This is a genomic window from Gallibacterium genomosp. 2 (genome assembly GCF_000771895.1).
Lineage (GTDB): Bacteria > Pseudomonadota > Gammaproteobacteria > Enterobacterales > Pasteurellaceae > Gallibacterium.
Genome location: NZ_JPXY01000006.1, coordinates 1 through 57671, shown reverse-complemented (window position 1 = coordinate 57671; position 57671 = coordinate 1). Strand labels below are relative to the sequence as shown.

Annotated in this window: 44 protein-coding genes and 1 pseudogene (1 of these 45 running past the window's edge); 29 read left to right on the top strand and 16 right to left on the bottom strand. The window is 40.4% G+C overall.

Annotated features, from left to right (window positions below; all coding sequences use genetic code 11):
• A protein-coding gene (locus tag P375_RS00955) for a TRAP transporter permease (protein WP_021460912.1) crosses the window boundary here: on the top strand, positions 1-455 show its end. 1522 nt of this gene lie to the left of the window's left edge; 455 of the gene's 1977 nt are visible here — the last part of the coding sequence; its start codon lies off the left edge, out of view; it ends in the stop codon at positions 453-455.
• A 57-nt stretch (positions 456-512) separates the two neighbouring features.
• Here the strand turns inward: P375_RS00955 and recQ are convergent, their stop codons facing one another.
• From recQ to cyaY, 3 genes are read right to left on the bottom strand one after another with little or no spacing between them, the layout of a single operon-like run.
• Positions 513-2354, bottom strand: a complete 1842-nt coding sequence (gene recQ, locus P375_RS00950) for a DNA helicase RecQ (RefSeq protein ID WP_013746316.1) — start codon at positions 2352-2354, stop codon at positions 513-515.
• On the bottom strand, positions 2344-3186 hold the full coding sequence (locus tag P375_RS00945) for a phospholipase A (protein WP_039133286.1): 843 nt from the start codon (positions 3184-3186) through the stop codon (positions 2344-2346). Before P375_RS00945 ends, recQ begins: the two co-directional genes overlap by 11 nt.
• 15 nt (positions 3187-3201) lie before the next feature.
• The gene (cyaY, locus tag P375_RS00940; RefSeq protein WP_018345937.1) at positions 3202-3516 is read right to left on the bottom strand and encodes an iron donor protein CyaY; all 315 of its coding nucleotides are present in this window, start codon (positions 3514-3516) and stop codon (positions 3202-3204) included.
• A 245-nt stretch (positions 3517-3761) separates the two neighbouring features.
• Here cyaY and lptM point away from each other — a divergent pair, with 245 nt between their 5' ends.
• The 12 genes from lptM (at position 3762) to P375_RS00880 (ending at position 14918) form a co-directional block, all read left to right on the top strand.
• Positions 3762-3881, top strand: a complete 120-nt coding sequence (gene lptM, locus P375_RS12085; RefSeq protein ID WP_039080680.1) for an LPS translocon maturation chaperone LptM — start codon at positions 3762-3764, stop codon at positions 3879-3881.
• Between the two features lie 21 nt (positions 3882-3902).
• The gene (lysA, locus tag P375_RS00930; protein WP_039080679.1) at positions 3903-5156 is read left to right on the top strand and encodes a diaminopimelate decarboxylase; all 1254 of its coding nucleotides are present in this window, start codon (positions 3903-3905) and stop codon (positions 5154-5156) included.
• 190 nt (positions 5157-5346) lie between these two features.
• Positions 5347-5709, top strand: a complete 363-nt coding sequence (locus tag P375_RS00925; RefSeq protein WP_021460908.1) for a PepSY domain-containing protein — start codon at positions 5347-5349, stop codon at positions 5707-5709.
• A gap of 194 nt (positions 5710-5903) precedes the next feature.
• Positions 5904-7205 carry an MFS transporter gene (locus P375_RS00920; protein WP_021460907.1) on the top strand — a complete coding sequence of 434 codons (1302 nt, stop codon included), beginning with the start codon at positions 5904-5906 and terminating at the stop codon, positions 7203-7205.
• A gap of 148 nt (positions 7206-7353) precedes the next feature.
• Complete coding sequence (locus P375_RS00915; RefSeq protein WP_245176405.1) at positions 7354-8028, top strand: AzlC family ABC transporter permease; 675 nt, start codon at positions 7354-7356, stop codon at positions 8026-8028.
• Complete coding sequence (locus P375_RS00910) at positions 8025-8318, top strand: AzlD family protein (protein WP_039133282.1); 294 nt, start codon at positions 8025-8027, stop codon at positions 8316-8318. The genes P375_RS00915 and P375_RS00910 overlap by 4 nt, the downstream gene beginning before the upstream one ends.
• A gap of 77 nt (positions 8319-8395) precedes the next feature.
• Entirely contained in the window at positions 8396-10102 is a 1707-nt protein-coding gene (gene proS, locus P375_RS00905; RefSeq protein ID WP_039133279.1) for a proline--tRNA ligase, read from the top strand.
• 227 nt (positions 10103-10329) lie between these two features.
• Positions 10330-10581, top strand: coding sequence for a YhdT family protein (locus tag P375_RS00900; protein WP_013746326.1), 252 nt, complete (start codon positions 10330-10332; stop codon positions 10579-10581).
• Complete coding sequence (gene panF / locus P375_RS00895; RefSeq protein WP_018345944.1) at positions 10578-12029, top strand: sodium/pantothenate symporter; 1452 nt, start codon at positions 10578-10580, stop codon at positions 12027-12029. The genes P375_RS00900 and panF overlap by 4 nt, the downstream gene beginning before the upstream one ends.
• Positions 12010-12891, top strand: coding sequence for a 50S ribosomal protein L11 methyltransferase (gene prmA / locus P375_RS00890; RefSeq protein ID WP_039080674.1), 882 nt, complete (start codon positions 12010-12012; stop codon positions 12889-12891). The genes panF and prmA overlap by 20 nt, the downstream gene beginning before the upstream one ends.
• Positions 12892-13001: 110 nt before the next feature.
• The gene (locus tag P375_RS00885) at positions 13002-13814 is read left to right on the top strand and encodes a transporter substrate-binding domain-containing protein (protein WP_039080673.1); all 813 of its coding nucleotides are present in this window, start codon (positions 13002-13004) and stop codon (positions 13812-13814) included.
• 186 nt (positions 13815-14000) lie between these two features.
• Positions 14001-14918, top strand: a complete 918-nt coding sequence (locus P375_RS00880; RefSeq protein WP_039133275.1) for a virulence factor BrkB family protein — start codon at positions 14001-14003, stop codon at positions 14916-14918.
• Between the two features lie 25 nt (positions 14919-14943).
• On the opposite strand, the pseudogene P375_RS12685 reads toward P375_RS00880, so the two are convergent.
• A pseudogene (locus P375_RS12685) lies at positions 14944-15081 on the bottom strand (transposase); the annotation flags it as partial.
• 68 nt (positions 15082-15149) lie between these two features.
• Here P375_RS12685 and P375_RS00870 point away from each other — a divergent pair.
• On the top strand, positions 15150-16286 hold the full coding sequence (locus tag P375_RS00870; protein ID WP_039133272.1) for an RNA-guided endonuclease InsQ/TnpB family protein: 1137 nt from the start codon (positions 15150-15152) through the stop codon (positions 16284-16286).
• A gap of 180 nt (positions 16287-16466) precedes the next feature.
• On the top strand, positions 16467-16901 hold the full coding sequence (gene dtd / locus P375_RS00865) for a D-aminoacyl-tRNA deacylase (RefSeq protein WP_039091097.1): 435 nt from the start codon (positions 16467-16469) through the stop codon (positions 16899-16901).
• An 88-nt stretch (positions 16902-16989) separates the two neighbouring features.
• Here the strand turns inward: dtd and rplS are convergent, their stop codons facing one another.
• The 6 genes from rplS to asd all read right to left on the bottom strand — a co-directional run bounded on the left by rplS (position 16990) and on the right by asd (position 21134).
• Positions 16990-17337, bottom strand: a complete 348-nt coding sequence (gene rplS / locus P375_RS00860) for a 50S ribosomal protein L19 (protein ID WP_013746341.1) — start codon at positions 17335-17337, stop codon at positions 16990-16992.
• A gap of 32 nt (positions 17338-17369) precedes the next feature.
• Positions 17370-18119, bottom strand: a complete 750-nt coding sequence (trmD, locus tag P375_RS00855; RefSeq protein ID WP_039133269.1) for a tRNA (guanosine(37)-N1)-methyltransferase TrmD — start codon at positions 18117-18119, stop codon at positions 17370-17372.
• Between the two features lie 43 nt (positions 18120-18162).
• Positions 18163-18687 carry a ribosome maturation factor RimM gene (rimM, locus tag P375_RS00850; RefSeq protein WP_039133266.1) on the bottom strand — a complete coding sequence of 175 codons (525 nt, stop codon included), beginning with the start codon at positions 18685-18687 and terminating at the stop codon, positions 18163-18165.
• A 21-nt stretch (positions 18688-18708) separates the two neighbouring features.
• Positions 18709-18957: a 30S ribosomal protein S16 gene (gene rpsP, locus P375_RS00845; protein ID WP_039087912.1), complete on the bottom strand. Its 249-nt coding sequence runs from the start codon at positions 18955-18957 to the stop codon at positions 18709-18711.
• A 396-nt stretch (positions 18958-19353) separates the two neighbouring features.
• A complete protein-coding gene (locus P375_RS00840) occupies positions 19354-19944 on the bottom strand; it encodes a DNA glycosylase (RefSeq protein ID WP_039133253.1) in 591 nt (196 codons plus the stop codon).
• 77 nt (positions 19945-20021) lie between these two features.
• Entirely contained in the window at positions 20022-21134 is a 1113-nt protein-coding gene (gene asd / locus P375_RS00835; RefSeq protein ID WP_039088828.1) for an aspartate-semialdehyde dehydrogenase, read from the bottom strand.
• Positions 21135-21429: 295 nt separating this feature from the next.
• Between asd and P375_RS12945 the strand changes: the two genes are divergently transcribed.
• Positions 21430-21699 carry an ogr/Delta-like zinc finger family protein gene (locus P375_RS12945; RefSeq protein WP_080733648.1) on the top strand — a complete coding sequence of 90 codons (270 nt, stop codon included), beginning with the start codon at positions 21430-21432 and terminating at the stop codon, positions 21697-21699.
• A 14-nt stretch (positions 21700-21713) separates the two neighbouring features.
• Here the strand turns inward: P375_RS12945 and P375_RS00830 are convergent, their stop codons facing one another.
• Both P375_RS00830 and P375_RS00825 read right to left on the bottom strand, forming a co-directional pair.
• Positions 21714-22121 carry a type II toxin-antitoxin system HicB family antitoxin gene (locus P375_RS00830; protein WP_013746351.1) on the bottom strand — a complete coding sequence of 136 codons (408 nt, stop codon included), beginning with the start codon at positions 22119-22121 and terminating at the stop codon, positions 21714-21716.
• 27 nt (positions 22122-22148) lie between these two features.
• Positions 22149-22331: a type II toxin-antitoxin system HicA family toxin gene (locus P375_RS00825; RefSeq protein WP_039133250.1), complete on the bottom strand. Its 183-nt coding sequence runs from the start codon at positions 22329-22331 to the stop codon at positions 22149-22151.
• Positions 22332-22921: 590 nt separating this feature from the next.
• Between P375_RS00825 and P375_RS00820 the strand changes: the two genes are divergently transcribed.
• The 9 genes from P375_RS00820 to P375_RS00780 all read left to right on the top strand — a co-directional run bounded on the left by P375_RS00820 (position 22922) and on the right by P375_RS00780 (position 48380).
• A complete protein-coding gene (locus P375_RS00820; RefSeq protein WP_039133246.1) occupies positions 22922-38527 on the top strand; it encodes a YadA-like family protein in 15606 nt (5201 codons plus the stop codon).
• Positions 38528-38680: 153 nt separating this feature from the next.
• The gene (locus P375_RS00815; protein ID WP_039133244.1) at positions 38681-39268 is read left to right on the top strand and encodes a UbiX family flavin prenyltransferase; all 588 of its coding nucleotides are present in this window, start codon (positions 38681-38683) and stop codon (positions 39266-39268) included.
• A 276-nt stretch (positions 39269-39544) separates the two neighbouring features.
• A complete protein-coding gene (gene alaS / locus P375_RS00810; protein WP_039133241.1) occupies positions 39545-42169 on the top strand; it encodes an alanine--tRNA ligase in 2625 nt (874 codons plus the stop codon).
• Positions 42170-42273: 104 nt separating this feature from the next.
• Complete coding sequence (csrA, locus tag P375_RS00805; protein WP_021462397.1) at positions 42274-42462, top strand: carbon storage regulator CsrA; 189 nt, start codon at positions 42274-42276, stop codon at positions 42460-42462.
• Positions 42463-42490: 28 nt separating this feature from the next.
• Positions 42491-43855: a phosphomannomutase/phosphoglucomutase gene (locus P375_RS00800; RefSeq protein WP_021462396.1), complete on the top strand. Its 1365-nt coding sequence runs from the start codon at positions 42491-42493 to the stop codon at positions 43853-43855.
• An 85-nt stretch (positions 43856-43940) separates the two neighbouring features.
• Positions 43941-44828, top strand: a complete 888-nt coding sequence (galU, locus tag P375_RS00795; RefSeq protein ID WP_039133237.1) for a UTP--glucose-1-phosphate uridylyltransferase GalU — start codon at positions 43941-43943, stop codon at positions 44826-44828.
• Between the two features lie 358 nt (positions 44829-45186).
• Positions 45187-46644, top strand: a complete 1458-nt coding sequence (gene glpT / locus P375_RS00790; protein WP_039133235.1) for a glycerol-3-phosphate transporter — start codon at positions 45187-45189, stop codon at positions 46642-46644.
• A 138-nt stretch (positions 46645-46782) separates the two neighbouring features.
• The gene (gene glpQ, locus P375_RS00785) at positions 46783-47877 is read left to right on the top strand and encodes a glycerophosphodiester phosphodiesterase (RefSeq protein WP_039133232.1); all 1095 of its coding nucleotides are present in this window, start codon (positions 46783-46785) and stop codon (positions 47875-47877) included.
• Positions 47878-48050: 173 nt separating this feature from the next.
• Positions 48051-48380, top strand: coding sequence for a ComEA family DNA-binding protein (locus P375_RS00780; RefSeq protein WP_039133229.1), 330 nt, complete (start codon positions 48051-48053; stop codon positions 48378-48380).
• Positions 48381-48461: 81 nt separating this feature from the next.
• Here P375_RS00780 and fis read toward each other — a convergent pair whose 3' ends face one another.
• Positions 48462-48758, bottom strand: a complete 297-nt coding sequence (fis, locus tag P375_RS00775; protein ID WP_013746362.1) for a DNA-binding transcriptional regulator Fis — start codon at positions 48756-48758, stop codon at positions 48462-48464.
• Positions 48759-48786: 28 nt separating this feature from the next.
• On the bottom strand, positions 48787-49761 hold the full coding sequence (dusB, locus tag P375_RS00770) for a tRNA dihydrouridine synthase DusB (RefSeq protein ID WP_039133227.1): 975 nt from the start codon (positions 49759-49761) through the stop codon (positions 48787-48789).
• Between the two features lie 327 nt (positions 49762-50088).
• Here dusB and P375_RS00765 point away from each other — a divergent pair, with 327 nt between their 5' ends.
• The 3 genes from P375_RS00765 to P375_RS00755 all read left to right on the top strand — a co-directional run bounded on the left by P375_RS00765 (position 50089) and on the right by P375_RS00755 (position 55166).
• The gene (locus tag P375_RS00765) at positions 50089-53127 is read left to right on the top strand and encodes a glycoside hydrolase family 2 TIM barrel-domain containing protein (protein WP_039133225.1); all 3039 of its coding nucleotides are present in this window, start codon (positions 50089-50091) and stop codon (positions 53125-53127) included.
• A 576-nt stretch (positions 53128-53703) separates the two neighbouring features.
• Positions 53704-54420 (top strand): amino acid ABC transporter permease, encoded by a 717-nt coding sequence (locus tag P375_RS00760; RefSeq protein ID WP_039096894.1) that lies wholly within the window; start codon positions 53704-53706, stop codon positions 54418-54420.
• A 2-nt stretch (positions 54421-54422) separates the two neighbouring features.
• A complete protein-coding gene (locus P375_RS00755) occupies positions 54423-55166 on the top strand; it encodes an amino acid ABC transporter ATP-binding protein (protein ID WP_039133322.1) in 744 nt (247 codons plus the stop codon).
• A gap of 230 nt (positions 55167-55396) precedes the next feature.
• Here P375_RS00755 and cysS read toward each other — a convergent pair whose 3' ends face one another.
• Positions 55397-56776 (bottom strand): cysteine--tRNA ligase, encoded by a 1380-nt coding sequence (cysS, locus tag P375_RS00750; RefSeq protein ID WP_039133222.1) that lies wholly within the window; start codon positions 56774-56776, stop codon positions 55397-55399.
• A gap of 138 nt (positions 56777-56914) precedes the next feature.
• Here cysS and P375_RS00745 point away from each other — a divergent pair, with 138 nt between their 5' ends.
• A complete protein-coding gene (locus P375_RS00745; RefSeq protein WP_013746381.1) occupies positions 56915-57427 on the top strand; it encodes a peptidylprolyl isomerase in 513 nt (170 codons plus the stop codon).
• A gap of 96 nt (positions 57428-57523) precedes the next feature.
• Here P375_RS00745 and P375_RS00740 read toward each other — a convergent pair.
• On the bottom strand, positions 57524-57671 hold a 148-nt coding region (locus P375_RS00740; RefSeq protein ID WP_039133219.1), incomplete at its 5' end, for an IS3 family transposase.

Here is a 57671-nt window from a genome sequence, read left to right as displayed (position 1 = left end):
TCGTCTTTTATTTCGGTATTTTCGCCAACATCACACCGCCGGTGGCATTAGCCTCTTTTGCCGGTGCAGGAATTGCCGGCGGCGATCCGATGCGCACCGGATGGCAATCATTAAAATTAGCGCTAGCCGGCTTTATCATCCCATTTATCTTCGTTTACAACCCGAATATGTTGATGATTGATATCAATAATGCCGTTATTACCGCTAACTCATTCCCACTTCCGGCAGTGACAGAAATCATTTCCGTCTGTGTCACTTCAATCTTAGGTGTAATCGGGCTTTCCGCCGCAATCGAAGGCTATTTCAAACATAGCATCAATAACATTTTCCGCATTATTCTGGCTGTAGGCTCAGTATTGCTTATTTCTCCGGAATTTATCTCCGATATTATCGGCATCACTATTCTGGCAATAATGTTAATCATCAACCTCAAACAGGCGAAAATGGTGGGGTAATTTACACAGACTCCTCCTATCCTAGGATAGGAGGAGTGCTGATAACACTGACGTCTATTATTTTTTGTTTTCTAAATAACGCAAAATCACCGCCAAAAACGGTTGGGCATAGCGTTCTAATTTTTTGAAACCTACACCATTGATTTGCAGCATTTCTGAAAGTGTTGTCGGCATTTCTCGCGCCATCTCTTCTAAAGTGGCATCGTTAAATACCGCATAAGGCGGAATGTTATCCCGATCGGAGAGTTGTTTTCTTAATTTGCGTAATTGGTTAAAGAGTTCCCGATCACCCTGTTGTGCTTGATAGTGATGAGCGTGGTTAATCATTGAAAGATTTTGCCGTGGGGTTGCTAATGATAACGTCATTTCTCCGCGCAAAATCGGTCTGGCTGCCTCAGTAAGCTGAAGCGCCGAATAATTGGCAATATTTTGGCTTAAAAAACCTAAATGAATTAATTGACGGATCACACTGTGCCAATACTCTTGTGATTTATCCTTGCCGATACCAAAAACAGATAATTTATCGTGTTGTAATTCTTGAATTTTCTGATTTTGCACGCCTCGCAATACGGCAATCACATAATAACTACCGAATTTTTGTCCGGTACGATAAACCGTAGAAAGGATTTTTTGCGCATCAATCAAACCATCATATTTTTTCGGTGGGTTAAGGCAAATATCGCAGTTATTGCAAGGTTGATGGCGATGTTCGGCAAAATAATTCAGTAACACCAAACGGCGACAAGTTTGCGCTTCGGCAAATTCCCCCATTGCTTGCAATTTATGCTGTTCAATCATTTTTTGTGATGAATCGGGTTTTTCCTGCAATAATTTATTCAACCACAAATAATCTTGATGATCATAAAACAGCACCGCTTCCGCCGGCAGATCATCACGCCCTGCCCGACCGGTTTCCTGATAATAGGCCTCAATACTTCTCGGCAGATCATAATGCAACACAAAACGGATATTCGGTTTATTAATCCCCATTCCGAATGCAATGGTGGCAACAATAATTTGGATATTGTCACGTTGGAAATCGTGTTGAACCTGCTCCCTGATTTCATTGCTAAAACCGGCGTGATACGCCTTTGCGGAAATCCCTTTACGCTGCAACATTTCCGCCAATCTTTCCACTTTGTTACGGCTGTTGGCGTAAATAATGCCACTCTTACCTTTTTGCGATTTAACAAATTTAAGCAACTGTTCTTGCGGTTTAAATTTTTCCACTACGGTATAACGGATATTGGGTCTATCAAAACTTCCAATATAAACAAAGGGTTGCTGTAAATTAAGTAATTCCAGAATGTCTTCTCGAGTAACGCGATCTGCCGTTGCGGTTAGTGCCATAATCGGAATGTGAGGAAAAACACGCGTTAAACTGCGTAGCTGTGAATATTCCGGACGAAAATCGTGCCCCCATTGCGAGATACAATGAGCTTCATCAATCGCAATAAAACTCACCTGACACTGCTGAATAAAATAGAAAAACGCTGTGGTCATCACTTTTTCCGGCGAAATATAGAGCAATTTCAATTTTCCGGATAACGCCTGTTGTTCAATTTCTCGTTGCTGTTCCAAAGTTTGACTTGAATTCAGATAAGCGGCTGCCACGCCGTTTGCGGTCAGTTGATCGACTTGATCTTGCATTAAAGCGATCAAAGGGGAAACCACAAGCGTCAATCCGGGAAAACAAAGTGCCGGTATTTGATAACAAAGCGATTTGCCGCCACCGGTCGCCATCAGAATAAAGCTGCTTTGACCTTGTAATGTCGCGGCAATAATCTGTTGCTGCCCTTGACGGAATTGCTGATAACCAAAAACGTCCTGAAGAATGGATTTTGCACGGATAAGATCAGGCGATAACACCTCAGCCTGATCTTCTGAATTAGAACACATTGTTTAAACTGATACCTAAACCGATGCGATCAGTGGAACGGTTATAGTCCAATAATGATTCGCCATAACCGTGATAATATTGCGCATAAACACGAACATATTTGGCAATTGGATAACTCCACGAAAGCTCCATTCCGCCTTTATTGGTTCGTGGATTATAACGTGCAGTCGTTTTCAGAATATGTTCATCAAGTCGATAACCCACGCTGACATCACCATAACCATAATAATCAACAATATCCGGATTATCATCATCCTCCGCTTTTTCCGGAATACGCCAATAAGGTTTTAATTCGACCAACCAGTTATCCTTACTGAACCCGGCTCGTAAATAAAGCCGATTCCAGCTGCGTGATTTTAACTGTTGATCACTACGCCCGTTTGATGTGTGAACCACGCCGGTTTCAACATCCACTAATTTCCAACCAAACGGCAAATCATAGTCGGTAGCCCACGCTACAAACAGCTGTGGTTGATAATTACTTTCACGGAATGGCGAAGATTCGCCTCGATTACTGAACTGAAACCACGAACGCTGGGTATATGCACCGGCAAGTACGGAATTTTCACCCAAAATCCCTTTCCATAACGGCAAAGCAACACTGATCTGGAATTTGATCTCATCGTGGCGCATATTTTCCGGGTAGTTGTAATTTTTATTGGAGAATGTTTCCATTAAATAATTCTGTTCGTATGGTCGCAATCCCACAAAATTATCCGGCGCTTGTGTCAATAACAGTGCGGTTCTACTTTGGTAAGGTAATAAACTCGCCGTTGCCGATGATAATGCCAATAATGTAGAAAATGCGACCAAGCAATGTCTGAAACGCATCTCTGCTCCTATTTTTTATTGATTGGAAAATTCAACCTGTTCGCCGTATGCCGCGCAGGCCTCGCTTAAATAATGCCAAAAATTCTTGCCTTCCGCATTTAACCATTGTCCATTCTGATAGCGGAAATGGTAGCCGCCCAATTTACTTGCCAGCCATAATTCCTGTAGCGGCTCCTGTTTATTCACCACAATTTGGCTGCCATCATCGAAAGTAATGGTAAAAACTGAACCTTGCGTATCACAATCCACATCGCAATCCTGCTGTTCCAGTTCTTCCTCTATCTGCTGCCAAGTTTGCTCAACAATTTGATGATATTCTGCATTATTCATAATCAATTTCTCCCAAAATAAGCGGTCATTATAGAGATTTTCAGCGGTTAGAGATAGCATAACGCACAAATTAATGATAAAAAGAGCATCTATTGATTAAGGATCACATTATGTTTCAATTCACGGCATAACAGATAAAACGTGATGCAATGAACTGCTCTGATTTGGCAAGAATAACACTTCGCCCAAAGCAAAAACACGCTATCGCCGTGAACGGTAAGACTTCAACTATTTAGGAATTTTCGATGAAAAAATTATTACTTACTCTTATTCTAGGCAGCTTATTCTTAACCGCTTGTGGTGTGAAAGGGCCATTATATATGCCACCTGCCGATAATTCGGAACAACAGCAACAAGCACAATAATTTTGAGGTTAAAACAGATTTATGGATTATTTCAATTATAAAAATGATCAACTAATGGCAGAAGAGATCTCTGTCAAACAGCTTGCACAACAATTCGGTACGCCTTTGTATGTTTATTCGCGCGCCACATTGGAGCGCCACTGGCACGCTTTTGATTCTGCGTTACAAGGGCATCCGCACCTTATCTGTTTTGCCGTAAAGTCTAACCCGAATATCGCTTTATTAAATTTACTCGCCAAATTAGGTTCCGGCTTTGATATTGTTTCACAAGGCGAACTTGAGCGTGTGTTAGCCGCCGGCGGTGACGCTAATAAGGTGGTGTTTTCCGGTGTAGCCAAATCCCATAGTGAAATTGAGCGCGCATTAGAAGTTGGCATTCGTTGCTTCAATGTAGAATCAGAAGCTGAACTGCTTCGCATTAATCAAGTTGCCGAAAAATTAGGTAAAAAAGCGCCAATTTCCTTGCGTGTCAATCCGGATGTAGATGCTAAAACGCACCCTTATATCTCCACCGGATTAAAGAAAAATAAATTCGGTGTCAGTGTGGAACGTGCCAGAGAGGTGTATCGCTTGGCAAAAACATTACCACATATTCAAATTGTCGGTATGGATTGCCACATTGGTTCACAACTTACTGAATTGCAACCGTTTTTAGATTCAGCGGATCGTTTATTAGTTCTGTTGGAACAGTTACGCCAAGACGGCATTGAATTACAACATCTCGATCTCGGTGGCGGTTTAGGTGTGCGTTACAGCGATGAAACACCGCCACATCCGACTGAATATGCCAGTGCGTTATTAGCGAAATTTAAACAATATCCGGAGTTGGAAATCATCCTTGAACCGGGGCGAGCCATCAGTGCCAATGCCGGTATTTTGGTGACCAAAGTAGAATATTTAAAATCAAACGAAGATTTTAATTTTGCCATCGTTGATGCCGGAATGAATGATATGATCCGTCCGGCGTTGTATCAGGCTTATATGGAGATTATTGAGGCGGATCGCACCTTAGATCGTGAAAGCAAAGTTTATGATGTTGTCGGTCCAATCTGCGAGACATCAGATTTTCTCGGCAAAGGCAGATCATTGGCGATCGCCGCCGGTGATTTTATTGTACAACGTTCAGCCGGTGCCTATGGTGCAAGTATGGCTTCAAACTATAACTCTCACCCGCGTGCAGCGGAAGTTTTGGTGGATGGTGACAAAGCTCATCTCATCAAACGCCGCGAACGTTTTGAAGAGTTATGGGCGTGTGAACAACTTATTACCGAATAAAATCTCTTTTGACAGGGCGATATGGCTAAAATGTCGCCCTGTATTTCACCTCATTGCAAATTTTTCAAAAAATTTACCTTTCTAATTCTTCGCTAATTTTTCATTTTTATACTTGCAACCACTGAAAACACAGAATGTCTGCTTACCCATTTGTGTTTGAAGTAACCATCATAAAAGGAGCACAAATAAAATGTCTAAAATAACAAAAAAAATCGCAATGTTATCAAGCGCCGCCTTGTTGGCAATTGGTACAGCACAGGTGAGTTTGGCGGATGATGATGACTTTCCACGTTTGGAAAGCGCATTAAATGCCAGCAAAATTACTCTTGTACAAGCGATTGATATCGCAACACAAAAACAGGCGGGAACAGTGGTTGAAGCTGATTTCCATCCGCATAGAAAGGGAAATCCTTTTTATGAAGTGGAAATTTTAACCAGTGACAAACAATTAAAAGAACTTCGTATTGATGCGGTTACTTCTGAAGTCATCAGAAACGAAGTGAAAGACACCGGCTGTCGTGATGGTGATAGACACCATAGACGTAGTCACTAGCGATTACTTATTCCAACGATCTTAAATCAACTAAACTAAATTACCCCCAACTTTGCAGTAGTCAGAAACGGCTACTGCTTTTTTTTACTTAAATTCCTATTTCCTTACTAATTCGTTTCCGTTATTATCGACATTCTTTTAACAAAAATAATATTTCAATAACGTAAAACCATTTTAATAAGGAAGGAATTTTTATGTCTTTACGCAACGCTATCGCAACAAGCCCAATGAGCGCATTTCAATGGAGCATTGTTGTTATTGCCGCCATTATGAACCTGCTTGACGGTTTTGATGTGCTCGCGCTCGCCTTCACTGCTACTGCCATTCGTCAAGAATTTGCTTTGAGCGGTGTTGAGCTGGGTACGCTATTAAGTGCCGGATTATTAGGAATGACCGCCGGTTCACTTTTTCTTGCGCCGATAGCAGACAAAATCGGGCGCAGACCATTATTAATTATTGCGGTCTTATTATCCGCCATCGGGATGTTCGGCTCCGCCTTCACGCCAAACCAACAATGGTTAGCGTTCTGGCGTGTGGTTACCGGCTTGGGCGTAGGCGGCATTTTAGTCGGCACCAACGTATTGACCAGTGAATACTCCTCGCAACGTTGGCGTAGTTTAGCTATCAGCATTTATGCCGCCGGATTTGGTGTCGGTGCCGTGTTAGGGGGAATGTTTTCTGTAATGCTGCAAGCGGAATATGGTTGGCGTTCCGTCTTTTTAGCCGGTGCGGTTCTGACTGCAATCTGTTTAGTCATCGTTATTTTTTGGTTACCTGAATCAATCGATTTTCTATTAGTGAAACAACCTAAAAATGCGCTACGAAAACTCAATCGCATTACCGTAAAAATGGGGTTGGGTGATCAATGGCAACTACCTGAAAAAACAGCAGAAAATCGCACTTCCACTTTGCCGTTTTCGCGTCTGTTACAGCAAGATTATCGCCGCTCTACACTCCTTTTATGGACGGCATTCTTTACCATTATGTTCAGCTTCTATTTTATCAGTTCGTGGACACCTGCTTTGTTAAAAGAAGCCGGAATGACTATGGAACAAAGCGTGAGTATCGGGATGATGATCTCTCTCGGCGGTACGGTCGGCGCACTGTTTTTTGGTTTATTGGCAAGTTATTGGTCGCCTAAAAAAGTATCGGTTATTTTTACTATACTTTCAGCACTGGTGGTTGTCTGTTTTATTTTATCCAGCTCGATCCTTTGGCTGGCAATGATTCTCGGTATTTTAGTCGGTGCCTTGATCAACGGTTGCATCAGTGGGCTTTACACTTTAAACCCTAGTGTTTATGCCGCGGAAATTCGTAGCACCGGCGTAGGTACAGCGATCGGTGTCGGACGTATCGGAGCTATTTTAGCGCCAACCATCGCCGGCATTCTGTTAGATCAGGGTTGGGATAAGCAGAGCCTTTATATCGGCGTTGCCGTTGTATTATTACTCTCCACGTTGGCGTTAAGCTATCTAAAAACTTACCAAAAAGATTAATGTTTATGATGGCGTGTTGGCACGCCATCCATAGAAAGCGCAAATATTAGGTTTGATAACTAGCCATTATCAAAATCTTGGTTATACTGATTCCCTTTCTATTTCTGTTGTCACGATATAAGACTGTATGCAACAAACTAAGCAAAAAATGATGTTACAAGGCTTCAAAGATGCCTTCCCCGTGATGCTCGGTTTTATCCCTTTCGGTTTTGTTTTAGGCGCTCAGGCCGCTGCACAACATATGAAAGTGTGGCAAGTGCCGTTGATGACCGGTGTAAATTTTGCCGGCGGTTCGGAATTTGCCGCAGTAGGATTATGGGCTTCACCGCCGCCATTATTACTGATTGCAATGGCGACCTTATTAATCAACTGTCGTCATATTTTAATGAGTGCCGCACTCACGCCTTATTTGAAAGGCATCTCCTTGCCGAAATCACTGCTGGTGCTGTTCTTTATGTGCGATGAATGTTGGGCTTTGGCATTGAATCACATCAAACAAAACGCGTTGCGTCAGCTCAATCTACGTTATTACTTCTGTATGGCGCTGTCACTTTACAGCACTTGGATTATCTCAACGGCAGTTGGTGCTTGGTTGGGGCCGGTATTAGGCGATATTAAGCAATACGGTTTTGATATGGCTTTCGTTGCCGTATTTTTGGTGTTGCTCAAAGGAATGTGGGCGGGTTTTCGTCCAGCGATTGCTTGGTTAGTCAGCCTGTTAGTGGCAGCACTTAGCTATAAATTTATCGATGGTGCTTGGTATGTTTTATTAGGCACCATCAGCGGTTTAATGGTTGCTTGGTGGTTGGAGAAACACAAATGAGTTGGGAAGTATTAACCATTCTATCTATGGCGGCAGTAACCTATTCAACCCGGCTGATCGGTTTCTTTTTGCTACAAAAGAAACAATTAAGTCCGACGGCAAAAAATTTATTGGCACAAGTGCCGGCGTGTGTGCTGATCTCCGTTATCGCTCCGGAATTTACCAGCAGTAATCCGGCGGATTGGATCGGGTTGATCATCACTTTTTTGGCAGCAATCCGTTTTTCATTTTTACCAACCGTGATTATCGGCATTATTGCCACCGGAATCGCCAGACATTTTCTCGGTTAATGCGGTTCAGCTATTCCGCCAACCGGTGGCAAATGCTAGAATACCGCCAATTTTTTTGTTTTTAATGGAATTTTATTATGCGTACTAGTCAATATTTACTTTCAACCTTAAAAGAAACTCCGACTGATGCCGAAGTGGTCAGTCACCAATTAATGCTGCGCGCCGGTATGATCCGCAAACTTGCAGCCGGTTTATACACTTGGTTGCCGACCGGCGTTCGCGTATTGAAAAAAGTGGAAAATATTGTGCGTGAAGAGATGAATAAAAGCGGTGCGATCGAAGTGGTAATGCCGGTGGTTCAACCTGCCGATCTTTGGCAAGAGTCCCAACGCTGGGAGCAATACGGCCCTGAACTGCTCCGTTTTACCGATCGTGGCGACCGCCCATTCGTACTTGGCCCGACCCACGAAGAAGTCATCACCGATTTAGCTCGTCGTGAATTATCTTCTTACAAACAGTTGCCGATCAATCTTTATCAAATTCAAACTAAATTCCGTGATGAAGTGCGCCCACGTTTCGGGGTAATGCGTTCTCGCGAATTTATTATGAAAGATGGTTACTCTTTCCACTTGGATCGAGAAAGTCTACAACAGACTTATGATGTAATGCATCAAACTTATTGTAATATTTTCAATCGTTTAGGTTTGGATTTCCGTCCGGTTCAAGCGGATAACGGTTCTATCGGCGGTAACGGTTCGCACGAATTCCAAGTGTTGGCAGATAGCGGTGAAGATGACATCGTCTTCTCTACCGAATCTGATTACGCGGCAAATATTGAAATGGCGGAAGCGGTTGCATTGGGCGAACGCCAAGCAGCAACAGAAGAACTTCGTATTGTTGATACTCCGAATGCTAAAACCATCGCCACATTGGTGGAACAATTTAACTTACCGATTGAAAAAACCGTAAAAACCTTGATTGTAAAAGGGGCGGAAGAGGGTAAATTGGTTGCTTTATTAGTGCGTGGCGATCACGAATTAAATGAAGTTAAAGCAGAAAAATTACCGCAAGTGGCATCCCCATTAACTTTTGCCACTGAAGAAGAGATTCGTGCGGCTGTCGGTGCCGGTCCGGGTTCATTAGGTCCGGTTAACCTACCGTTGGAAATCGTGATTGACCGTACCGTTGCCAATATGAGCGACTTCGGTGCCGGTGCCAATATTGATGGCAAACACTATTTCGGTATTAACTGGGAACGTGATTTACCGACACCACAAATTGCGGATATCCGTAATGTTGTGGAGGGTGACCCGAGTCCTTGCGGTAAAGGCACATTGTTAATTAAACGTGGTATTGAAGTCGGTCATATTTTCCAACTTGGTAAAAAATATTCTGAAGCAATGAAAGCGACCGTACAGGGCGAAGACGGCAAACCGCAAACAATGATGATGGGCTGTTACGGTATCGGTATTACTCGTGTGGTTGCGGCGGCAATTGAGCAAAGCCACGATGAACGAGGAATTATTTGGAGCGATACGCTTGCCCCATTCCAAGTGGCAATTGTGCCAATGAATATGCACAAATCAACCGCCGTACAACAATATGCAGAAGAGCTTTATCAAACTCTGTTAAAACAAGGCATTGAAGTATTATTTGATGATCGCAAAGAGCGTCCCGGCGTAATGTTCGCCGATATGGAATTAATCGGCATTCCGCATATGATCGTGATCGGTGAGAAGAACCTTGAAAAAGGCGAAATTGAATATAAATCTCGTCGTAGTGGTGAAAAACAGATGGTTGATAAACAACAACTTGTTAAATTTATTACAGAAAAATTGCAATAATGTTATATCGTTTATATGATGGGCTTGGTTATACCAAGCCCTTTGTATTTAAGCGAAATACCATAAAAATGTTCCAAATTATAAAACAACACATAAAAACATTATGCTATGAATTTATAGTTACGTCTTTTCCGAATTAAATACATTTTTACAGCTGCAAACAGACAGGACTTTCAACCACTAAGGAAATTCTGATAAAAGACATTTCATAATTACAGGAGTAAACAATGTCAAAAATACAACGTTATCGTCAAGCCACAAAAGAAGCCAAAATAACACTGCTGTTAGCTGTTCTTTATGTTATCGGTTGGTGTATCTGTGCTTATTTGCCTGAAAACAGTGCCGGCCCCTTAGGTTTTCCATTATGGTTTGAATTGGCTTGCATCTATTTGCCGATTCTCTTTATTGTGGTCTGCCACTGGGTGATCAAAATTTTCTTTCAAGAAATGCCATTGGATGATGATAAGGAGTCAAAATGAATCTTGGTGTTATTTTCCCACTTGTCATTTATTTAGCCTTTATTTTTGGTGCAGCATTGTATGCTTATAGCAAACGGCATCAAGGTGATTTTTTAACGGAATACTATGTCGGAAATCGTTCTATGACAGGTTTCGTATTGGCAATGACCACTGCTGCAACTTATGCCAGTGCCAGTTCTTTTGTCGGCGGTCCGGGTGCAGCTTATAAATTCGGCTTGGGCTGGGTATTGCTGGCAATGATTCAAGTGCCGGTTGTGTGGTTGGCATTAGGCACGCTCGGCAAAAAATTTGCAATGTTATCTCGCGAAACCAATGCACTCACCATTAATGACGTGCTCTTTTATCGCTACAAAAATAAATATTTAGTCTGGATCGCCTGTTTCGCATTGTTGATTGCTTTTTTTGCGGCAATGACGGTGCAATTTATCGGCGGCGCACGTTTATTGGAAACCACTATCGGCTTAACTTACACACAAGCATTATTAATTTTCGCCATTACCGTCGGGTTATATACCTTTATCGGCGGTTTTCGTGCCGTAGTGTTAACCGACACTATTCAAGGCACGGTAATGATTCTCGGCACTGTCATTCTGTTATTCGGTGTCATCTATGCCTCCGGCGGTGTTGAGAATGCCATCAACACACTCAACGCCATCGATCCGGCACTCGTTTCGCCTTACGGCCCGAACGAAATGTTAAGTTTCTCTTTTATGGCATCATTCTGGGTGTTGGTCTGCTTCGGCGTTATCGGATTGCCTCATACTGCCGTGCGTTGTATGTCATATAAAGACAGCAAAGCATTACATCGAGGAATGATTATCGGCACCATTGTATTATCCATTGTGATGTTCGGAATGCACCTCGCCGGCGCATTAGGACGCGCGGTTATTCCTGATTTAACCATTCCCGATCAAGTCATTCCGGCTTTAATGGTCAAAGTGTTGCCACCGATTATCGCCGGCATTTTCCTCGCTGCACCAATGTCCGCAATTATGTCGACCATCGATGCGCAACTTATTCAATCCTCCTCTATTTTTGTGAAGGACCTTTACCTTTCCGCCAAACCGGAAGCTGCCAAAAATCAGAAAAAAATCAGCCGGTTCTCCACTTTATTAACGCTGACCTTAAGTGCATTATTGGTACTCGCCGCATTAAACCCGCCGGATATGATTATTTGGCTTAACTTATTTGCTTTCGGCGGTTTGGAAGCTGCCTTTTTATGGGTTATCATTCTCGGGCTTTATTGGGATAAAGCCAATGCTTACGGCGCAATCGCCTCAATGCTCACCGGAATCGGTGTTTATATTGGCTTTACTACCGCTGCGATCAAACCGTTCGGATTACACGCCATCGTGCCTTCACTTGCATTGGGTTTAATCGCTTTTTTAATTGCAAACAAATTTGGTGAAAAACAGATAAAGGATAATTATGGCTTGGCTACAAATTAGATTAAACAGCACAAATGAACTGGCAGAACAACTTAGCGATTGTTTAGAAGAGTTAGGGGCAGTTTCCGTCACTTTTATGGACAGCAAGGATACACCGATTTTTGAACCTTTGCCCGGCGAAACTCGCCTTTGGGGAAATACCGATGTAATGGCATTGTTCGATGCGGAAACCGATATGCAAGCGATTGTTGCAGCCTTGCGTGAACAGGGGCAAATTCACGAGCAAAGTGCCTACAAAATTGAGCAAATCGAAGACAAAGATTGGGAACGTGAGTGGATGGATAATTTCCATCCGCTTAAATTTGGCAAAAGATTATGGATCTGTCCAAGCTGGCGCGAAATTCCTGATCCGACCGCAGTAAATGTGATGTTAGATCCGGGTCTTGCTTTCGGTACCGGCACCCACCCGACAACTGCGCTCTGTTTAGAATGGCTTGATTCCCTTGATTTACAAGATAAAACCGTGATTGACTTCGGTTGTGGTTCCGGCATTCTCGCGATTGCCGCCCTAAAATTAGGTGCAAAAAATGCGATCGGGATTGATATTGATCCACAAGCGATCCAAGCCAGTCGTGAAAATGCCAAACGTAACGGTGTCGAAGATCGTTTACAGCTCTACCTTTCTGCCGATACACCGAACGATCTTAAAGCGGATGTCGTGGTTGCCAATATTTTAGCCGGACCATTAAAAGAGCTTGCACCGATCATCTCATCTTTAGTGATCCCTCAAGGGAAACTTGGGCTTTCCGGCGTGTTATTCACACAAAGTGAGGCAGTCGCCGCCGCTTATGCCGATCAATTTGAACTCGATCCGGTGGCGGAACGTGAAGAGTGGTGCCGCATCACCGGCAGTAAAAAATAGCCTATTTTTATAACTTTTTGTTATATAAAAATCCAATCAGCTATTTTAACTCTGGCGATACTCACGTTAGACTGCTCAAAAATTTTTGGAACATTTGAAGGAAAATTGTGATGAAAACGATTAAACAATATTTAAAAACCACATTTCTAGTCACCTTAGGTTTTGCTTTAGCGCAATCCGCATTTGCATTAAGCAACGAAGAAGCGGCTGCCGATTTAGCCAAACGAGTCAATGATAAAGGCACCATCGTGGTCGGCACCGAAGGCACTTATCCTCCATTTACTTACCACGATGAATCAGGAAAATTAACCGGTTATGATGTTGAATTAACTCGCTTAGTGGCAAACGAACTTGGAGTTAAAGTCGAGTTTAAAGAAACCCAATGGGATGCAATGCTTTCCGGCTTAAACAACCACCGTTTTGATTTGGTTGCCAATCAGGTTGCATTAACCACACCTGAACGCCGTGCGAAATATGACAAATCACTTGAGTACAGTTACTCAGGTGCGGTTGCTGTGGCTCGCAAAGGTGATCAACGCATTAAAGATTGGGCAAATCTTAAAGGCTTAAAATCAGCACAATCTTTTACCAGCAACTATGGTGAATTAGCCACCAAAAACGGTGCGGAAATTGTCGGAGTTGACGGTTTGGCTCAAGCATTACAATTAGTGTTACAGAATCGTGCCGATGTGACTTTAAATGACCGTTTAGCGGTGTTGGATTTCTTACACAAACATCCGAATGCTAATCTTGAAATTATTCTCCGCGATAAAAACCAACTCGGTTCAGGTTTTATCTTTAACAAGGGCAATACTGCCGTGATTGAGAAAGTAAATGCCGCCATTGAAAAATTGAAAAAAGAGGGCAAATTGAAACAGCTTTCAGAACAATTTTTCGGTGAGGATGTTTCCACTATTCAGTAAAAATCACTTCTCAAAACACGCCTAACAATAAACTGCTCCTATAGATTAAACCCCTATAGGAGCAGTTGTTTTATAGAAAGATTTTTATTGGTCAAAATATTATTAATAAACAATATGAACTAACATCGCCACCACACTATTAATAAGGTACAATTTCAACGACATTACTGAACATCAAGGAAAATTATGCAGAAATTCTTACAACACCTTATTCAGCATCTCATTATTTTAATTAAAGTTTTTTCATATAAATTCAACCAGAACAAATTATCGCAGGCGGCAGGTTATTTAACTTACAGCACAATGTTGGCAATTGTGCCGTTATTAATGGTGATTTTTGCCTTTTTTGCTGCATTTCCGGTATTCAACGATGTGGTGCAAGATTTCCAGCAATTTATCTTTTCCAATTTCGCCCCTTCAGTCAGCCACACGGTCGAACAATACATCACCGTTTTTATTGCTAACACCAAAAAAATGAGCGGTATCAGTATCATCGGCTTAATCGTGGTGGCGTTGATGCTGATTAAATCGATTGATACCACGCTTAATGATATTTGGTCAAACAGCAAAAAACGCTCAACACTTTACTCCTTTTCTATCTACTGGATGATTTTGACGTTAGGGCCGATTTTTATCGCCACCAGTATCGGCGTAAGCTCTTATCTCTTTTCCAGCTCAATTTTCACCTATAAAACCGGACTACCGTTCGGGCTGAAATTACTTAGCTTCGTGCCGTTTCTTCTCTCTTGGTTGGCTTTCACCTGTATTTATGCCATCGTGCCAAACACGAAAGTGAATGTAAAACACGCCGCCTGCGGCGCCTTAATCGCGGCAATTTTCTTCACTCTCGGTAAAGCCTGTTTTACTTGGTATATGAAATCATTTCCTTCTTATCAGCTGATTTATGGCGCATTAGCCACGTTGCCGATTATGATTTTATGGATACACCTCAGTTGGACATTTATTCTGCTAGGAGCTCAATTAACAGCGGTATTGGATGATTTGGATAAAATGGCACAATATTATCCTGATCAAGATTTAACTTATATTTATCAGAACCGTGCCGTAAAACTCCGTCCTTCAGGGCGGAGATATAAGGCATAAACGGCGTAAGCCGTTTCAAACCTAACTAATCAGGTGTTTGTTGTTGCTCAATGTATTGGCGAATAATGGAAATTGGAGCGCCACCACAACTCCCTGCAAAATAAGACGGAGACCACAGCTGATTACCCCAAAGTTTTTTGCGAATATTTGGATAGTTTTTCTTCCTAATCATTTTCTTTTTGCATAGACCAAGTGTAAAATGTTGAAAACTTACATTCTAAACCTTGTCCAATGCAACTACGCAAAGCCTTCAAATTCGAGATAATGCCAAACGGCAGCCAAATCCGCAGAATTAAACAGTTCTGTGGTTGTTCTCGTTTTGTATTTAATCGGGCGTTAGCTTGGCAAAATGAACAATACGAGCAAGATAACAGCTTTAAGTTCAGCTACACCAAAATCGCCAACCTACTTCCACAATGGAAAAAAGAACTTCCGTGGCTGAAAGAATGTCATTCGCAAGTGTTGCAACAGTCGTTAAAAGACTTAGAAAGTGCGTTTAAAAATTTCTTTCAACAGCGAGCAGATTTCCCAAAATTTAAGAAAAAAGGTTTAAAAGAGGGTTTCCGTTTTCCGCAAGGTTGTAAGCTGGAACAACAAAATAGTCGTATTTGTCTACCAAAAATCGGTTGGGTTCGCTATCGCAACAGCCGTGAGGTTGTCGGCGAAATCAAAAATGTGACGGTAAGCCAAAAGTGCGGACGATTTTTTGTCAGTATTCAAACGGAATTTGAATATGAAATTCCAACGCATAAAGGCGGAGAAATCGGCATAGATATGGGCGTTGCACGTTTTGCCACGCTTTCAAACGGTGAATTTTTTGAGCCATTAAACGCCTTTAAAACTTACAAAGGAAAATTGGCTAAACTGCAAAAGAGGCTTAAAAATAAAGTAAAATTTAGCCAAAATTGGCAGAAATTAAAGGCGAAAATCGCCAAATTGCATCATAAAATCGCCAATTGTCGTAAAGACTTTTTGCATAAAATCTCAACACAAATCAGCAAAAACCACGCTATGATCTATATTGAAGATTTGCAGGTATCAAATATGTCAAAGTCAGCGAAAGGCACGGTGGAAGCTCACGGTAAAAACGTGAAACAGAAATCAGGTTTAAACCGTTCGATACTCGACCAATCGTGGTTTGAGTTTCGCCGTCAGTTGGACTACAAAACGCAATGGCGAGGCGGATTTTTAGTGGCTGTTCCGCCGCAAAATAGCAGTCGAACTTGCCCTTGTTGTAGTCATATCGCCAAAGAAAACCGACAAACGCAGGCGCATTTTGAATGCGTAGAATGTGGCTACACCGAAAATGCGGATGTCGTTGGTGCGTTAAATGTATTGGCGCAAGGGCGAGTAATCGCCCTTGCGTAAAAATATCAGGCTGGGACACAGCCGTCGAGCTTGCGAAGTGAACTTCATTGAGAGGTCAGCAGCAAGAACCCACCGAGAGTAGCCGATTGTTTGAAATGGGCACTGGTAGGAATCCCCGACCTTTAGGGTGGGGAGGATGTCAACAACAAATTACATTAGACAATTCACAGGAAAACAGCAATGATTGCACTGATTCAACGCGTTAAAAATGCAAATGTTAAAGTTAATCAAACTATTGTTGGCGAAATCGAGCAAGGTATTTTAGTGCTGCTTGGTGTAGAACAGGGTGATGATCAAAACAAAGCTGATCGCCTTGCTGAAAAAGTATTGAATTATCGCATTTTCAGCGACGAAAACGGCAAAATGAATTTAAATGTACAACAAATTCAGGGCGAATTATTAGTCGTTTCACAATTTACCTTAGCTGCCGACACTAAAAAAGGGTTACGACCAAGTTTCAGCCGATCTGGCGATCCTGAGTCAGCACAAGCACTTTATCACTATTTTGTAGAAAAATGTCGTGAAAATATACCAGTACAAACCGGACAATTTGCCGCTGATATGCAAGTATCGTTAATCAATGATGGACCGGTCACATTTTGGTTACAGGTTTAAAATTGATGTTAATGATAACGGATAGACTATTAATCAAATAATTAAAAAACCCTCGCATAAACGAGGGTTTTGAAAAAGCATTTTAAAATTAGTTTAAACGCTCTTTAATACGTGCAGATTTACCGCTACGTTCACGTAAGTAGTAAAGTTTAGCTTTACGAACCGCACCTTTACGTTTTACAGTGATGCTATCAACGATTGGAGAGTGAGTTTGGAAAACACGTTCAACCCCAACACCGTTTGACACTTTACGTAGAGTAAATGCTGAATGCAAGCCACGGTTACGAATTGCAATAACCACACCTTCGAACGCTTGCAAACGTCTTTTACTACCTTCAACAACCCATACTTTCACTTCCAATGTATCACCAGGACGGAAGCTTGGCACGTTTTGCTTTAATTGTTCTTGTTCAAGTTGTTTAATAATGTTACTCATAATAAATACCTTATTCCTAGATGTAACTGAATCTATTTCTTTTGCTGTTGATGCTCTTGTTGAGCCTGCTTCAACAACAACCTTTGTTCGTCAGTCAGAGCTAGGCCTTCTAATAGCTCAGGCCGGCGTAGCCACGTTCGTTGCAATGACTGTTTTAATCGCCATTTACGAATTTCTTCGTGGTTACCGGATATCAAAACCGGTGGCACAACCAATCCATCAAGCACTTCAGGACGCGTGTAATGTGGGCAATCCAACAAACCGTCAACAAAAGAGTCCTCTTCTGCCGAAGCCTGTTTCCCCAACACGCCCGGAACAAATCGCGCAACGGCATCAATCAATGTCATTGCCGGCAACTCTCCACCGGTCAAAACATAATCACCGATTGACCACTCTTCATCAATCTCCGTTTCAATAACGCGCTCATCAATGCCTTCGTAACGCCCACAAACCAAAATCATTTTCTGATTTTTAGCCAGCTGCTCCACGCCAGCCTGATTAAGCTTTCGCCCTTGCGGTGAAAGATAAATCACCTTTGCTCCATCGCCTGCTTCTGCCTTTGCCGCTTGGATAGCATCTCTTAACGGCTGCACCATCATTAACATTCCCGGCCCACCACCATAAGGGCGATCATCAACCGTCTTATGTTTATCGTGCGTAAAATCTCGAGGATTCCAACAATGCAATTGCAAAAGCTCGTGCTTTATAGCTCTACTTGTTACCCCAAATTCTGTAATAGCTTTAAACATTTCAGGGAATAATGTAATTACACCAATCCACATATGGATACCTCAATGTTCATTAAGCCAACAGAATTACCTGAGGTTAGAAACCAGCGTCCCAGTCCACCTCAATCACTTTGGTGCTGAGATCCACTCTTTTAACTACTGTATCAATATACGGAATTAACCGTTCTTGTTTTGCGAAAGCATCTTTGCTATTCGCCTGAACTACCAAAACATCGTTTGAACCTGTTTCTATTAATTCGCTGACAACACCCATATCGTATCCCTGCAAATTAATCACACGACAACCGATTAAATCGTGCCAGTAAAACTCCCCTTCATCTAATTCTGGAAGTTGGTTCAAATCCACGCCAATTTCAATATTGGCTAATGCCTGTGCCTGTTCACGATCATCAACCCCTTTAATCTTCACAATCAAATCTTGACTATGATGACGCCAACCTTCAATTTCTACCGGTTGCCACTGTTTTTTAATGTTTAAAAACCACGGTTGATAATCAAAAATACTTTCTGCATATTCGGTAGATGAATAAACACGCAACCAACCACGAATACCATAAGTTGAACCAAGTTTACCTACGACACCGATTTTTTGCTGTTCCATTTCAACCACCTATGCTTTTAATTAAGCTGCTTGTTGTGCTTCTTTTACTAAAGATTTAACACGATCTGACAAAGATGCACCTTTGCTTACCCAATCATTTACGCGATCTAAATCAATACGTAAACGTTCTGCTTTACCAGAAGCGATTGGATTAAAGAAGCCGATACGTTCGATGAAACGGCCATCACGAGGGTAACGGCTGTCTGCAACGACAATTTGATAGAATGGGCGTTTTTTAGCTCCGCCACGAGATAAACGAATGGTTACCATAACCTTCCTCTAAAATATTGATAGTAAAAAAAGAAAACCCCGTTCGAAGTAGGGGCGTTAATTGCTTATTGCTAACAATGCTGTTAAAACCATGCACCCGATACAAAAAGCCGTAGAATTTTACCTTTTCCCACAGAAAAATCAATAATTGACCGGTTTTATTTTAGAGATTTCCCTAAGATATGATAGATAACTTAGCGATAATCAAAAATGGATAACATCAAATAACAGTCGGCGGTGCCGCTGTTGGTGGTGTTATCGGTCATCAAGTCGGAAAATGATCTTAATTCAATTCCCTCCTAAGCGAGGGAATTTTCAAATCTGTATTCGCCTCGTTAAATGCTCGGCAAAATTTTATTGTTCGCTATCTACCTACTATCCGCTAATAACGAATGCTTATAGCATGCCAATATCCGCAAAAAATTGTCGATAAATTTCTGCTTTCTTTGCTAATGCTAATGGGTAAGCACGTGATGACGAAGGAAGACGATAAAGCTGATATTGTCGCTGTGCAATTGTGATTGAAGTATTCTCACCATTTTTTAACATTACTCTTTCTTCATCAAGCAAAGAAAGCAATGTTTCAGTCGCTTTTTCACCAGCAGTCATAATCACTTTACATTGAGGAATTTGTGCTAACACTTCAGTGAGGTTGATCGGCTCAATAATCTGCAAAAATTTATCAGAGGCATTCCCCTGCTGACGAAAAATTTTATAACCGCTATCAAAAACGGCAATGCCTTTTGCACGCAAAAACTGTTCAATTTTTTCTTGATTAAAAGCAGTTTTATCGCTGTTTAGGAAATACTCTTTATTATTAAAAAAGACCGTACCATAAATACGCCACATATCATTTTGAAAATTAGGATAATAAAAATTCATTTTCCAACGTGCTTTCGGTGGTGGAAAACTGCCCAACATCAACATTGTGGCATTTGGTGGCAAGAAAGGTTGTAATGGATGTATTTCAATATTTTTCTCTATCATAAATAAGAGCTTAAGACACTATATAAAAGAAAAACTCGCACTAATAAAATTAGCGCGAGTAGTTAAGAAATTGACAATTAAGCAACTAACTGTTTCAAAATACGGCGGATAGGCTCTGCCGCCCCCCATAATAATTGGTCGCCAACAGTAAATGCGGCTAAGTATTCCGACCCCATATTAAGTTTACGTAAACGCCCAACTGGCACGCTCAATGTTCCAGTTACTTTTGCCGGCGTTAATTCACGCAATGTGGTTTCTTTGTCATTCGGAATCACTTTCACCCATTCATTATGAGAAGCTAAAATCTGCTCGATTTCCGCTAACGGTAAATCTTTTTTCATTTTGATAGTGAATGCTTGACTGTGGCAACGTAATGCCCCAATCCGCACACAAAGCCCATCAATTGGCACCGGATTGTCAGATAAACCTAAAATTTTGTTGGTTTCGGCATAACCTTTCCACTCTTCTTTAGTTTGACCACTTTCTAACAATTTATCGATCCATGGAATTAAACTACCACCAAGCGCTGCACCAAAATTTTCTGTTGGGAAATCTTCAGCTCGCATTTTGGCGGTAACTGCACGTTCAATATCTAAAATAGAAGAAGATGGATTTGCCAATTCAGGCGCAACCACATCGTGAAGTTCGCCCATTTGCAATAATAATTCACGCATATTTTTTGCACCAGCACCGGACGCAGCTTGATAAGTTGCCACCGAAACCCATTCAACCAAATCACGTTCAAATAGACCGCCTAATGCCATTAACATCAAACTAACGGTACAGTTTCCGCCAACATAAGTTTTAATGCCGTTTTTCAAGCCTTGATCGATCACGTGTTGATTAACAGGGTCAAGCACAATAATCGCCTCTTTCTCCATACGCAATGCAGAAGCGGCATCAACCCAATATCCATCCCAACCAGTAGCACGCAATTTTTTATAAACTTCATTGGTGTAATCACCACCTTGGCAAGTTACAATAATCTCTTGTTGCTTTAATGCCTCAAGATCATAAGCATCTAATAAAACGCCAGCAGCTTTTCCGGCATAATCAGGTGCAGGTTGCCCTGCTTGAGATGTGGTAAAAAAAGTAGGTGTGATATTAATAAAATCCTGCTCTTGTTGCATACGCTCCATTAATACAGAACCGACCATACCACGCCAACCAATAAAACCGACTTTTTTCATATTGTACCTCATTAGTTAATTTCAAATGTTCCAACTATAGCGCAACACTTAGCCCTACAATCTGTTGATTTTGTTGATAAATGCTGTGTTTTTAAATAAGCATTAATTAATTACCGCATAATATGAATTAAATCAATAGAAAATACAAAAAATATAAAGGCAAAATAAATATTTTTCAACAACTTATCTTTTGTCAATAAAAAATACTGTATATTTAAACAGTATTTTTACTGTAACTATTTGATTTTTTATTGATATACTAATTTTAATGTCAGATTGGTAGAGAAGAGATAAAATGGCAAGATCATTCCGTGTTTTTTGCCGTCATTGCGGCTATAAGGCATATATCAAAAGATCGGTAAGGGAACACGCCGATCTAACAAAATTGTACTGCGTATGCACTAACCCATCTTGTAATCATTCGTTCGTGCAAAACGTCGAATATGCATACACGACAAGAACATCTGATTTAGTGCAAAACGATTTAATATTAAATTTAATCAATAATCTATCAAAAGACGACAAAAACAAAATTTTCGAACATCTCCAACAAAAAAACCGCTAAAAAGCGGTTTTTTATTATGCTGAAAGTAATTTATCTGTTGCAAGTTGTGCCAAAAAACCACTACGGCTTTTATACTCTGGATGTGTTGCAATAAACGCATCAATTTTATGTAATAACAACGCTGGTAGAGTAATATTAATTTTTTCCGCTTTACCCATTAAATGCGACAAATCAACATCTACAAAAGTAAAAGTAAACCCCTCAAACTCTTTATTATTCATATGTGCTTTTATATCGGTTGGCAAAGGAAACTCTTCACCATCTTCTAACATTCCCTCGATATGAAAAGCGATAGCTTCTTTTGCATTAATATACGCCTCTTCTAATGTATCTCCAGCAGAAAAACAACCTGGCACATCAGGCACAATTACCCCAAAAGCGTGTTTATCATCACCCATTTCAATTCCAATCGGATATAACATATAAACCTCTCTTTTTATAAAAGGGGCTTATTTCAAGCCCGCTTGTTTTAATATTGAATTTACCGTTTTTATTTGTAAATCCTTTTTGGGATGCGGAACTGTTGTCCGCCCTTTCTTTATTGGATGTTTAAATTGATGATGACTACCAACCACATTCACCAAGTACCACCCATCTTTTTCAAGCATTTTTATTAATGTTTTACTATCCACCTTTTATCTTCCTGCCGTTTATTTAGTGGTTATTATACCTACTTTTATTATTATGTCAATAATTTTGTAGGTATAGTGGTTATTATTATATAAAAAGTAATAACAAAAAAGAAAATATTTTGTAAAAATGGAGTGAAAAATCAAGATTTTAAATGACAAATCGCCTCAATAGTATTAAACTCGTCAACGCTAATTATAGCTAATAATATTATTTTCAATGTTATAATTTATCTTATTGGTAGTACAATGATTATGTAAAAAATCTGATTTTTTTAAAATGTAATTTTAGGTGTATTTGGTAAAAAACAGGATAAATTCATTTTATCGAATGGCTGAAATATGAGTTTTTTCAATAAGTTAAATGAAAATACCCCCCCCCCGCACTTCTATAAGTAAAGTGAATTTATGTTTTAATTTACCTTTTATTTTAATGTTTACAAAAAAACTTACACAAAAAACAACAAAGAGCTAAGTAAAAAACACTGCAAATGGAACGCATATTCGCCATTAAAAGGATAAAAAGGCGAGTTCAATAGTGTATCCATTAAACATTTTTAAGGAATTTAAAAAATTTAAGGAGGCGATAAGCCATGAACAAGATCTATAAAGTTATATTTAATCGCAATAAAAATCGCTATGAAATTGTGTCTGAATTAGCGTCTAGCCGTGGTGGTAAATGTAAAGTTAAGGCTGGAAAGCAGATTGCTAAACTTTTTATGACTGGCTTATTAGCCACTTTCCTTAGTAGTGTGGCATTAGCGGCAGATGAAGAAGTTAAGGTTAAATATGATACTACTACAGGTATGATTAAAATTGTTAAAGCAACTAATGAAAGTGATGTTTTAGCAACTTATGCAGTAGGGGGGAAAATAGCCGAAATTACTGGTAATGGAACAGATAATCCAGCAAACACTATAGCACTAGGACAGAATAGTACAGTTTTACAAAGCAATACGATTGCTATTGGTACCGATGCCCATGCAGGTGATGCAAGTGGTTCATCTACTCAACAAGACGGTAAAATCGCGATAGGTAATAAAACCGTGGCTAGTGGGGATAGAAGTATTGCATTAGGGAATCAGTCAGCCGAGAATAATGGTTCTTATAATATTGTACAGGGCCGAGACTCCATTGGTATTGGTACGTCTACGAGTGTATTTGGTTATTCTGGCGTGTCCATTGGGCGTCGCAATATCATTGGTATTCCAGAGCCTGAAAAGATAAGTTCAGAGGGCGTGCTAACGACAAAGAGTCAAAATAAATCTTATGGAGAGGCAGACCCAGGGGGGAATAGCGTTATTGTAGGTGCCTATAATGTGGCATATGGTAGTCGTTCGAGTATTGTTGGTAGCTTTTCCCGTGCTATGGGCAGTAATAGCGTAGCCATTGGTAGTGGGGTACAGTCTTTAAGCGATGGCAGTATTGCTATCGGTAAAGGGAGTGGTTATGAGTTTAGTAATAAAATCACTACATATGCTCGTTATTGGGAGTTGCCACCAGAATACAAGGTGTTGAAACAGGTACTTAAGACTGATATTCAAGGTGATAAGGAATATAAAAAAGGAAGAAAAACGTTACCTAAGTATGAGAACTATGGTGCTGGTAGCAGTGATCCCGGTGGCTTTATTGTAGAGGGGAAAAATGCGCTGGGTGTTGGTAGCTACACTCAGGTGCGTGGGGACAGTGCCATTGGTTTGGCAACCGGGGAAATGACTGCAGATCTTTCTAAAAAAGATAAGTCTGACTATGCCAAAGATATGGGTAAAATCATGGACATGGAAGAAACCTTGTACGCTGCAAAGGAGAAATTGAAGAGTGATTCAACTAGCGATAAGGAAACACTAGAAGCTGACGTGAAAGCTGCTGAAGAGAGTTTGGCGGCTGCCAAAAAGGCTTTTCGTGAGGAGTACTTGAAAAACTATTCCTTTGTAGAAGGTGAAGCGGCATTAGGTGTAGGGCGTCAAATCTTGGCAAAAGGGGCTCGCTCTATGGCGGTTGGTGATCAGGCTAAAGCTATTTCTAACGATGCTATTGCTTATGGTGGTAAAACGTTGGCAAATGGTACTAATTCGATGGCTATGGGTGGTGCTGCCAAGGTAGGTACAGAGAAACAAAATTATGATAACAGTATGGCGATTGGTTCGCATACCAATGTACAAGCCGGCAATGCGGTAGCATTAGGGGCGTTTAGCCAAGTAACAGGAAAAAACTCGCTAGCACTAGGCTTTGGTAAACAAGATGGTAATAATATTAACTATAATGCCGTGTCTGGTGAAGACTCTACCCTCATTGGTAGTTATGGTACTGTACAAGGAAACAATTCCATTTTAATCGGTAGTAGCGGTAGCATTGCTAATGACCGTGTCGTTGCTTTAGGGAATAATATTAATATTGCAGCGGCAGATCCAAAGGACCAAAAAAATAATACAGCAGGCTCGGTATTCTTAGGGGATCACGCAGGGTATGTGAAAGATTCTGATCTTTCTCGTTCGCTAGGTGAAGTAGATGTAGTAGGCAGTGATAAAAAAATGGAATTAACCGAATCCCTTAGTAGCACCAAAGGGGCATTACGGGATTATACGAAGGATTTCATCTATATTTATATGCTGGAACGGCAAGACGATGGCACCCAAATTGGTGCACCCATAGCGGTTCGTAGCGATTTCGCTGGTGGCAATTCTACCGTTGGTGTTGTGAGTGTAGGCTCTACTTATCAACAAAACTTTGATGGTCCTGAAGACATTAAAGCATATCATGAAAAGGTCGGCTCCCTTATTACAGTACCAGTAGATGTAACCGTGCAAGTGTGGAAAAATGGTATTTTCATAAAAGAGGAACAACAAACCCGTTACTTTGCAGCGGACTTAGAGCGTAAGGATATTTATGCAGATAGCACATTATTGTCAGATACAGATAAGGAAAAGGTATGGAACGCAATTCAAAGTAAAACTTCAACGCCTAATAGCACGTATACCGTATTTGAAACTCGCCGTATCCAAAATGTAGCACCGGGTTTGATTGGCTCCAACTCCACTGATGCAATTAATGGCTCTCAATTATTTGCCACTAACCAAATGTTAGGTAACTTAGTCGGCAGTTTGAAGAAAGCATTAGGCGATAATGTAACCATTACCCCAGATGGAGAAATCGACACGAAAGATGAAGATAATACTCCTTTTACCTTAGGATGGATTGCTAAGGCTGGTTCCGTAGAGGATTCAAATGGCACAGTAGACTATAAAGTTGATAAAGCGGAGGGTGAAACAGAAGAAGCCAACAAAGAGAAAGTAAATAAGCTTAAGTCGACAGGTTATGTTGTAGATGCCGCTAAAACAATGACTTTTAAAGCAGGGAAAAATATCGGTTTAGTACAAAAACCGGGTGAGCTCAGCATTAGCACCGTTGATATGCCAAGCTTTACATCGGTTGAATTACGGGGTAATGAGACAACAACTGATGATGGCAAAAAGGTTACTGAAGTCACTAAAATCGATTCAAGTGGTATGAAAGTGGTAACAGAAACTTCAACACCAGCAAGCGATGGCGGTACGACTCCTACAGTAACAGAAAAAGTTTCCACCACCGTAGGAAAAGACGGAGTGTCTACAGATGGAAGCGTTAAAGTAACGAATGGAAAAGACGGCAATCAGGCAAAAGACCTCGTAACCATTGGTAAAAATGTTGATCCTAACGCACCAGCTGGTACAGATGGTGAAAACGGCACAATTGGCTTAGATGGTAAAAACGGTAGCAGTGCAACTATTACGGTAGACCGTGGTACTAGCTCTTTAGACGATAAGAAGAACATCGGCGGTACCGATCCTGCTAAGATGGATCGCATTACATACACGACAAAGGACAAAGAAAACAATGATGTAACCCACGAAGTGGCAACAATGGATGATGGCTTGTTCTTCTCCGGTGATAGTGCTGATGGCGTAGAATCGAATGGAGTCGATGCGAATACATTCGGTCGTAAATTGAGCCAAGAAACAAAAATCGTTGGTGGCGTAGACCTTGGTTTACAAGCTGATGCAACGGCAGAACAACGCAAAGCAGCGATTGCCGCCAAATTAACAGACGGCAACATCGGCGTTATTTCTGACGGCACTGATACATTAACCGTTAAATTGGCGAAGAATTTAATGGGCTTAGATTCCACAACGTACACTAGCCTTACAACTAAAACAGATGATGGTAATGCTACATCTACTATGAAAGTAGACGGCAATGGTGTGCGTTTCGTAGGTAATAACGATACGGTGAAAAATGATGCACCTAGCCTCACCACAGATGGCATTGATGGTGGCAATAAGCAAATTACCAACATTGATTCAGGACTTAAAAATGGTAATACAACCATTTCCATTTCTGACTTAAAAGATCCTAATAAAACTGCAACCATTAATCCTATTTTGAACAATGCGGTCAATGTAAGTGATTTGAAAACTATCGTTGATGCTGGATTTAAGCTAAATACATCTGGACAACCAACTGACCCTGGTGCAACCACCGTTAGGATTGGTGATACCATTAACATCATTGATGGGGCGAATACGAAAGTGTCAGCCATTACCGCTGAAGATGGTACTCATACATTCCATATGGATGTGAATGGCTTACCAATGTCCTATGTAACCACAGATGGCAAGCCAGTAACCAAGATTGGAGACAAGTTCTACAAAACAGAGGACTTGGAAAATGGCACACCTAAACCAAATAAACAACCATTAACAGACAACGAAGTAAGTAACAATATTTCCCTATTGGATAAAACAGGAAATACGACAGCAGCACCACAAATCAAGAACGTTGGTTCTGGTTTGGTAAATAGTAATAATAAGGCGATGAATCCTAGCGATTTATTAAATACGGCGGACAATGATCCTGTACTGAAGAATGCCGTTAACGCAGGTGATCTTAAACAGGTGGCGGCAGCGGTTAAGACCGAAGTGACTGGTACAGGCAAAGCCATCGTTACGAACACCACCGCACAAGATGGTCATACTATTTACAATGTCCACGTTGATCCTGTAGTAAATGTAGTCGCTGCTGACGGTAAGACACAAGTCGTTCGCGGTGATGACGGCAAGTATTACGATCCAGCAGATATCGAAAACAAAACATTCGTTCCAGATGGTAAAGGCGGCGGTAATTGGTACAATACATCCGATATTGGTGATAATGGTCAACCTAATACAGGTGCGTCAGTACAAAATATTAACCCTGTGGATGTAAAAAATAATTTCGTCAATCCAAATGGCACCGGTTCTATCGTTGTTGACAATGTGAAAAGTGGCATTGGCGGTGAAGTGAAAGACCCCGCTCATAATAATAAAAATACGTTCATTGACAATGTAAACAAAGTGGGCAAAACAACCCCTGATGGCACTGCTACACCAGATGCGATTAGTGAAAACACGGTTGTGAATGCAAAAGATTTGAAAAACCTAGTAGATACTGGTTTCAAATTGAATACGTCTGGACAACCAGCTGACCCTGGTGCGACTACCGTTAAGATTGGTGAAACCATCAAGGTCGTTGATGGTACGAATACGAAAGTATCCGCTATTACAACATCTAAAGACGGCGTACACGCATTCCATATCGATGTGACGGGCATGCCAATTTCCTATACGGATACAGACGGTAATGCACTCACTAAAATTGGTGATAACTATTACAAAAATACAGACATTACCAATGGCGTGCCAAATAAGGATGCCGTGGCAGTAGATCCTGAGAAGGTAACCGACAATATTAAGGTAATCAATAAGGACGGTAGCACTACTAACCCTGGTACGATTTCCAATGTGAAATCCGCTATTGATGGCGTTGTAGGTAATGGGGGACCAAATGGCAGTACTATTAACGGTGAAGGCGGTACGAATACTTTCATCGACAATGTAAATCGCATTGGTGCCGATACGAATGGTATCGATAAAAATAGCGTTGTCACTACTGGTGATTTGAAAAACTTAGCCGACACACCATTGTTCTTTAGTGGCGATGTATCTTCAGCCACTGCTACAAATAATACTTTCAGTCGCAAACTTAGCGAAAAAGTATCCATCGTTGGCGAAGTGAAACATGGGTTAGCAGATACAGCTTCTGCCGAAGACAAAGCAAATGCTATTCGTGCTAAATTGTCTGATGGCAACATTGGCGTCGTATCTAACGGCACAGACACCTTAACCATTAAATTGGCTAAGGAATTGCAAAATCTTACATCGGTAACTACTGGTTCTGGTGATAATACAACCGTTATGAACCAAGATGGCGTAACTATTACAACCCAAACACCTAAGAACGGAGGTAAACCGGCAAGCACTACTGAAACGAAGCTTTCTAAAGACGGTTTAGCAACAGACGGTACCGTTAAAGTAACGAATGGTAAAACTGGCGATAACGCAAAAGACCTTGTTACTATTGCCAAAGGTACAGAAACTGATCAAAACGCAACGGATAAAGAGTTCGGTACAGTGACGATTGATGGCAAGAATGGTTCTAATGCAATATTGACTGTAGATCGTGGCACTAAATCTGTTACTGACTCGGCGAATGTTGGCAAAGATTCAAGTAAACCAGTAAGTGATGATAACCAAGCAGGAATGGACCGCTTGACCTACACCACTACGGGTGCTGATGGTAAGAGCATTATCAACCACGAAGTGGCAACTTTGGATGATGGCTTCTTCTTAACCACAGAACATACCGAAGCAGATAAAACGAGAACAGTGCTATTTAACAACACTATTAAAGTTTTAGATGGCGCTAATACAAAAGTTTCCGCTATGGGTGGCGAAGATGGAACACATACTTTTAGTATTGACGTAACGGGCTTGCCAATGACTTACACCGCAACGGATGCAAATGGTAAGACTCAAGATGTTCATAAAGTAGGCGATACATACACATTAGCGGATGGTACGAAGCTAGTACAAGTAGGAGATAAGTTCTACAAACCTGACCAAGTGGAAGAGGTTAATGGAAAACCGCAGGTAAAAGCTGATCAAGAAGATAAGGATACTAAACTCAATAATGTATCACTTATCAGTCCAGTTGCTAATACAGCCCCAACCTTATCCAATGTGGGTTCTGCATTGAAAAAATCTGACGGTACTCGCATCACTATGAGCGATTTAGATGATAGCAGCACATATCCAACTGATAATCCAATTTGGAATAATGCAGTCAATGTAGGTGATTTAAAAGCAGCGACAGATGCTGCACGCACCGAAGTAACGGGTACTGGTGAAGCATTTGTTACTAGCAAACAAGCTACTGATGGACATACTATTTACAATGTACATGTGGACAAAATCCTATCCCATAAAGATGTGGCTGGGAATGAACTCGTTCGCGGTGGTGATGGCAAGTACTATACCAATGAAGAGATTAAGGATAAAACATACATACCTAGCGAAAATAAATGGTATAGTAACCGTGATATTACGGACGGTAAACCAAATAAAGATGCACAAGCGGTAACGCCTAACCCAGTAGACCAAAGTAATGTAAAAACTAGCTTGGTTAACCCTAATACAGGCGTAGGCACTGGCACGGATACGTCCATGACATTAGATAATGTTAAATCTGGCATCGGTGGCGAGGTGAAAAATGCTGACGGTAACAATACTTTCATTGACAATATCAATAAAGTTGGTAAGAAAAGCGATGATGGTACAGCAGCACCAGATGCCATTAGCGAAAATACCGTTGTGAATGCGAAAGATTTGAAAAATGTAGTAGATACAGGATTCAAATTGAACACGTCGGGCCAAGGTAAGAACCCTGCCGACACGGTTAAGATTGGTGATACTATCCAAGTGGTAGATGGCAAGAATACAACTGTTTCTGCTATTACTAATCCAACCACTGGTGTACATGAATTCCATATTGATGTAACAGGATTACCAGTAACGTACACGGCAACAGAAGGCAAAAATGGTCAACCAGTTGATGTATCCAAAGTAGGGGATACTTATCAATTAGCCGATGGTACGAAGCTAGTTAAATATGGTGATAAGTTCTACAAACCAAATCAAATCGTCAATGGACAACCAGTAGGGGATGCACAAGGCTTCACTATTAATGACGATATTCGTTTAGTAAATCCTAACAATGGCACTGGTCCTGTGAAGATTAGCAATGTAGCACCAGGTGTAGGTGATAATGATGCGGTTAATATGTCACAGTTGAAAAACTTGTCGGCTGGTTCTAAAACGGAAGTGACAGGCACTGGTGCAGCGGAAGTCACTAAGAAAACGGCTAAAGATGGTCACGATATTTACAATGTACATGTAGATAAATTGTTGACTGTTAAACCGGTAACGACTGGCACAGCTATGGAACGTGGTGCAGATGGTAAATACTATGCGCCAAGTGAAATCCAAGATAAAACATTCGTTTCCGATGGCAATGGTGGCGGTTCTTGGTATGCCAAGGATGACGTAGATGAATATGGTACGCCACTAGATGGCAAATCCCCGTTAGCACAACAACCAACAGCATTGGATCCAAATACGTTGAAAACCAGCGTAACCAATCCTAACGGCAATGGTCCAACTATTGTAGATAATGTGAAGAGCGTTCTCGATGGCTCTGGCATTGGCAATGGTGCGGACATGAGTAGCAAGATTGATACTATTGAAAATGGTAAGCCTGTGGAGACAGCTGGTTCCAACCAATTCATTAAGGATTTGACGGGACTTAATCCTACGACTGATGCGGATAAACTTAATTCTGTATCTACTGTAAGTGACCTACAAAAAGTGGCATTAACGCCATTATTCTTTGAAGGGGATACAGCAGAAAGTGCAACTACGAACAATGCGTTCGGTCGTAAGTTAAGTGAAAAGGCAAAAATCGTTGGCGGACAAAAGGACGTTACGAAATTAACGGATAACAACATTGGCGTTGTATCCAATGGCTCCGATACATTAACCGTTAAATTGGCTAAGGAATTACAAGGCCTTACATCGTTAACTACTATTGATGAAACGGATGGTACGAAAACCATCGTATCTGGAAAGGGTGTAACAACTAATGGTAAAGTTGTGGTTAATAATGGTAAAACCGGCGATGAGGCAAAAGAGCTTGTAACCATTGATAAAGGTACAGATGGTTCTGGTACGGATAAGGAATACGGCAAAATCGGTTTAGATGGTAAGAATGGCAGTAATGCGACGATTACGATCGACCGTGGCACGAAATCCTTAAACGACGATGTAAATATCGGCGTTGATCCTAGCCAACCAGTAGGCGAAACAAACGAATCGGCTGCGATGGACCGCATCACTTACACTACAACAGGTCCTAACAACACCGTTATTAACCATGAAGTGGCAACCTTAGATGATGGCTTCTTCTTAACTACATCGAAGGATGTAACCGATAATAAAGCGGCTACTAAGGTGAAACTTAATAATACGATTAAGTTCACAGACGGTGCGAATACGAAAGTATCTACTGTAGATTCCAAAGATGGCATTCATGAATTACACGTAGATGTAACTGGTTTACCTGTAACATATACGGCTAGCGAATTGGATGATAATGGCAAACCTACGAATACACAAAATGTATCTAAAGTAGGCGATACGTACCAATTAGAAGATGGCACGAAACTGGTGAAAGTAGACAATAAGTATTACACACCAGATCAATTGGAAAATGGTACACCAAAACCTGGCGTAAAAGGATTAACTATCGATAATAGCATTCGCGTTATCAATCCAGAACAACCGAATAACAGTGCTAAGATTACTAATGTAGCACCAGGCGAGGCGGATACTGATGCGGTGAATATGTCGCAATTGAAACAACAAGTAGCGGCGGCCACTACAGAAGTAACAGGCACTGGGGCAGCAGAAGTTACGAAAGTAACAGGTTCAAACGGTCAAAATATTTACAATGTTCACGTGGATAAATTAATGACCGTAAAACCTGTGGATGCGAATAGCACCATTGCACGCGGTGGTGATGGCAAGTACTACAATGCTGGTGATATTGCAGGCAAAACATTCGTATCCGACGGTCATGGTGGCGGTAACTGGTATGATGCTAATGACGTAGACCAAGCAACAGGCAAACCGAAAATCGAAGATGATGGCATTACGCCTAAACAACCATTGGCAGATCAACCACAAGCGGTGGATCAAAATACATTGAAAAACAGCGTAGTAAATCCAAATGGCAATGGGCCTACCGTACTGGATAATGTAAAATCGGGAATTGGTGGCGATGCAGGCAATGGTATTAAAAACGGTAGCACCATCGACGGTACAACTGGTAACAATACTTTCATCGAAAACTTGGATAAAGTAGGCAAACCAGCTAACGAAGGTGGTATTGACAAGACGACGGTTGTCAATGCTGGCGACCTTAAGAACCTAGCAGATACCCCATTGTTCTTTAGTGGTGATAGTGCTGATGGTGTGGTTGCAGCAGATGGTACGGATAAAAACACATTCAGTCGCAAGTTGAGTCAAGAAACAAAAATCGTTGGCGGCGTAAACCTTGAATTACAAGATGGTGCAACAGCAAAACAACGCAAAGAAGCGATTGCAGCGAAATTAACAGATGGTAATATCGGCGTTATTTCTGATGGTACTGATACATTAACCATTAAATTGGCGAAAGAGTTGAAGGACCTTGCCTCCGTTAAAGTATCCAATGGTAAAGATGGGAAAAACCTCGTTACTATCGGTAAAGAAGTAGACGATAAAGCCCCAGCTGGCAAAGATGGTGAAAATGGCTTTATCGGTTTAGACGGTAAAAACGGCAGTGAAGCTGTCATTACTATCGACCGTGGTACTAAATCCATTACTGACGAAGCAAACCTAGGGAAAGATCTAAGTCAACCAGTTAGCGGTACCAACAAATCGGCTAACATGGACCGCATTACGTACACTACAAAAGGTGCTAATGGCGACATTGACCACGAAGTAGCGACGTTAGACGACGGATTTATGCTTACTACTTCTACAGATGTAGCTAACAGCAAAGCACCAGCTAACGTGAAGTTGAACAATACCATCAAGTTCACCGACGGTGCGAATACGAAGGTGTCCACTGTAACGTCTAAAGATGGTGTCCATGAATTACATGTTGATGTAACGGGCCTACCTGTGACGTACACGGCGACTAAGACTGATGCACAAGGTAATGTAGTGGGCAATCCAGTGAACGTATCTAAAGTAGGCGATACATACCAAGATGCAGCGGGTAATAAATTGATTAAAGTTGGCGATAAATATTATCGTCCAGATCAATTAGTGGATCCAAATGTACCAAACCCTAAAGTGAAGGACGCTGAAAAAGCAAATGGCTTGACAATAACGGACAGCATTTCTCTTGTTAATAACGATGGCACGACGAACCCTACTACATTGAAAAATGTAGACTCTGGCTTGAAAGATGCTAATGGCAATGCTACAACCTTAGAACAAGCAGTAGGGTCTAATGCCGTTAACGTAGATGATTTGCGCACCATTGGCAAAGCAGCCACTACGGAAGTAACTGGTACTGGTGCAGCAGAAGTAACAAAAACTACGGGTGCTGACGGTCAAAATATTTACAATGTTCATGTAGATAAATTGATGACCGTAAAACCTGTGGATGCGAATACCAACATTGCACGCGGTGGTGATGGCAAGTACTACAATGCCAGTGATATTGCAGGCAAAACATTCGTATCCGACGGACAAGGTGGCGGTAGCTGGTATGATGCTAATGACGTAGATCAAGCAACAGGCAAACCGAAAACCGAAGACGATGGCATTACGCCTAAACAACCATTGGCAGATCAACCACAAGCGGTGGATCAAAATATGTTGAAAAACAGCGTTGTCAATCCAAATGGCGATGGTCCTACTGTATTGGATAATGTAAAATCTGGTATTGGCGGCAAAGTGGTTGACCCTGAACATGAAAATAAGAATACTTTCATGGAAAACGTCGACACTATCGGCAAGGCTAATGGCATTAGCGAAAACACCGTAGTTAATGCTGGCGATTTGAAGAACCTCGTAGACACAGGCTTTAAATTGAACACATCTGGTCACAGTGGCGATGCACAAACCGTTAAGATTGGCGAAACCATTAAGGTCGTAGACGGTGCGAATACGAAGGTATCCGATATTACATCTAAAGATGGCGTTCACGAATTCCATATCGATGTAATTGGCTTACCTATGACGTACACCGTATCCCAAACGGGAGATGCAGGCACTAGTGAAAGCGTATCCAAAGTAGGCGATACGTACCAATTGGCAGATGGCACGAAATTGGTGAAAGTAGGTGACAAGTTCTACAAACCTAGCCAATTAGTGGACCCTAATGCGGAACAGCTAGAAGTAAAACCAGAAGAAGTAGCTAAGAACTGGACTGTTAACGACAGCATTTCCTTGGTGAATAAGGAAGGTTCTAAGAACGCGCCTACGTTGAAAAATGTAGGCTCTGGTTTGAAAGATGCCGCTGGTAATGCTACATCTATAGATCAAGCAGTTGGTACCAATGCAGTTAACGTAGATGATTTGCGCACCATTGGCAAAGCAGCTACAACGGAAGTAACTGGCACTGGCGCAGCAGAAGTTACGAAAGTAACGGGTGCTGACGGTCAAAATATTTACAATGTTCACGTTGATAAGTTGATGGAAGCTAAGTCTACGGAACCAGGTAAGACAATCGTTCGCGGTTCTGATAATAAGTACTACTATGTTGATGATGCATTGAAACAAGCTAATGATGGCAAGTGGTACCCAGCAGATCAAGTCGGTGCTGATGGTAAACCAGCAGATGGTGCAGTAGGCAAAGATACTACCGAATTAACTGTAGTACCTGCAGATAAATTGAAAAACAGCCTTGTAAATCCTAATGGCAATGGCCCTACCGTATTGGATAATGTAAAATCTGGTATTGGCGGCAAAGTGGTTGACCCTGAACATGAAAATAAGAATACTTTCATGGAAAACGTCAACACCATCGGCAAGGCTAATGGCATTAGCGAAAACACCGTAGTTAATGCTGGCGATTTGAAGAACCTCGTAGACACAGGCTTCAAGTTGAATACATCTGGTCACAGTGGCGATGCACAAACCGTTAAGATTGGCGAAACCATTAAGGTCGTAGACGGTGCGAATACGAAGGTATCCGATATTACATCTAAAGATGGCGTTCACGAATTCCATATCGATGTAACGGGCTTACCTATGACGTACACCGTATCGCAAACGGGCAACGCTAGCACTAGTGAAAGCGTATCCAAAGTAGGCGATACGTACCAATTGGCAGATGGCACGAAATTGGTGAAAGTAGGCAACAAGTTCTACAAACCTAGCCAATTAGTGGACCCTAATGCGGAACAACTAGAAGTAAAACCAGAAGAAGTAGCTAAGGACTGGACCGTTAACGACAGCATTTCCTTGGTGAATAAGGAAGGTTCTGACAAGTCTCCTACGTTGAAAAATGTGGGTTCTGGTTTGAAAGACGCTAATGGCAATGATACAACCTTAGATAAAGCAGTAGGGTCTAATGCGGTTAACGTAGACGATTTACGTACGATGGGTAAAGCAGCTACTACAGAAATAACAGGCACTGGTGCAGCAGAAGTTACGAAAGTAACAGGTGCAAACGGTCAAAATGTTTACAATGTTCACGTTGAACGCTTTATGCAGGTGGCTGAAACCGATGTTGAGGGCAATAAAGTCGTAAAAGCTGCGGATAACCACTATTACAAAGAAGCAGACATCAAAAATAAAACCTATATTGATGGTAAGTGGTATAACAATACCGATATCAAAGATAAAACTAAAATAGGTGACAAGTGGTACAATGCAGACGACGTTGTGAACGGCGTACCTAAACCAAATGCAACAGAATTGACTGTACAAGACACAACTCCAAATAAAGCGGTCGGCTTACAAAATAACCTCGTTAATCCGAATGACAATACACCGACACGTTTAAGCAATCTTGCTTCTGCATTAAGCGGAGAGGTGGGCAACGGTGCAGATACGGAGGACAACAGTGCTATCAACGGCATTAATAAAAATGGTAAACCGACAAGTGAATCCGGTAGCAACACCTTTGTGAAAAATGTATTAGACTTAGATGCAACCGTAAAAACAGAGGAACAGTTAAAAACTTCTCTAGGACACGACCCAAGCGAAGATGAAGTAAAAGAGGAAAAGGCACGTGCTGAAAAAGATAAAGCCTTACTCAATTCAGCCGTTACCGTTGCTGATTTACAAAAAACGTTACAATCCCCACTGTTCTTTGAGGGCGACAGTGCTGATGGTGTAGCCAATGAAAATGGTTCAGATAAAAATACATTTGCCCGTAAGTTAAGCCAAAAAACGAAAATCGTTGGTGGCGTTGATTTAGGCTTGAAGGAAAACGCTACAGCAGACGAGCGTAAGAAAGCGATTGCTGAGAAATTATCAGACGGCAACATTGGCGTTATTTCTGACGGCACTGACACCTTAACCATTAAATTGGCGAAAGATTTAACTGATTTACACTCTGTTACAACAACAGACGATAAGGGAAATACTACGCAAATTAATGGAAAAGGCTTAGCCACTACGGCTGATGATGGTAAGGGAAATATTAAGATTACTACTGTCACCAGTGATGGCATTACCATTGTTACAACCGATAAAGATGGCAATAATAGTGTATCTTTAACCAATAAGGGCTTAGATAATGGTCATCACCAAATTATCAATGTAAAAAGTGGATTGCTTGATCGACAAGGTAAGCCTGTTACTTTGAAAGAGGCGTCAGGAGATATTCTTAATAACGCTGTGAATGTGAAAGATTTACGTGATGTCGTTCAAGGGCTAACCGATAGTGGTAAAGGCGGTGGCTTTGGGCTTACTGGTAATAACGGTGAAGTCCATAAGAGCCTTGGCGAAACCATCACACTTAAAGGCGGTATAGCCAATAAGGTAGAAAATGGTAGAGATATGAATAAGCCTGAAAAAGCTACAACGGATAAAAATACCTATATTGATGTGAAAACCAGTAAAAACGGTTCAGAAAAAATAATGGTAGTAGAAATAGCCAAAGATTTAACCGATTTAAATAGTGCTGAATTTACAGATCAAGAAGGTAATACCACGAAAATGAAAGGTGATGGTATTTATATTGATAAAAACGGTGATGGCAACGCTGATATATCATTAACCTCCGAAGGCTTGAACAACGGCGGTAATAAAATTACCAACGTTGCTGATGGAACAGAGGATACCGATGCGGTTAATGTGAGTCAGCTCAACAAGCTTAAACAGGAAATTAAGCAAAATATTGGTGATGAGATTAATGAACTCAATGCTTATGCACCAGTTGTCTATTTGGATAAAGAGGGTAACCGTGTTATCAGAAAAGGAAATAAATTCGTTAAGAAAAATGATGAAACGGCTGAAATTCCACCACAAGATATCCGCTTAAGTTTGGTAAATGCAGATGGTAAAACTACGACTCCAAGCACATTGCAAAATGTGGCTGAAGGGGTTAAAGACACAGACGCTGTTAATGTAAAACAGCTTAAAAAACCGCTAACATTTAATGGTGATGCCGGCTCATCTAGTGCCAAATTAGGTGAAACCGTTGCTATTAAAGGTGGCGCAAATAGTGCTGATTTAACTGATAATAATATCGGCGTGATCGCAAATAGCTCCACTAAGACTTTAAATGTGAAATTGTCTAAGAAACTGAAAGGCTTAGAAAGTGCAGAGTTTGTGGACAATAATGGCAATACCACTAATATTACAGGCGATGGCGTGCATATTAGTGGCGGTAATGGAAGTAACGTGTCATTAACTTCTCAAGGATTGAATAATGGCGGTAACAGAATTACCAATGTTGCGCCGGGTGTGGAAGCAACCGATGCTGTCAATGTGAGTCAGTTGAATCAGGTTGGTGCAGCTTTACATAACCGTATTAATAATGTGGCGAAGGGTGCATATGGTGGTGTTGCTTCTGCTGGTGCAATGGCAAGTTTACCGCAAGCCTATTTACCAGGTAAAAGTATGGTTGCTGCTGGCGCAAGCCATTACCGTGGAGAGTCTGCAGTAGCATTAGGTGCATCTCGTATTTCAGATAATGGTAAGATTATTTTGAAATTAAATGCTAGCCATAATACTTCAGGAAATACAATGGTTGGAGCTGGTGTAGGCTATCAATTCTAGTTGTATTCTGTTATCTTGAGTCAAGAATAACCAACTAATCATTCGGTTAGTTGGTTATTTCATTATTGTAATGAAGACAAAAACACCATTTTAATTAGATAAAATCAATAATAAGCAAAATAATATGGCTATATTGTTTGAGTGGAGAAACGGATGAAAAAAATTATTGTGGCAATATCTGGAGCATCGGGCGTTGTTTATGCCATAGATTTACTGCAATCTTTACGAAAAATAGAACAACCAATAGAGATTCACGGCGTGGTGAGCCATTGGGCAAAAGAAAATTTGCGTATAGAAAGCAAAATGCAATTATCGGAACTATATCAGCTTATGGATTATCACTATTCCAATCGAGATATGACATCAACTATTGCTTCTGGCTCTTATTTAATTGATGCTATGGTTATTGTGCCAGCAAGTATGAAAACCGTTGCAAGCATCGCTTGTGGTTTTCACGATAGTTTGATTGGTCGAGCCGCAGATGTGACTTTGAAAGAACAACGTAAATTAATTATTGTGCCACGTGAATCACCGTTAAGCGTTATTCATTTGGAAAATTTGACCAAATTAGCAAAATTGGGGGCACATATTATTCCGCCTATTCCGGCATTTTATCACCCACCACAATCAGTAGATGAACTCATTCGACAGCAGACAGGGAAAATTCTTGATTCATTAGGAATAGCACATCAATTGATTCCTCGTTGGCAAAGTGGAATTACGGGAACTAAACTACTTTAGTTAACAGATAACAACAATTTTACTTTAAGTGAAGAATAAATTTAGCAGGGCGTAAGAAAATTTCACTGAAAACGGTTATTGCTAATTTAACAAGCGATAAAAATATGCAAAAATAACAAGGTTTATTGATATCCCTCTTAATGAAATGGTTACTAAGATAATCGTTTATTTGTTAGGGAATAGGTTCTAAAGTTTATTTATTGCTTAAATAACCAATTATTTATTACGGAGCAATAAGGAAATATTAAGAAAAAACTTCTTAAATATAGGTTTTTTATGAAAACAACAGCAGAAATTAGACAATCTTACTTAGATTTTTTTCATAGCAAAGGACACCAAATTGTAGCTAGCAGTTCATTAGTTCCAGAAAATGATCCAACTTTACTCTTTACTAATGCCGGAATGAATCAGTTTAAGGATGTTTTCCTAGGAATTGATAAACGTGCTTACCACCGTGCAACTACGGCACAACGTTGCGTGCGAGCAGGTGGAAAACATAATGATTTAGAAAATGTTGGTTATACTGCTCGTCATCACACTTTCTTTGAAATGTTGGGAAATTTTAGTTTTGGTGATTACTTTAAACACGATGCTATTCATTTTGCTTGGGAGTTTTTGACTTCTCCGCAATGGTTAGGGTTACCAAAAGAAAAATTATGGGTCACCGTGTATGAAACCGATGAAGAGGCCTATAACATTTGGCATCAACAAATTGGCGTGCCGGCAGATCGTATTGTCAGAATTGGAGATAACAAAGGCGCACCTTATGCTTCTGATAACTTCTGGCAAATGGGAGATACTGGGCCTTGTGGGCCTTGTACTGAAATTTTCTATGATCACGGTGATCATATTTGGGGTGGTCCTCCGGGTTCTGCTGAAGAAGATGGCGACCGTTATATCGAGATTTGGAATATTGTGTTTATGCAATATAACCGTTTAGCAGACGGCACAATGGAAAAATTGCCGAAACCATCTGTAGATACCGGAATGGGATTGGAACGTATCAGCGCGGTATTACAACACGTTAATTCTAATTATGACATTGATATTTTTAAAGTATTAATAGCTAAAGTGGCAGAAATTACTGGTGAGAAAGATCTTGCCAACAAATCTTTACGAGTAATTGCCGATCATATTCGTTCTTGTGCTTATTTGATTGCTGATGGCGTTTATCCATCTAATGAAGGGCGTGGTTATGTATTACGTCGTATTATTCGCCGTGCAGTGCGTCACGGTCATTTATTAGGAGCAAAAGACACTTTCTTCTATAAATTAGTGCCAACCTTAATTGAAGTTATGGCTCAAGCCGGAGAAATTCTTAAAGAAAAACAAGCGCATATCGAAAAACTATTACGTTTGGAAGAAGAACAATTTGCTCGTACATTGGAACGTGGCTTAGCGTTATTAGATGCTGAATTGGCTTCCTTAAAAGGTGATGTTCTTTCCGGTGAAGTGGCATTTAAACTTTATGATACCTATGGCTTCCCATTAGATTTAACAGCCGATGTTTGTCGTGAACGCGATATTGCGATAGATGAAGATGGTTTCAATCGTGAAATGGAGGCTCAGCGTGAACGAGCGCAAGCAGCAAGCCAATTTGGTATGGATTACAATAATTTAATCCGTGTTGATGGCACTACTGCCTTTGAAGGGTATCACGCAGCAGAAAGTTTAGCCAAAGTGAGCGCAATCTTTGTTGATGGAAAAGAAGTTAATCAGGTTCAAGCTGGACAAAGTGCAGTGATTGTGCTTGAAAATACTCCATTCTATGCGGAATCGGGTGGGCAAATTGGCGATAGCGGTATTTTAGAAAGTGCTGATGTGCTATTCGCTGTAAATGACACTCAAAAGTATGGTCAAGTTTTTGGTCATATCGGCGAGTTAAAAAAAGGCGAAATCAAAGTTGGGCAGACCTTGCACGCTGTTGTTGATGAAAAACGCCGTCAAGCAACTTCTTTGAACCATTCTGCAACTCATTTGCTTCACGCTGCCTTACGTCAAGTGTTGGGAACTCATGTAGCACAAAAAGGCTCTTTAGTTTCCGATAAAGTATTACGCTTTGATTTCTCACAACCTGAAGCGATATCCAAAGCACAAATTACGGAAATTGAACGCATTGTGAATGCGCAAATTCGTGCTAACTACGAAGTCCGTATTGAAGAAATGGATATCGAAGTGGCAAAAGCGAAAGGTGCAATGGCGTTATTCGGTGAGAAATATGGAGATAGGGTGCGTGTGATTACTATGGGCGATTTCTCTATTGAGCTTTGTGGTGGTATTCACGTTAAACGCACAGGTGATATCGGGCTATTCAAAATTGTTTCTGAAAGTGCAATTGCAGCAGGAACTCGCCGTATTGAAGCAGTAACAGGTGAAGAGGCGTTTAATGTGGTATTAGCGCAACAATCCTTACTAACACAAAGTGCGGAGTTGTTAAAATCTGATCTGCCTTCTATTGTCGAAAAAATTCAACAATTGCAGGATAGAGCGAAAAAACTTGAAAAAGAGTTGCAACAATTAAAAGAAAAATCGGCTGTTCAAGCAGTTTCTGATCTAGCACAAAAAGCACAGACTATAAATGGTGTTAAAGTAGTAATAGAATCAGTGACTGGTGTTGATCCTAAATCATTGAGAATAATGGTCGATGATTTGAAAAATCAACTTGGTACAGCAGTGATTGTTTTTGGTGCAACACAGGATGAAAAAGTCAATCTTATTGTTGGCGTTACCCAAGACTTAACCGGTAAAGTAAAAGCTGGCGAATTAGTAAATCAACTAGCACAACTTGTCGGTGGAAAAGGGGGTGGCAGACCAGATATGGCGATGGCCGGTGGTAATGAGCCAGCAAAATTGAACGAAGCATTAGCTTTAGCTCAGCAATTGTTAGCGGATAAGCTATAAAAAATCACCTCCGAAAGGAGGTGAATGACCTCGTGAAATGAACCTATCTGAAGTAACAAGATTGATAAATTTCTAATGGAAAAATACAGGGAAAGGGGTGAATTATGTTAATTCTAACTCGAAAAGTGGATGAGAAATTATTGATCGGTGATGATATTGCTATCAGTGTTCTTGAAATACGAGGAAACCAAGTCAAAATTGGCGTAGATGCACCGAAGGATGTTGCGATTTATCGTGAAGAAATTTACCACAAGGTAAAAGAAACACAGGATAAAGCACAACAAGAAGAGTAATTTTGGCAACTGAAAAATGAGGTAAAAAATGGATAAAATAACCTGTTTTAAAGCTTATGATATTCGTGGGCGCTTAGGAGATGAGCTTAATGCGGATATAGCTTATCGAATTGGTCGTGCTTTTGGGCAATTTTTAAAGCCGAAAAGTATCGTTGTTGGTGGCGATGTACGTTTAACCAGTAAAGAACTGAAAAGTGCAGTAACAAACGGGTTACTGGATTCCGGTGTCGATGTTATCGATCTCGGTCAAACCGGAACTGAAGAGATCTATTTTGCTACTTCATTTTTAAAAACAGATGGTGGAATTGAGGTCACTGCAAGCCATAATCCAATGGATTATAACGGCTTAAAATTAGTACGTGAGGGCTCACGTCCAATCAGCGGTGACACCGGCTTAAAAGATATTCAACGTCTTGCTGAAGAAAACAATTTTCCAGAAGTCACCACTAGAGGTCAATATAAACAAATTTCCGTAGTGGATGATTATGTTGCTCATTTGCTTTCCTATATTGATTTAAGCAAATTAAAACCACTTAAATTGGTGATTAATTCCGGTAATGGTGCTGCTGGCCCTATTGTGGATAAAATCGAGGCTGTATTTAAACAAAAAAATGTGCCGGTTGAGTTTGTGAAAGTACACAATAATCCAGATGGAACTTTCCCTAATGGCATTCCTAATCCTTTACTTCACGAAAATCGTCAGGATACCATTGATGCAGTATTAAAAAATAAAGCAGATATGGGAATTGCCTTTGACGGTGACTTCGACCGTTGCTTCCTATTTGATGAACACGGTAATTTTATTGAGGGTTATTATATTGTCGGTCTATTAGCTCAAGCATTCCTACAAAAAACACCGGGTGCAAAAATCATCTATGATCCTCGTTTGATCTGGAACACAGAAAAGATCGTGAAAGAACACGGTGGTGAAGCAATAATGTCCAAATCCGGACACTCATTTATCAAAGAAAAAATGCGTAGTGTTGATGCTGTTTATGGTGGTGAGATGAGTGCGCACCACTACTTCCGTGATTTCTTCTATTGTGATAGCGGAATGATTCCGTGGTTATTGGTAACTGAATTGCTTTGCACTACCGGTAAAACCTTAGGAGAATTGGTTGGACAAAGCGTAGAAACTTTCCCTTCTCCGGGTGAGATCAACAGCAAATTAGCGGATGCGAAAATTGCGATTGAGCGTGTAAAAGAGGCGTATGCGCCAAATGCGGTTGATGTCAGCGAATTGGATGGCATCAGTATTGAATATCCTAACTGGCGTTTTAATTTGCGTTCTTCCAATACCGAACCGGTTGTGCGTTTGAATTTGGAAACACGCGGTGATAAGGCTTTAATGGAAGAAAAAACAGCTGAAGTTTTAGCTTTATTACGTCAATGATTTGTTAAATACTGTATTAAATAACCGTAACCGCACACAATTGTGCGGTTATTTGTATATATAAAACAACAAAAGGAAATTTTTAATGAAAGCGATTATTCCTGTTGCAGGGTTAGGTACGAGAATGTTGCCGGCAACTAAGGCAATTCCAAAAGAGATGTTGACGATTGCGGACAAGCCGTTAATTCAATATATCGTCAGCGAATGCGTTGCTGCCGGCATTAAAGAAATTATTTTAGTTACACATTCTTCAAAAAATGCGATAGAAAACCACTTTGATACCTCATTTGAACTGGAAACAATGTTGGAAAAACGAGTAAAACGTCAATTATTGGAAGAAGTGCGTTCTATCTGCCCGAAAGATGTCACCATTATGCACGTGCGTCAAGGTTATGCTAAAGGCTTAGGACACGCAGTACTTTGCGGTAAAGCATTAGTAGGAAACGAACCTTTCGCCGTTGTATTGCCGGATGTGGTTTTGGCTGAATTTACCGCCGATCAAAAAACAGAAAACTTAGCGGCAATGATTAAACGTTTTGAACAAACTCACGCCAGCCAAATTATGGTAGCTCCGGTAGCAAAAGAAGATGTTTCCAGCTATGGTATTGTTGATTGCGGCAATGAAGATCTCAGCCAACAAGAAAGTGCCGTGATTAAAAATATTGTGGAAAAACCAAGCGTGGATAAAGCTCCTTCCAATTATGCAGTAGTCGGACGTTATGTTTTCTCCGCAGCAATTTGGGATCTACTTGCCAGAACGCCAATTGGTGTCGGTGATGAAATCCAATTAACTGATGCAATTGATATGTTGATTAAACAGGAAACTGTAGAAGCCTTTACAATGAAAGGCAGAACATTCGATTGCGGTGATAAACTCGGCTATATGCAAGCGTTTGTCGAATATAGTTTGCATCATCCTAAATTAGGTGCGGAATTCAAAACTTATTTGAAACAGCTGGCAACTAAGATTTAATTAAAGTATTCACATTAAAAAGTTTTTAATCTCCTTTCAATTAAACAAACCGCCTAAAAATGGCGGTTTACCTCACTGTATCGTCAATTCCTGTCCTTTTGGTAGAGTCTGTCAATTTTCAGGTTATCGCAAAAATATCACTTTTTCATTTCAATAGCTGTTTAAAATTCTTTTTTGCTCATTTATTTGGCTTTTTTAAACCAAAAAATCATAAAGGAAAGAAAAAATATCAAATAATTTGTGATAACGCTCACAAATAATGAATTTGACCGATAACATCACTTTCGTTTGGTGGTATCATTACGAACCTTAAAGTTGTTTGCATTACTTAAATTTAATAATAAAAGTAGGAGGACGTATGCTTGGTTTTTTAAAACCTTTACCAGAAAAACCTCTGTTACCAGAGGATAAAATCGATCCAACGTACAGACGGTTACGTTGGCAAGTCTTTATGGGAATTTTCTTCGGTTATGCCGCTTATTATTTTGTGCGTAGTAATTTCGACTTAGCACAAAAAGGGTTAATCGAAGCCGGTATGTACACCAAAACGGAATTGGGTGTGATCGGGATTGCGCCGGGCTTAGCTTACGGTTTATCAAAATTCTTTATGGCGACTGTTTCCGACCGTGCCAATCCGAAAGCATTCTTGCCGTTCGGTTTGATGTTGTCCGGTTTGTGTATGACATTAATGGGGTTAGTGCCTTGGGCAACTTCAGGTATCCTCATTATGTTTATTCTTTTGTTCCTCAATGGTTGGTTCCAAGGAATGGGTTGGCCGCCTTGCGGTAAATCAATGGTGCACTGGTGGTCACAAAAAGAACGCGGAACTATTGTATCTATTTGGAATACCGCACATAACCTTGGAGGTATGGTGCCAGCTGTATTAGTTGGTCTGGCAAGTATGATTTATGCAGCTAACCACCCTGAAGTAGCGAAAGTAACTTTCGGTCACGTTTGGCAACAAGCGCTTTACTATCCAGGTATTGCAGCAATGGTAGCAGCTGTTATTATCTATTTTGTGATGAAAGATACTCCTCAATCTTGCGGTTTGCCACCAATCGAAGTTTATAAAAACGATTATCCTGAAAACTACGATGCGAAAAAATCAGAACAAACTTTAAGCACAAAAGAGATCCTTTTAAATTATGTGTTGAAAAATCGTTTGTTATGGTACATCGCGATTGCTAACGTATTCGTTTACTTAATCCGTTATGGTGTGTTGAAATGGTCACCGGTTTATTTAGGTGAAGTGAAACACTTTGATATCAAAGCAACTGCATCCGCTTATGCAATTTATGAATTTGCCGCCATTCCAGGTACATTACTTTGTGGATGGGTATCCGATAAAGTATTTAAAGGTAAACGTGGTTTAACTGGTTTCGTATTTATGGTGATGGTAACTATTGCGGTTGTTGTCTTCTGGTTAAATCCAGCAACTCCAGCAGACCAAATAGCATATTACTCAACATTACCTTGGTATAAAAACCCATATCAATTAACCGACTTCATTATGATGACTATTATTGGCTTCTTGATTTATGGTCCTGTAATGCTAATCGGTTTACACGCACTCGAATTGGCACCGAAAAAAGCAGCTGGTACATCTGCTGGTTTCACCGGTTTATTCGGTTACTTAGGCGGTACAGTTGCAGCAAGTGCAGTTATTGGTTGGGCAGCAGATAAATATGGTTGGGACGGCGGCTTCTATATTATGATTGGCGGTTCTGTTATAGCCTGTTTATTAATGCTTGTTACTATGATGGAAGAAGGCAAACATAAAGCAAAAATTGCCAGAGAAGATCGTTACGGTAACTAATTCTAAATTTAAAAGGCGATAACTTGGGGGTGTCGCCTTTTTTACCTCTAAATTTGATAATCGTAACTGATAAAGTCTATTCATTAATTATTCCGTTTTAAAGGGAAATATTTTCAACAATAAGTAAAGGGGAAAACTATGAAACTGAAACATGTTGTAGTGGCATTAATGGGCGTTGGTTTATTAGCAGGTTGTGCAGCACAATCAGCAACACAAACAGTATCTTGCGATAAAAAACTGGTAATTGCTCACCGCGGAGCAAGTGGTTATTTACCAGAACATACTCTGGAATCTAAGGCATTGGCATTTGGACAGAATGCTGATTATCTGGAACAAGACTTAGTGATGACAAAAGATAACCATCTGATAGTAATTCACGATCACTTCTTAGATGGTTTGACCGATGTAGCGAAGAAATTCCCGAATCGTCATCGTAAGGACGGAAAATATTATGTAATGGATTTCACCTTGGCTGAAATTAAAACACTTAATATGACCGAAAACTTCAAAACCGAAAATGGTAAACAAGTTCAAGTTTATCCTGATCGTTTTCCAATGTGGAAATCTAATTTCAAAATCCACACTTTTGAAGAAGAACTTGAATTTATTCAAGGTTTAGAAAAATCAACCGGTAAGAAAATTGGTATTTATCCTGAAATTAAAGCGCCTTGGTTGCATCATCAAGAAGGTAAAGATATTGCATTGGCTACCTTAAAAGTATTGAAAAAATATGGTTATACCGACAAAAACGATCGCGTTTATTTGCAAACCTTCGATTTTAATGAATTAAAACGCATTAAAACCGAATTGGAACCGAAATTGGGGATGGATTTAAAATTAGTACAATTAATTGCTTATAGCGATTGGCACGAAACCGAAGAGAAAAATGCACAAGGCAAATGGGTAAACTACAGCTATGACTGGATGTTCAAACCGGGCGCAATGGCAGAAATCGCGAAATATGCCGATGGTGTCGGTCCGGGCTGGTATATGTTGGTTGATGATGAAAAATCATCATTAGGTAATATCAAGTACACTCCAATGGTAAAAGAAATTGCTGTACAAAAATTAGAATTACACCCTTATACCGTGCGAAAAGATGCTTTACCAAAATATATGACCAATGTGAATGAAATGTATGATGCATTGTTCAATAAAGCTGGTGCGACTGGATTATTCACCGATTTCCCTGATTTAGCAGTTAAATTCTTAGAAAATCAGTGCAAAAAATAAACTTCAGTAATCTTTTTTTATCCGCCCAATATTGTGAGTATTGGGCGTTTTTTTCTTTTTTGCGATCAGCTTCCCATTTTTTCAACAAGAAAATCGCTGAATAGGTTTACCTTATAGAAAATAGCATTGCCAGATCAAATGGCACCTATAGTTGAAAATTTATGAGGTAACTTATGAAATTAAAACATTTATTAGCGTTAATTTTCGGTTCACTAGCACTGTTGTCCGGTTCGGTTGCCGTGGCGGAAAGCTCCAATCCACTACCGGCAGCTGAAACGGCACAACTCCAACAGGCAACGCAGAATGATAAAGTGAATTTAAATAATGCCACTGCTGAACAGCTACAAAAAGGACTGGTCGGTATTGGTGCGAAAAAGGCACAGGCGATTGTCGAGTATCGTGAGCAGCACGGGCCGTTTGTTTCTGTGGAACAGATTACCGAAGTAAAAGGTATCGGTTCGGCTATTTTTGAAAAGAATAAAGATCGTTTAGCGATTGAATGATTACATCATTAAACAAAAGAAAATTGCTCCTAACTTTGCAGCTAGGGGCAATTTTTTCGTCATCTGAAATTCAGTTCAGGATCAACCCATACCGTATTTTTTTAATTTTTTACGTAATGTACCGCGGTTAATTCCTAACATTGTTGCTGCACGAGTTTGGTTACCACGAGTATATTGCATAACCATATCCAACATTGGATGCTCAACTTCCGCTAATACGAGTTCATAGAGATCATTAACGTCTTGACCATTTAATTGCGCCAAATAATTTTTTAATGCTTGTTTTACAGAGTCACGTAATGGTTTATTTGTTACTTGTGCCTGAGCATTTAACGTTGAAACCGTTAATGCATCAGCATTGCTACGTTGTTCTAACATTTTTTCCCTTTTATATACTTTATTATGATCACGACATAGGTCGGATTGAACACAAAAATTCTTCCAACGCCGTTAACTGATCGCTCGGATTGGTTAGGGCGTTAAAAGATCGCTTAAAATCAGAAACAGGAGAAATTCGATCCAAATACCAGGCTACGTGTTTACGTGCAATACGATAACCTTTTTCCGTACCATAAAATTGATGCAAAGCGGCAATATGTTGCAAAATAATGGTTTTTTTCTCAGAAAACGGCACTTGTTGCGAAACTTTTCTCGTTTCTAATAATTCAGTAATTTCTCGAAAAATCCACGGATTCCCCAATGCACCACGTCCCAGCATAACTGCATCGGCTTCGGTATAATCCAAGACATATTTCGCTTTCTGTGCAGAATCAATATCGCCATTGGCAATGACTGGGATTGATACTGCTTTTTTCACCGCTTTAATACTTTCGTATTCTGCCTCACCATTAAACAGGCAGGCTCTTGTCCTTCCGTGAATAGAAAGAGCTTGAACACCAGCATCTTCTGCGATTTTAGCGATTAAAAGACAGTTTTTATGTTGTTGATCCCAGCCTGTTCTTATTTTTAACGTGACCGGAACATCAACCGCCTTAACTACTGCATTTAAAATCTTGGCAACCAGATCAGGATATTGTAACAGTGCTGAACCGGCTAATTTTCGATTTACTTTTTTAGCTGGGCAACCCATATTAATATCAATAATCTCAGCACCATAACCAACGTTTACTTGCGCTGCTTGAGCCATCTCATCCGGATCACTACCAGCAATCTGCACGGCGTTAATTCCGATTTGCGGATGATGAGCTAAACGTAATTTGGATTTTTCAGTATGCCATACATCCGGATTGGTTGACATCATCTCTGAGAATGTTAATGCTGCCCCATATTGGGAACAAATCCGTCGAAACGGGAGATCAGTAATCCCAGCCATAGGTGCTAAGATAACCGGATTTTTCAAACTGAATTGACCAATCTGCACGCTTAATTACCTATCACTGTACTACTTCTGTTTTCTCGTTATGATAAATCTGAATGATGACAAAATCGCCAGCTTTGAGGGCTGAAACGGTCGCTTATCATACGCACTTTTATTCAATTAGTGAAGAGTTAAATCGTATTTATCGCAGAAAAAGTGTCTTTTTTTTCATCTTAATTTGCTGAAACTTTAAACAGAACAATTTTTTTGCAAATTCGTTAGCAAATTTGATCAAACTTAATTGCGAAAAGCAATAGAAAAAAGGAAGATAACTGCTTTTAAAAAATAATTTTTGTCGTTCTGCCTTTAAAACATTAAAAAGGAGAAAATATGTTGTTGCAACCAAACTTGGATTGGTTATCCGATCCGTCCGTTTTTGCCGTTAATCGTTTAAATGCACATTCCGATCACTGCTATTATTCAACATTGAAACAGGCTCAATGCAATGCCACAATGTCGATGCGTTATTCGCTAAACGGTGAATGGTATTTTCATTATGCGAAAAATCCCCAGTTGCAACCAAAAGGATTCTATCAAGCGAATGTTGATAATCATAGCTGGTCAACAATTCGTGTGCCAGGACATATTCAATTACAAGGGTTTGCACAACCACATTATGTAAATACAATGTATCCTTGGGATGGCAAAGAAGATATTCGTCCACCAGCAATTCCACAAAATGAAAACGGTGTCGGCTGTTATGTCACTTATTTTTCCATACCATCAGCGTGGCAATCACAACCAGTTTTTATCTCTTTTCAAGGCGTTGAAACAGCATTTTATCTTTGGCTCAATGGTCATTTTGTTGGTTACAGCGAAGATTCCTTTACCCCAGCGGAATTTGAATTAACCCCTTATTTACAATCCGGCGAAAATAAATTAGCAGTGGCGGTATACCAACGTAGCACTGGTAGTTGGTTGGAAGATCAGGACTTTTGGCGTTTCTCCGGTATTTTTCGTGATGTTTATCTTTACACTATTCCGAAAATTCATCTCTATGATTTGGAGATTAAACAACACCTTTCTGAAAACCTACAAACAGCGGAAATTCTGATTAACGGGCAATTTGCAACACACAGTGAAAATGCAAAAACAGTACAAATAATGTTGTGCGATCAAGAGGGTATCTCCCTTGCCACCACTGAACAACAGTTGACAACAACAACCTTCAACGCATCCTTGCTTGTCGCTAATCCACATTTATGGAGTGCCGAATTCCCCTATCTTTATCAACTTTATATTCAAATTTTCGACCAATACCACAACCTGATTGAGGTAATTCCACAATCAGTCGGTTTACGCCGTTTTGAAATGAAGAACGGTGTAATGTGCTTAAATGGAAAACGCATTATATTCAAAGGCGTCAATCGCCACGAATTCCATCACCAGCGCGGACGTGCGATCAACGAACAAGATATGTTGGCAGATATTCAAATTTTGAAACAACACAATATCAATGCTGTCAGAACATCACACTATCCTAATCAAAGTCGCTGGTATCAATTGTGCGATCAATACGGTATTTATCTGATCGATGAAACTAATCTTGAAACGCACGGATCGTGGCAAAAAATGGGTAACGTTGAACCATCGTGGAATATTCCGGGTAATGATTTACGTTGGAATGCGTGCGTGTTGGATCGAGCAAAATCAATGTATGAACGTGATAAAAATCACCCGTCTATCTTAATTTGGTCGTGTGGTAATGAATCTTATGCGGGAGAAGTATTGCTTAATGTTGCCAATTATTTTCGGCAAAAAGATCCGCAACGGTTAGTGCATTATGAAGGCGTTTTCCATTGTCGTGAATTCGATCAAATTAGCGATATAGAAAGCCGAATGTATGCCAAGCCTCACGAAATTGAACAATATTTGCAACAAAATCCACAAAAACCATATATCAGTTGTGAATTTAGTCACGCAATGGGGAATTCTAATGGTAATTTGCATAAATATATAGCATTAGAAAAATATGAAAAATATCAAGGAGGTTTTATTTGGGATTTTATCGATCAAGCTTTATTAAGTAAGGATCGTTACGGTAATGATTATTTAGCCTATGGCGGTGATTTTGACGACCGACCAACAGATCGTAATTTCTGCTGTAACGGTTTGATCTTTGCAGATCGTACTTTATCGCCGAAAATGCAGGAGGTGAAATTCCTCTATCAAAATATCAAACTCTATCCGCAAAAAGATAAAGTATTGATCAAAAATGAAAATCTATTTATTGATACGCAAAATTACTATTTTGTGGCAACGTTACGCCTCGAAGGCAAAATTAAAAAAAGTTACCGTTTTGATGCTCTTATTGCAGCACAAATGGAACGTCTAATGCCACTACATTGGGATGAAGACGATTGGCTTGAGAACGGTGAATATTGCGTAGAAGTCAGCGTTCATTTAAAACAGAAAACCTTGTGGGCAGCAGCAGACAGCGAATTGGGTTTCGGGCAGTTTATTGTTCCGCAAACTGCCAAAGTACAAGACACGCCAATCACCGCATTACAACCGCTAAAAATGGTAGTGGGCGATATTAATGTTGGCGTGTTTGGCGATCATTTTTCTGCACTGTTTTCACGACAAGAAGGTAGCTTAATTTCATTAAAATTCGGTGATAAAGAGTTAATTAAAACCGCACCAATGCCGTTATTCTGGCGTGCAACCACCGACAATGACCGTGGCACAAACAGACGTTTTAAAGCCGGTTATTGGTTAATGGCAAGCCTATGCGGACGCTGTCATAAAATGGATTGGCAACAGCATCAAGACGGCGGTGTTAGTGTCAGCTTTGATTATATTTATCCTATTTATCAACAACTTAAAGTAACGGTAACATATGACATTCAATGTAACGGTGAAATAAAAGTGCATTGTCATTATTTTGGAGAAGCAAACTTGCCGAATTTACCGATTTTTGCATTAAGTTTTCGCGTTGATGCGGATTATCAGCATTTACGTTGGTATGCGATGGGTGAAGCAGAAAATTATCAGGATCGTTGTAGCGGCACAAAATTGAAAATTTTTGAAAACAACGTTCAAGATAACTACACCTTTTATACTATTCCACAAGAGTGTGGGAATCGCACTGGCGTACGTTGGGTGGAGTGTCGTCAATCAACAGGCGGTTTTAAAATCGAAGCTATAGATAAACCGTTATCTTGCAATTTCTTGCCTTATACTGCTTTTGAATTGGAACAGGCACAACACCATTATGAATTACCGCCAATACATTATACTGTGGTGACAATTGCCGCCCAACAGATGGGGGTTGGTGGTGATGACAGCTGGGGTGCGGAAGTACATCCGGAATATTGCCTGCCGGCGGATGGTGAACTCTCTTTTGCTTTTGTAATCAAGGTAGTGTAGCTTCTATTAAAACTTTGCTTTAGACCTTATTGGAAACCTTATTCAGAAAATAAAACCCTAAAGGAAAAATTCCAACATAGATCACAAAAACAATTATGTAACCTTATTTACACATTATTAACCCTCCGATATAGTGTTTAAATGTTGATGATTAAATCAGCAAACTATCTTGATTTCACGCTACTAATAAGTTTAAAAGATTCTCCATTTTCTACGGTATAAGATGAAGAACGGCAAATGATTAATTAGGGCGTTTTTTCTTGCACGAGCAAAAATAAAATCGCCCTTTTTATGAAACTAAAAATAAAGTCAGAATATTGCTACAGTAAAAATCGATCAATGAATACAAGTCCACAGAAACATCCTCCACGAAACTATCATAACCTATGATAACATTGTCTTTTTTGTAAAAATTTCTAAAAACTAACACCCATATTGCAGAAATAGCAATATCCAAACAAAATTTTTAAATAAAACCTTAACAGAAAGGCAAAAGAAAGGTAAATTAATCCATTTCCCAATAATTTTATGGAGTAGATATTAGTGAGTAGTTCAATTACGGAATCCATTTCCGCGATTTTTCACTTGATTTTGAGTAATCTGCCGTGGATGGATGACAACAAAGCCACCATTGCGATTGATGCATTCTTCCCAATGTTGCAGGGGATGATACTTTACACCATTCCATTAACCATTATTTCTTTTATTGTCGGTATGGTGATTGCGTTAGCGATTGCGTTGTTGCGTGTAACGCCTCGCAAACATTTTCTACATAAAATCGCTTATGCGCTTTCCGGTTTTTATATTTCCGCCATTCGAGGCACGCCGTTATTGGCACAGCTTTTTATTATTTTCTATGCGTTGCCGAATGTCGGCATTACGCTTGATCCGTTGCCGACTGCGATTATTGCCTTTTCGTTAAACACCGGTGCTTATGCTTCAGAAACGGTACGTGCCGCAATTTTATCGGTGCCGAAAGGGCAGTGGGAAGCCGGTTACACTATCGGGATGAGTTATTGGCAGAACTTTTTTCGCATCATCGCACCGCAAGCGTTGCGTGTGGCTGTGCCGCCGCTTTCCAACAGTTTTATCGGTTTATTAAAAGAAACTTCGCTTGCCAGCGTGGTGTTGGTGCCGGAAATGATGCGTCAGGCAAATGTGATCTCTTCTCGCACCTATGAATTTTTGTTGGTGTATTGCGAAGCGGCTTTAATTTATTGGATCGCCTGTGCCATTCTTGGCTATGCGCAACAGCGTCTGGAAAAACATTTTGAACGTTATGTGGCGAGGTAATGATGTTATCAATCAATAATTTGCATAAATCTTTCGGCGATCACGAAGTGTTAAAAGGGATCGATCTGCGTATTAATAAAGGGGAAGTGATTGTGTTGCTCGGTGCTTCCGGTTCGGGCAAAACCACGTTACTGCGTTGTTTAAATGTGTTGGAAACGCCGGATGCCGGCACGTTGACGTTTGATGACGGTTCGTTGTCGATTGATTTTTCACAGCCGTTGACTAAAGAGAAAATTCAGGCATTACGCAAAAAAAGCGGGATGGTTTTCCAGAATTACAACCTGTTTCCGCACAAAACTGCACTGGAAAATATCACTGAAGGGTTGATTGTAGTGCAGAAAATGCCTAAAGCTGAAGCGGAGCAGAAAGCACGCCATTTATTGGAACGCGTGGAATTGGCTGATAAAGCTAATTTTTATCCATTCCAGTTATCCGGTGGGCAACAACAGCGTATCGGTATTGCTCGTGCATTAGCGATTGAACCTCAGTTGGTATTGTTTGATGAACCGACTTCTGCTCTTGACCCTGAATTGGTGCAAGGAATGTTGGCATTGATGAAATCTTTAGCCGCTGAAGGCTGGACAATGGTGATTGTGACACACGAAATTCAATTTGCTCGAGAAGTGGCGGATCAGGTGATTTTGATGGGTGACGGGAAAATCATCGAACAAGGCACACCGGAACAGCTTTTTGAACACAGCACCAACCCGAGAACGAATGCATTCTTACGTTCGATTCGTCGATAGTTGTTGTTTAATTGCTTTTTTGTTTGGAATTGCCTAAAAGCCCCCAACCCACTGACAAACCCACCTTTTTAGACCTTCTGTCAAAGGTGGGTTTATTTTTTGTCGTTTTATCTCTTTCTCTTGTATTTCTCTTCAAATAGCCTATCAAGCGGTCTTATTTTTAACCTATGGAACATTGCGACAAATTCAAGCTTCACACAAAAGGCAGAACTTAAAGACAAATAAAATCTTTACCCTTTACGCCAAGTCGTACCGTTTGCACCATCCTCAATCACCACGCCCATAGCAGCTAGCTTATCACGTGCGGCATCAGCAGCAGCCCAGTCTTTATTGGCTCTAGCTTGATTACGTTGTGCAATTAATGTTTCAATTATTTTAGTTTCATCATCATCCATACCGGCTTGTAAGAAAGTTTCCGGATCTTGATATAACAAGCCCAATACCCCTGCCAACTCTCTTAAACGTGCAGCAAAAGCATCCGTTTGTGGATTCTGTTCTGCTTTTAATTTGTTTAATTCACGTGCCATATCAAATAGAACCGACAACGCACCTGGCGTATTAAAATCATCGTCCATTGCGGCTTTAAAGGCTTCGATAAACTGTTCACCACCGGCAGCAATAGCATTGGCATCAGTGCCTCGTAAGGCGGTGTATAAACGTTCCAATGCTGAATGTGCCAATTTTAAATTCTCTTCGCTGTAATTTAATTGGCTACGATAATGTGCCGTTAACAAGAAATAACGCACGCTTTCCGCATCATAATGTTGTAACACGTCACGGATAGTAAAGAAATTGCCTAACGATTTCGACATTTTCTCTTTATCAACCATAATCATTCCAGAATGCAGCCAATAATTAACGTAAGCACCTCCGTGCGCACAGCACGACTGAGCAATTTCATTTTCGTGGTGAGGAAACATCAAATCTGAACCGCCACCGTGAATATCAAAATGTTCACCAAGCTGTTTGCAATTCATTGCTGAACATTCAATATGCCAACCGGGACGACCTGCCCCCCACGGCGATTGCCAGCTCGGCTCATTCTCTTTTGACATTTTCCATAATACGAAATCCATCGGATTTTTCTTGATATCATTGATCTCAACGCGTGCGCCTGCCTGCAATTGAGATAAATCTTGACGGGATAATTTACCGTATTCTGGGAATGAATCGACATCAAACATCACATCACCATTTTGAGCTACATAGGCGTGCCCGTTATCGATCAATCTTTGCACCAGTGCAATAATTTCTGGAATATGATGTGTAGCTCGTGGCTCAAAATCAGGACGTTGGATATTCAAAGCATCAAAATCTTTATACATTTCTGTTACCATCCGATCAACCAAATGCTCACAGGTTTCGTGATTTTCTAGCGCACGTTTGATAATTTTATCGTCCACATCAGTGATATTACGCACATAAGTCAAGTGGTAACCTAAATAACGTAAATAACGAGCGATAACATCAAAGCTAACAAAAGTACGCCCGTGTCCAATATGACAAAGATCATAGACAGTTACACCGCACACATACATTCCTACCTGATTAGGATGAATAGGGGTAAAAATCTCTTTTTCTCGTTTTAATGTATTAAAAATCTTTAACATATTGATGACCTTACTTTTTTACTCTTTAATCTGATCTCTTTCTCACCACGCTGATATCGTGTTTTTTGCAAAAATAGACCACTTTTACATTTTGTGGAATAATAATGCGATTTTTCACATTATTTAAAGGAATAGCTAATGATAATACTACACACCAATTTTGGCGATATTAAAATTGCATTAAATTTTGAAAAAGCACCGATTACCGCAGAAAACTTCTTAAATTACTGCAAAGAAGGCTTCTACAACAACACCATTTTTCACCGTGTAATCAACGGTTTTATGATTCAAGGTGGTGGAATGGAAACCGGAATGAAAGAGAAAGCGACCAAAGCACCGATTCGCAATGAAGCCAATAACGGGCTTAGTAATAAGCGTGGTACTATCGCAATGGCACGCACTTCCGATCCGCATTCTGCTTCTGCACAATTCTTTATCAACGTTGCTGATAACACTTTCTTAGATTACCGAGCAAAACAGATGTTCGGACGTGAAGTCGTACAAGATTGGGGCTATGCTGTGTTCGGTGAAGTGGTTGAAGGAATGGATGTTGTCGATAAAATCAAGGCGGTGAAAACCGGTAATAAAGGTTTCCATCAAGATGTGCCGACAGAAGATGTGGTAATCACTTCCGTTACAGTAGAAGAATAATTTTCTACGCCGTTTCTATTATTGTTTACTTCTATCCAACACTGTCATAGATAAAAAACGCCGCCTATATTGATCTGACCCCGAAAAGTTGGACTGCTATTTTAAGGACTGAATTCTGTATTGAACAGGGCTCAGTTCATTTAATGTTAATTGTATTCTGTCCTCATTGTAATAACGAACATATTCTTTGATAACAGATTCAAGTTCTTCAATGCTTTCGAAAGTTTTGCCATAAAAACATTCC

Coding starts and splice junctions, on each gene's coding strand:
- P375_RS00925 (WP_021460908.1), top strand. CDS start 5,347: ATGTCTAAAATAACAAAAAAAATCGCAATGTTATCAAGCGCCGCCTTG.
- P375_RS00910 (WP_039133282.1), top strand. CDS start 8,025: ATGAGTTGGGAAGTATTAACCATTCTATCTATGGCGGCAGTAACCTAT.
- prmA (WP_039080674.1), top strand. CDS start 12,010: ATGGCTTGGCTACAAATTAGATTAAACAGCACAAATGAACTGGCAGAA.
- P375_RS00900 (WP_013746326.1), top strand. CDS start 10,330: ATGTCAAAAATACAACGTTATCGTCAAGCCACAAAAGAAGCCAAAATA.
- lysA (WP_039080679.1), top strand. CDS start 3,903: ATGGATTATTTCAATTATAAAAATGATCAACTAATGGCAGAAGAGATC.
- rplS (WP_013746341.1), bottom strand. CDS start 17,337: ATGAGTAACATTATTAAACAACTTGAACAAGAACAATTAAAGCAAAAC.
- lptM (WP_039080680.1), top strand. CDS start 3,762: ATGAAAAAATTATTACTTACTCTTATTCTAGGCAGCTTATTCTTAACC.
- P375_RS00780 (WP_039133229.1), top strand. CDS start 48,051: ATGAAATTAAAACATTTATTAGCGTTAATTTTCGGTTCACTAGCACTG.
- P375_RS12945 (WP_080733648.1), top strand. CDS start 21,430: ATGGCAAGATCATTCCGTGTTTTTTGCCGTCATTGCGGCTATAAGGCA.
- P375_RS00945 (WP_039133286.1), bottom strand. CDS start 3,186: ATGCGTTTCAGACATTGCTTGGTCGCATTTTCTACATTATTGGCATTA.
- glpQ (WP_039133232.1), top strand. CDS start 46,783: ATGAAACTGAAACATGTTGTAGTGGCATTAATGGGCGTTGGTTTATTA.
- dtd (WP_039091097.1), top strand. CDS start 16,467: ATGATTGCACTGATTCAACGCGTTAAAAATGCAAATGTTAAAGTTAAT.
- P375_RS00920 (WP_021460907.1), top strand. CDS start 5,904: ATGTCTTTACGCAACGCTATCGCAACAAGCCCAATGAGCGCATTTCAA.
- P375_RS00745 (WP_013746381.1), top strand. CDS start 56,915: ATGATAATACTACACACCAATTTTGGCGATATTAAAATTGCATTAAAT.
- csrA (WP_021462397.1), top strand. CDS start 42,274: ATGTTAATTCTAACTCGAAAAGTGGATGAGAAATTATTGATCGGTGAT.
- P375_RS00820 (WP_039133246.1), top strand. CDS start 22,922: ATGAACAAGATCTATAAAGTTATATTTAATCGCAATAAAAATCGCTAT.
- recQ (WP_013746316.1), bottom strand. CDS start 2,354: ATGTGTTCTAATTCAGAAGATCAGGCTGAGGTGTTATCGCCTGATCTT.
- proS (WP_039133279.1), top strand. CDS start 8,396: ATGCGTACTAGTCAATATTTACTTTCAACCTTAAAAGAAACTCCGACT.
- rimM (WP_039133266.1), bottom strand. CDS start 18,687: ATGGAACAGCAAAAAATCGGTGTCGTAGGTAAACTTGGTTCAACTTAT.
- cyaY (WP_018345937.1), bottom strand. CDS start 3,516: ATGAATAATGCAGAATATCATCAAATTGTTGAGCAAACTTGGCAGCAG.
- P375_RS00885 (WP_039080673.1), top strand. CDS start 13,002: ATGAAAACGATTAAACAATATTTAAAAACCACATTTCTAGTCACCTTA.
- P375_RS00815 (WP_039133244.1), top strand. CDS start 38,681: ATGAAAAAAATTATTGTGGCAATATCTGGAGCATCGGGCGTTGTTTAT.
- alaS (WP_039133241.1), top strand. CDS start 39,545: ATGAAAACAACAGCAGAAATTAGACAATCTTACTTAGATTTTTTTCAT.
- P375_RS00755 (WP_039133322.1), top strand. CDS start 54,423: ATGTTATCAATCAATAATTTGCATAAATCTTTCGGCGATCACGAAGTG.
- P375_RS00800 (WP_021462396.1), top strand. CDS start 42,491: ATGGATAAAATAACCTGTTTTAAAGCTTATGATATTCGTGGGCGCTTA.
- asd (WP_039088828.1), bottom strand. CDS start 21,134: ATGAAAAAAGTCGGTTTTATTGGTTGGCGTGGTATGGTCGGTTCTGTA.
- glpT (WP_039133235.1), top strand. CDS start 45,187: ATGCTTGGTTTTTTAAAACCTTTACCAGAAAAACCTCTGTTACCAGAG.
- P375_RS00765 (WP_039133225.1), top strand. CDS start 50,089: ATGTTGTTGCAACCAAACTTGGATTGGTTATCCGATCCGTCCGTTTTT.
- P375_RS00915 (WP_245176405.1), top strand. CDS start 7,354: ATGATGTTACAAGGCTTCAAAGATGCCTTCCCCGTGATGCTCGGTTTT.
- panF (WP_018345944.1), top strand. CDS start 10,578: ATGAATCTTGGTGTTATTTTCCCACTTGTCATTTATTTAGCCTTTATT.
- cysS (WP_039133222.1), bottom strand. CDS start 56,776: ATGTTAAAGATTTTTAATACATTAAAACGAGAAAAAGAGATTTTTACC.
- trmD (WP_039133269.1), bottom strand. CDS start 18,119: ATGTGGATTGGTGTAATTACATTATTCCCTGAAATGTTTAAAGCTATT.
- fis (WP_013746362.1), bottom strand. CDS start 48,758: ATGTTAGAACAACGTAGCAATGCTGATGCATTAACGGTTTCAACGTTA.
- P375_RS00840 (WP_039133253.1), bottom strand. CDS start 19,944: ATGATAGAGAAAAATATTGAAATACATCCATTACAACCTTTCTTGCCA.
- P375_RS00830 (WP_013746351.1), bottom strand. CDS start 22,121: ATGTTATATCCGATTGGAATTGAAATGGGTGATGATAAACACGCTTTT.
- rpsP (WP_039087912.1), bottom strand. CDS start 18,957: ATGGTAACCATTCGTTTATCTCGTGGCGGAGCTAAAAAACGCCCATTC.
- P375_RS00870 (WP_039133272.1), top strand. CDS start 15,150: ATGCAACTACGCAAAGCCTTCAAATTCGAGATAATGCCAAACGGCAGC.
- P375_RS00880 (WP_039133275.1), top strand. CDS start 14,001: ATGCAGAAATTCTTACAACACCTTATTCAGCATCTCATTATTTTAATT.
- galU (WP_039133237.1), top strand. CDS start 43,941: ATGAAAGCGATTATTCCTGTTGCAGGGTTAGGTACGAGAATGTTGCCG.